The sequence below is a fragment of the Rhizorhapis sp. SPR117 genome (genome assembly GCF_021742065.1).
The window spans coordinates 1-52677 of the sequence record NZ_JAKKIE010000029.1 but is presented as its reverse complement, the minus strand read 5'-3'; the positions used below and the strand labels follow the sequence as shown (position 1 = coordinate 52677).

63 protein-coding genes and 3 pseudogenes are annotated in these 52677 nt (G+C 64.5%); 14 read left to right on the top strand and 52 right to left on the bottom strand.

Translation table 11 applies throughout. The annotated features are described in order from the left end of the window. Positions 1-82 precede the first annotated feature (82 nt). The 18 genes and pseudogenes from L3X40_RS12475 to L3X40_RS12390 form a co-directional block, all read right to left on the bottom strand. The gene (locus L3X40_RS12475; protein WP_237365935.1) at positions 83-409 is read right to left on the bottom strand and encodes a hypothetical protein; all 327 of its coding nucleotides are present in this window, start codon (positions 407-409) and stop codon (positions 83-85) included. After that, positions 406-600: a hypothetical protein gene (locus L3X40_RS12470; protein ID WP_066764102.1), complete on the bottom strand. Its 195-nt coding sequence runs from the start codon at positions 598-600 to the stop codon at positions 406-408. Before L3X40_RS12470 ends, L3X40_RS12475 begins: the two co-directional genes overlap by 4 nt. A 23-nt stretch (positions 601-623) precedes the next feature. Beyond that, complete coding sequence (locus tag L3X40_RS12465; protein WP_125964277.1) at positions 624-2285, bottom strand: ATP-binding protein; 1662 nt, start codon at positions 2283-2285, stop codon at positions 624-626. A gap of 93 nt (positions 2286-2378) precedes the next feature. Further along, positions 2379-2858: a hypothetical protein gene (locus L3X40_RS12460; protein WP_066764106.1), complete on the bottom strand. Its 480-nt coding sequence runs from the start codon at positions 2856-2858 to the stop codon at positions 2379-2381. Between the two features lie 79 nt (positions 2859-2937). Continuing rightward, on the bottom strand, positions 2938-3696 hold the full coding sequence (locus L3X40_RS12455) for a PRTRC system ThiF family protein (protein WP_237365934.1): 759 nt from the start codon (positions 3694-3696) through the stop codon (positions 2938-2940). Next, a complete protein-coding gene (locus L3X40_RS12450; protein ID WP_125964276.1) occupies positions 3591-4346 on the bottom strand; it encodes a PRTRC system protein A in 756 nt (251 codons plus the stop codon). The genes L3X40_RS12455 and L3X40_RS12450 overlap by 106 nt, the downstream gene beginning before the upstream one ends. Continuing rightward, entirely contained in the window at positions 4343-5167 is an 825-nt protein-coding gene (locus tag L3X40_RS12445) for a PRTRC system protein B (protein WP_066764110.1), read from the bottom strand. Before L3X40_RS12445 ends, L3X40_RS12450 begins: the two co-directional genes overlap by 4 nt. A 7-nt stretch (positions 5168-5174) precedes the next feature. Further along, a complete protein-coding gene (locus L3X40_RS12440; RefSeq protein ID WP_237365933.1) occupies positions 5175-6023 on the bottom strand; it encodes a hypothetical protein in 849 nt (282 codons plus the stop codon). Positions 6024-6114: 91 nt separating this feature from the next. After that, entirely contained in the window at positions 6115-6339 is a 225-nt protein-coding gene (locus L3X40_RS12435; protein ID WP_082733401.1) for a hypothetical protein, read from the bottom strand. Positions 6340-6341: 2 nt separating this feature from the next. Further along, on the bottom strand, positions 6342-6548 hold the full coding sequence (locus tag L3X40_RS12430) for a PRTRC system protein C (RefSeq protein ID WP_066764116.1): 207 nt from the start codon (positions 6546-6548) through the stop codon (positions 6342-6344). Between the two features lie 42 nt (positions 6549-6590). Then, positions 6591-7019, bottom strand: a complete 429-nt coding sequence (locus L3X40_RS12425) for a PRTRC system protein E (protein ID WP_237365932.1) — start codon at positions 7017-7019, stop codon at positions 6591-6593. Between the two features lie 35 nt (positions 7020-7054). Continuing rightward, positions 7055-8668, bottom strand: a complete 1614-nt coding sequence (locus tag L3X40_RS12420) for a PRTRC system ParB family protein (protein WP_237365931.1) — start codon at positions 8666-8668, stop codon at positions 7055-7057. Between the two features lie 165 nt (positions 8669-8833). Next, the gene (locus tag L3X40_RS12415; RefSeq protein WP_125964273.1) at positions 8834-9187 is read right to left on the bottom strand and encodes a DUF3768 domain-containing protein; all 354 of its coding nucleotides are present in this window, start codon (positions 9185-9187) and stop codon (positions 8834-8836) included. Then, positions 9184-9786: pseudogene (locus tag L3X40_RS12410) on the bottom strand (hypothetical protein); the annotation flags it as partial. The pseudogene L3X40_RS12410 and the gene L3X40_RS12415, both read right to left, overlap by 4 nt. 103 nt (positions 9787-9889) lie before the next feature. After that, complete coding sequence (locus L3X40_RS12405; protein ID WP_237365930.1) at positions 9890-10354, bottom strand: hypothetical protein; 465 nt, start codon at positions 10352-10354, stop codon at positions 9890-9892. After that, positions 10338-12140: an integrase gene (locus L3X40_RS12400; protein ID WP_237365929.1), complete on the bottom strand. Its 1803-nt coding sequence runs from the start codon at positions 12138-12140 to the stop codon at positions 10338-10340. Before L3X40_RS12400 ends, L3X40_RS12405 begins: the two co-directional genes overlap by 17 nt. 4 nt (positions 12141-12144) lie before the next feature. Then, the gene (locus L3X40_RS12395; RefSeq protein ID WP_237365928.1) at positions 12145-13962 is read right to left on the bottom strand and encodes a site-specific integrase; all 1818 of its coding nucleotides are present in this window, start codon (positions 13960-13962) and stop codon (positions 12145-12147) included. Next, the gene (locus L3X40_RS12390; RefSeq protein WP_237365927.1) at positions 13955-15097 is read right to left on the bottom strand and encodes a tyrosine-type recombinase/integrase; all 1143 of its coding nucleotides are present in this window, start codon (positions 15095-15097) and stop codon (positions 13955-13957) included. Before L3X40_RS12390 ends, L3X40_RS12395 begins: the two co-directional genes overlap by 8 nt. A gap of 203 nt (positions 15098-15300) precedes the next feature. Between L3X40_RS12390 and L3X40_RS12385 the strand changes: the two genes are divergently transcribed. The 3 genes from L3X40_RS12385 to L3X40_RS12375 are packed head-to-tail and all read left to right on the top strand — an operon-like array spanning position 15301 to position 17614. Continuing rightward, positions 15301-15789: a TIR domain-containing protein gene (locus L3X40_RS12385; RefSeq protein WP_020819452.1), complete on the top strand. Its 489-nt coding sequence runs from the start codon at positions 15301-15303 to the stop codon at positions 15787-15789. Between the two features lie 5 nt (positions 15790-15794). Beyond that, positions 15795-16955, top strand: coding sequence for a toll/interleukin-1 receptor domain-containing protein (locus L3X40_RS12380; protein ID WP_048939387.1), 1161 nt, complete (start codon positions 15795-15797; stop codon positions 16953-16955). 2 nt (positions 16956-16957) lie between these two features. After that, positions 16958-17614 carry an SLOG domain-containing protein gene (locus tag L3X40_RS12375; protein ID WP_048939386.1) on the top strand — a complete coding sequence of 219 codons (657 nt, stop codon included), beginning with the start codon at positions 16958-16960 and terminating at the stop codon, positions 17612-17614. Positions 17615-17630: 16 nt separating this feature from the next. Here the strand turns inward: L3X40_RS12375 and L3X40_RS12370 are convergent, their stop codons facing one another. The 4 genes and pseudogenes from L3X40_RS12370 to L3X40_RS12355 form a co-directional block, all read right to left on the bottom strand. Further along, a complete protein-coding gene (locus tag L3X40_RS12370) occupies positions 17631-18185 on the bottom strand; it encodes a toll/interleukin-1 receptor domain-containing protein (RefSeq protein WP_048939385.1) in 555 nt (184 codons plus the stop codon). A 49-nt stretch (positions 18186-18234) separates the two neighbouring features. Then, complete coding sequence (locus L3X40_RS12365) at positions 18235-18672, bottom strand: TIR domain-containing protein (protein WP_125964271.1); 438 nt, start codon at positions 18670-18672, stop codon at positions 18235-18237. Between the two features lie 298 nt (positions 18673-18970). Beyond that, positions 18971-19324 (bottom strand): annotated as a pseudogene (locus L3X40_RS12360) (hypothetical protein); the annotation flags it as partial. An 85-nt stretch (positions 19325-19409) separates the two neighbouring features. Continuing rightward, positions 19410-19652 (bottom strand): hypothetical protein, encoded by a 243-nt coding sequence (locus L3X40_RS12355; RefSeq protein ID WP_107396138.1) that lies wholly within the window; start codon positions 19650-19652, stop codon positions 19410-19412. Positions 19653-19891: 239 nt separating this feature from the next. On the opposite strand from L3X40_RS12355, the gene L3X40_RS12350 reads away from it, so the two are divergent. After that, a complete protein-coding gene (locus tag L3X40_RS12350) occupies positions 19892-20128 on the top strand; it encodes an acyl carrier protein (protein ID WP_107396191.1) in 237 nt (78 codons plus the stop codon). A gap of 21 nt (positions 20129-20149) precedes the next feature. On the opposite strand, the gene L3X40_RS12345 is transcribed toward L3X40_RS12350, so the two are convergent. From L3X40_RS12345 to L3X40_RS12325, 5 genes are all read right to left on the bottom strand, one after another. After that, on the bottom strand, positions 20150-20926 hold the full coding sequence (locus L3X40_RS12345; protein WP_237365926.1) for a Mom family adenine methylcarbamoylation protein: 777 nt from the start codon (positions 20924-20926) through the stop codon (positions 20150-20152). 186 nt (positions 20927-21112) lie between these two features. After that, positions 21113-23416 (bottom strand): nitric-oxide reductase large subunit, encoded by a 2304-nt coding sequence (locus L3X40_RS12340; protein ID WP_124810493.1) that lies wholly within the window; start codon positions 23414-23416, stop codon positions 21113-21115. An 18-nt stretch (positions 23417-23434) separates the two neighbouring features. Continuing rightward, entirely contained in the window at positions 23435-23899 is a 465-nt protein-coding gene (locus L3X40_RS12335; RefSeq protein ID WP_107396190.1) for a hypothetical protein, read from the bottom strand. Beyond that, positions 23892-24185 carry a DUF1971 domain-containing protein gene (locus tag L3X40_RS12330; RefSeq protein WP_012115018.1) on the bottom strand — a complete coding sequence of 98 codons (294 nt, stop codon included), beginning with the start codon at positions 24183-24185 and terminating at the stop codon, positions 23892-23894. Before L3X40_RS12330 ends, L3X40_RS12335 begins: the two co-directional genes overlap by 8 nt. Then, complete coding sequence (locus L3X40_RS12325) at positions 24182-24634, bottom strand: group III truncated hemoglobin (RefSeq protein WP_107396135.1); 453 nt, start codon at positions 24632-24634, stop codon at positions 24182-24184. Before L3X40_RS12325 ends, L3X40_RS12330 begins: the two co-directional genes overlap by 4 nt. Before the next feature lie 87 nt (positions 24635-24721). Here L3X40_RS12325 and L3X40_RS12320 point away from each other — a divergent pair, with 87 nt between their 5' ends. The 3 genes from L3X40_RS12320 (at position 24722) to L3X40_RS12310 (ending at position 27544) form a co-directional block, all read left to right on the top strand. Then, complete coding sequence (locus L3X40_RS12320; protein ID WP_107396134.1) at positions 24722-25171, top strand: RrF2 family transcriptional regulator; 450 nt, start codon at positions 24722-24724, stop codon at positions 25169-25171. Positions 25172-25337: 166 nt separating this feature from the next. Beyond that, on the top strand, positions 25338-26759 hold the full coding sequence (locus L3X40_RS12315) for an IS1182 family transposase (RefSeq protein WP_124810494.1): 1422 nt from the start codon (positions 25338-25340) through the stop codon (positions 26757-26759). Positions 26760-27052: 293 nt separating this feature from the next. After that, the gene (locus tag L3X40_RS12310) at positions 27053-27544 is read left to right on the top strand and encodes a MucR family transcriptional regulator (protein ID WP_107396132.1); all 492 of its coding nucleotides are present in this window, start codon (positions 27053-27055) and stop codon (positions 27542-27544) included. A 14-nt stretch (positions 27545-27558) separates the two neighbouring features. Here the strand turns inward: L3X40_RS12310 and L3X40_RS12305 are convergent, their stop codons facing one another. The 3 genes from L3X40_RS12305 to L3X40_RS12295 form a co-directional block, all read right to left on the bottom strand. Beyond that, positions 27559-28695, bottom strand: coding sequence for a GGDEF domain-containing protein (locus L3X40_RS12305; RefSeq protein WP_237365925.1), 1137 nt, complete (start codon positions 28693-28695; stop codon positions 27559-27561). A gap of 36 nt (positions 28696-28731) precedes the next feature. After that, positions 28732-29601 (bottom strand): helix-turn-helix domain-containing protein, encoded by an 870-nt coding sequence (locus tag L3X40_RS12300; protein WP_107396247.1) that lies wholly within the window; start codon positions 29599-29601, stop codon positions 28732-28734. A 117-nt stretch (positions 29602-29718) separates the two neighbouring features. Further along, complete coding sequence (locus tag L3X40_RS12295; protein ID WP_107396246.1) at positions 29719-30606, bottom strand: MBL fold metallo-hydrolase; 888 nt, start codon at positions 30604-30606, stop codon at positions 29719-29721. Positions 30607-30678: 72 nt separating this feature from the next. Here L3X40_RS12295 and L3X40_RS12290 point away from each other — a divergent pair, with 72 nt between their 5' ends. From L3X40_RS12290 to L3X40_RS12280, 3 genes are read left to right on the top strand one after another with little or no spacing between them, the layout of a single operon-like run. Next, entirely contained in the window at positions 30679-30993 is a 315-nt protein-coding gene (locus L3X40_RS12290; protein ID WP_107396245.1) for an ArsR/SmtB family transcription factor, read from the top strand. Between the two features lie 4 nt (positions 30994-30997). Continuing rightward, a complete protein-coding gene (locus L3X40_RS12285; RefSeq protein WP_107396244.1) occupies positions 30998-31513 on the top strand; it encodes a rhodanese-like domain-containing protein in 516 nt (171 codons plus the stop codon). After that, entirely contained in the window at positions 31492-32301 is an 810-nt protein-coding gene (locus tag L3X40_RS12280) for a sulfite exporter TauE/SafE family protein (protein ID WP_237365924.1), read from the top strand. The genes L3X40_RS12285 and L3X40_RS12280 overlap by 22 nt, the downstream gene beginning before the upstream one ends. Here L3X40_RS12280 and L3X40_RS12275 read toward each other — a convergent pair. From L3X40_RS12275 to L3X40_RS12205, 15 genes are all read right to left on the bottom strand, one after another. Continuing rightward, positions 32298-33116, bottom strand: a complete 819-nt coding sequence (locus tag L3X40_RS12275; protein ID WP_237365923.1) for an N-6 DNA methylase — start codon at positions 33114-33116, stop codon at positions 32298-32300. The two genes, L3X40_RS12280 and L3X40_RS12275, sit on opposite strands and share 4 nt — an antisense overlap. Before the next feature lie 88 nt (positions 33117-33204). Further along, positions 33205-34416, bottom strand: coding sequence for a hypothetical protein (locus L3X40_RS12270; protein WP_107396243.1), 1212 nt, complete (start codon positions 34414-34416; stop codon positions 33205-33207). Further along, entirely contained in the window at positions 34413-35624 is a 1212-nt protein-coding gene (locus L3X40_RS12265) for a helicase HerA domain-containing protein (protein ID WP_107396242.1), read from the bottom strand. Before L3X40_RS12265 ends, L3X40_RS12270 begins: the two co-directional genes overlap by 4 nt. A 101-nt stretch (positions 35625-35725) precedes the next feature. After that, positions 35726-36559 carry an NYN domain-containing protein gene (locus L3X40_RS12260; RefSeq protein ID WP_107396241.1) on the bottom strand — a complete coding sequence of 278 codons (834 nt, stop codon included), beginning with the start codon at positions 36557-36559 and terminating at the stop codon, positions 35726-35728. Positions 36560-36620: 61 nt separating this feature from the next. Beyond that, a complete protein-coding gene (locus L3X40_RS12255) occupies positions 36621-36884 on the bottom strand; it encodes a hypothetical protein (RefSeq protein WP_237365922.1) in 264 nt (87 codons plus the stop codon). Positions 36885-37026: 142 nt separating this feature from the next. After that, on the bottom strand, positions 37027-37299 hold the full coding sequence (locus L3X40_RS12250; protein WP_007015504.1) for a type II toxin-antitoxin system Phd/YefM family antitoxin: 273 nt from the start codon (positions 37297-37299) through the stop codon (positions 37027-37029). 285 nt (positions 37300-37584) lie between these two features. Then, complete coding sequence (locus tag L3X40_RS12245) at positions 37585-37878, bottom strand: hypothetical protein (protein ID WP_107396240.1); 294 nt, start codon at positions 37876-37878, stop codon at positions 37585-37587. Positions 37879-37968: 90 nt separating this feature from the next. Continuing rightward, complete coding sequence (locus L3X40_RS12240; RefSeq protein WP_107396239.1) at positions 37969-38295, bottom strand: hypothetical protein; 327 nt, start codon at positions 38293-38295, stop codon at positions 37969-37971. Positions 38296-38374: 79 nt separating this feature from the next. After that, positions 38375-38809 carry a DUF4262 domain-containing protein gene (locus tag L3X40_RS12235; protein ID WP_107396238.1) on the bottom strand — a complete coding sequence of 145 codons (435 nt, stop codon included), beginning with the start codon at positions 38807-38809 and terminating at the stop codon, positions 38375-38377. Positions 38810-38837: 28 nt separating this feature from the next. Next, entirely contained in the window at positions 38838-39377 is a 540-nt protein-coding gene (locus L3X40_RS12230) for a hypothetical protein (protein ID WP_107396237.1), read from the bottom strand. Positions 39378-39474: 97 nt separating this feature from the next. Next, positions 39475-40308 (bottom strand): hypothetical protein, encoded by an 834-nt coding sequence (locus L3X40_RS12225; protein WP_237365921.1) that lies wholly within the window; start codon positions 40306-40308, stop codon positions 39475-39477. 52 nt (positions 40309-40360) lie between these two features. Then, positions 40361-40756, bottom strand: a complete 396-nt coding sequence (locus tag L3X40_RS12220; RefSeq protein WP_237365920.1) for a hypothetical protein — start codon at positions 40754-40756, stop codon at positions 40361-40363. Further along, positions 40753-42912 (bottom strand): hypothetical protein, encoded by a 2160-nt coding sequence (locus L3X40_RS12215; protein WP_237365919.1) that lies wholly within the window; start codon positions 42910-42912, stop codon positions 40753-40755. Before L3X40_RS12215 ends, L3X40_RS12220 begins: the two co-directional genes overlap by 4 nt. Next, positions 42906-44732 (bottom strand): hypothetical protein, encoded by a 1827-nt coding sequence (locus tag L3X40_RS12210; protein ID WP_237365918.1) that lies wholly within the window; start codon positions 44730-44732, stop codon positions 42906-42908. The genes L3X40_RS12215 and L3X40_RS12210 overlap by 7 nt, the downstream gene beginning before the upstream one ends. Beyond that, entirely contained in the window at positions 44729-46177 is a 1449-nt protein-coding gene (locus L3X40_RS12205) for a tyrosine-type recombinase/integrase (RefSeq protein WP_237365917.1), read from the bottom strand. The genes L3X40_RS12210 and L3X40_RS12205 overlap by 4 nt, the downstream gene beginning before the upstream one ends. A gap of 307 nt (positions 46178-46484) precedes the next feature. Here L3X40_RS12205 and L3X40_RS12200 point away from each other — a divergent pair, with 307 nt between their 5' ends. Continuing rightward, on the top strand, positions 46485-46811 hold the full coding sequence (locus L3X40_RS12200; protein ID WP_237365916.1) for a hypothetical protein: 327 nt from the start codon (positions 46485-46487) through the stop codon (positions 46809-46811). On the opposite strand, the gene L3X40_RS12195 is transcribed toward L3X40_RS12200, so the two are convergent. Then, positions 46790-47242, bottom strand: a complete 453-nt coding sequence (locus L3X40_RS12195) for a hypothetical protein (protein WP_107396235.1) — start codon at positions 47240-47242, stop codon at positions 46790-46792. The two genes, L3X40_RS12200 and L3X40_RS12195, sit on opposite strands and share 22 nt — an antisense overlap. An 11-nt stretch (positions 47243-47253) precedes the next feature. Further along, on the bottom strand, positions 47254-47898 hold the full coding sequence (locus L3X40_RS12190) for a hypothetical protein (protein WP_107396234.1): 645 nt from the start codon (positions 47896-47898) through the stop codon (positions 47254-47256). Positions 47899-48076: 178 nt separating this feature from the next. Between L3X40_RS12190 and L3X40_RS12185 the strand changes: the two genes are divergently transcribed. Further along, positions 48077-48688 carry a hypothetical protein gene (locus L3X40_RS12185; protein ID WP_237365915.1) on the top strand — a complete coding sequence of 204 codons (612 nt, stop codon included), beginning with the start codon at positions 48077-48079 and terminating at the stop codon, positions 48686-48688. 22 nt (positions 48689-48710) lie between these two features. Here L3X40_RS12185 and L3X40_RS12180 read toward each other — a convergent pair whose 3' ends face one another. Together L3X40_RS12180 and L3X40_RS12175 are read right to left on the bottom strand one after the other, a co-directional pair. Continuing rightward, positions 48711-49019, bottom strand: coding sequence for a hypothetical protein (locus L3X40_RS12180; RefSeq protein ID WP_237365914.1), 309 nt, complete (start codon positions 49017-49019; stop codon positions 48711-48713). Positions 49020-49139: 120 nt separating this feature from the next. Then, positions 49140-50174 carry a deazapurine DNA modification protein DpdA family protein gene (locus L3X40_RS12175; protein WP_237365913.1) on the bottom strand — a complete coding sequence of 345 codons (1035 nt, stop codon included), beginning with the start codon at positions 50172-50174 and terminating at the stop codon, positions 49140-49142. A 29-nt stretch (positions 50175-50203) separates the two neighbouring features. On the opposite strand from L3X40_RS12175, the gene L3X40_RS12170 reads away from it, so the two are divergent. Continuing rightward, a complete protein-coding gene (locus L3X40_RS12170) occupies positions 50204-50698 on the top strand; it encodes a hypothetical protein (protein ID WP_237365912.1) in 495 nt (164 codons plus the stop codon). A 156-nt stretch (positions 50699-50854) separates the two neighbouring features. Further along, positions 50855-51493: a cation transporter gene (locus tag L3X40_RS12165; RefSeq protein ID WP_237365936.1), complete on the top strand. Its 639-nt coding sequence runs from the start codon at positions 50855-50857 to the stop codon at positions 51491-51493. A gap of 18 nt (positions 51494-51511) precedes the next feature. Here the strand turns inward: L3X40_RS12165 and L3X40_RS12160 are convergent, their stop codons facing one another. The 3 genes and pseudogenes from L3X40_RS12160 to L3X40_RS12150 form a co-directional block, all read right to left on the bottom strand. Then, positions 51512-52018, bottom strand: a complete 507-nt coding sequence (locus L3X40_RS12160; protein ID WP_237365911.1) for a thermonuclease family protein — start codon at positions 52016-52018, stop codon at positions 51512-51514. After that, complete coding sequence (locus L3X40_RS12155) at positions 52015-52221, bottom strand: hypothetical protein (protein ID WP_237365910.1); 207 nt, start codon at positions 52219-52221, stop codon at positions 52015-52017. The genes L3X40_RS12160 and L3X40_RS12155 overlap by 4 nt, the downstream gene beginning before the upstream one ends. Before the next feature lie 40 nt (positions 52222-52261). Then, positions 52262-52603: pseudogene (locus L3X40_RS12150) on the bottom strand (DUF6927 domain-containing protein); the annotation flags it as partial. Positions 52604-52677: the final 74 nt, after the last annotated feature.

Below are 52677 nucleotides of genomic sequence, written 5' to 3'. Positions count from 1 at the left end.
GCCGTTCGGCCGAGCAGGCGCGCAAGCGCCCATCCGAGCGCCGCCAAAGCGGCCTCGGGACGAAACTCGTTGGGCGCTTGTGTTAGTGGATCGAGCCGAAGAGACGCCTCTTGGCCTCTGCCTGATGCAGGCCGTCCTTGACGCCGACCGTGGCGTTCATATCTGCCGCGAGATCGGCAGCCAGCCTCTCGGGAATGTCGACATAGGCTTCGAGCACCCTGATGGCGACCTCTGGGCTCGGCAGCTCGCCCGGCTCGGTGCCAAGCCAGATCGTCGCCTCGCCCTCTTCGGGTTCCTCGTCGGTCGGCGTGAATATCTGGGCGAAGAAGCTCTGGAGAGGTCTGTCCCAGCCAACCACCGCCTTGATGATCCCGTTCCCCGGTCTCGGTTTCAGTTCGTAGCGGCTCATGTCTGGCTCCGACGAATGCGATGATCGACGTGGCGGGCCGCACCCTCGGCGCTGCGCAGCGCCTTGCGGACCGCGGCGGCGGCGCGCGGGGCACCGCTCTGGGCCAGAAGGTGCCGCGCGCTGCGAAGCTGGTCAATCGCCTCCCGCACGGCGTCGCGGTCGGCAAGCCTCGCGGCTCTGATGGGTCGCATGGGATTGGTCCCTTCGAGATTGATCAGGATGCCGGCGACGCCGGGACGGGCTCGATGCGGACATCGATGGCGTTCCGGCCGATGATGGCCGAGAACTGGCGCCCTTCGGGAACGAACCATTGGGCGCGGTAGGCGATGATCGCCCGGAGCCGCTCGACCAGCGCCGCGTCGTCTCCGAGCAACAGGCGGGTGGCCATTTCTCTGGCATCGAGCAGGAAGCGATCGTTCTGCGTCTCCCAGCTATCGGCCTCGCGATCATCGCTTGCGCAGAAGCATGAAGCCTCGAGCAGGTCGACCAGCTCGTCCGGGGAAACCGCGTCGCGCGCGGTGAGAAGGACGTTCGCTTCCTCGAAGCCCCAATGATGCGCCTCGTCATACTCGATGACGACGGGAGCCGCGACGGTCAGCGTCTCGCTTCTGGCGCCCCCGATCTCGACCACGAGATCGAGGCGGTCGACCGTTCCGCTTTCGAGCCCGGGCAGGGTCTCGCTGTCGAACAGATGAGTGGCACCGTCGCGTTGGATCTCGAATTTGAGCGCCGTGATGCGGGGAAGAGCATCGTACCAGCCATATCCCGCCATCGCGTCGTCTGGATCGGCGAGGGAGGCTTCGAGGCGGCCGTCGCGGGCGAGCGCGAATGCTGCACATTGTTCGAGCGGCGCGCCGAAATGCTCCATCAGGACGAGATTGTCCGCCGGGATCAGGCCAGATCCCTCGCGTCCGCTGTTGAGATCGGCCGTCGCCGGGGTCCAGCCTCGCAGGAGCGCCGTCGCCTCAGGGAGATCGATGCCGAGATTCCGGGCCTCGGTCCATTGGGCGAAGGACAGGCGGTGGCTGCCGAGAGACGCGATGTGGCGGAAGATGGTCCTGCGAACCAAGTCGCGGAGCGCTTCGAGCGCCGCGCTTTCGACCATTTCGGTCCGGGCTGGGAGCACAAGCTGCAGCGCCGGAGAATCGATGATATCGACGCGTGCCCACCAGCAGCGATCCTTCTCGTTGATCGAGGGCAAGATGCAGGGAACGGTGAGGCCGTGGAAGTTGATGCGAGGTTGACAGTGGGCGCCGCGCGTCCCGTTATAGACGCCGATGCGCACGCCGTCGGTCTCAACCGTGACCAGGGCGTCGGCGAGCCAGTCCGATTGGGCAAGCGGCGCGCCCTTGAAGCGGATCGGCGTCGGACAATAGCGCGCGGCTGCGTTCGCGCTGGCCTCCAGGGATTTCGCCCAGTCATCCTGGAGTGGGAGACGGATCTCGGTGCCGAAGCGATGATCGCAGCGATAAACCGGGATAGGACCGCCCGTTTCCCAGTCGCCGGGCGCGATCGAGATCCGCCAGGCGTCTCCGCCGGCGCGCGGACGCGAACGAATTTCGACATGGCGCCCGGCAAGGCTGAACACGCCCATGCCGGCAGGGTCTTCGCGGGCCGCGATGTCGTCGTCCCATCCCGAGCGCCCGAGCGCGAGAATGACCGCGGGATCGGCGATCCCCGCGCCGTCGTCGGCGATGACGAGCCACTGCCGATCGTCGGCTTCGGCGACATCGAGGTCGACGGTCGTCGCGCCGGCCCGGCGTGCATTCTGGATGAGCTCGGTCAGTATGGAACCGAGCGTATTATTGAACAGGCGCGTCACCTTGGTGATCGCTGCAGGATCGACCTGGCTGTGGACGACGGTGGGAAGGGGCATCGGGGTCTCCTCGGCAAGAGCGAATGGCCCCCTCCCCGCCCTTCTCTCCTTTCGCTCGGGGCTGCGCGCCCATGGGCGGCGGTGGCGTGGCTGTCAGGCGCAGCGGCGCTCCTTCTCGGCCGGCGTCTCGATGTGGACATAGCGCTTGCCGGCCCGGCGGCGCTTGCGGATGCGACCATCGACGAAGGCCTCGGCCCAGCGGCCGGCTTCGTCCACGCGGGCGGCGATGGCGCATTCGTCGGCCTGTTTGAACATCGTGTAGGCCAGCGCGTATTGCGCGCGCTCCGGCAGGCCGAGCAGTGTCGCGGTGATCGGCAGGGCGCTCTCGTAGAATTCGAGGATATGGCGGCCCCCGCCGTGGTGCATCAGGATGGCAAGGAGGCCCTTGTTTCCGGGACCGGTCGGCCGCGCGATCTGGATGTCATGCGACCCGTAGGTTACCCCGACCTGGGACGCCCCGCCCTCGCCGCGATGGAAGACGCGGTCCTCGCGGTTCGCCAGGGGATGGGCGAGAACCTCATAGCCGTCGAAGCTGTCGACGCGGCGGATGCGGTTATGTCCGATGACGGTCATGACAAAATCTCCTCGTGCCCCGGGCGCAGGCCACCGGGGTTGGATGGGCACGGAAAGTGGTGGAGTGGCCGGCGGGGTTTCAGTCGCCGCGCGGCAAAGGGATCGGGACGGCCTGGCCACTGGCGAGGTTGATGAAGGCGCCGGCGTGCCCGATCGAACCGCGGCCGAGAAGGTCGAACAACAGTGCAAGCGCGTGGCTCGCCAGCACCCGATTGACGAACAGGGACTGACGTTCAAGCGCCTCGGCGACCGAGCAGGACGGAGCATCGTCCTCGGCCAGGGTTTCGTCGGCCAGCTCCGGAAATGCCTCGAGGACGGTTGGCAGGCGCGCCTTGACGTTGCCCTTCGGACGGCATGGGCAACCGATCAGATATTGTCCGTCGCTGGCGCGATTGCCGAGGTCCATCCAATAGGTCGGCACGACCCTGCCGTCGCTAAGCGCCGCGCCGAGTGCCCGGCGCGCCGAAGCCGTGTCGACGCACGTGATGAGGATGTCGGTCCCTTCCGTATCGACGGCATCGGGCGCTCGGCCATGAACGGCTTTCCAGCCCAGGCCGTGGGCAAGGTTGATCCGCTCGGTGAGCGTGCGCGCCTTGGAGTTGCCGAGATCGCAGCGATAGAAGGGCTGGCGACCGAGATTGGCCTCGGTCACGATGTCGTCGTCGACCGCGGTGACCGTGAGCGAGCGCGAGGAGATCGCGCGGAGAGCCGTGTCGAGCGAGGCAAGGCCCATCAGCATCTGAGCGCCGTTTCCACCGCATCCCACGAGGAGGATCCGGATCCCGCGATTGTCGAAGGCGGCGGGAAGGAAGTGGCGCTGGGGCTTGTCAGGCTGCATGGGGAATCTCCCGAAAATGGGCTGCGCGGCACGGCCAGGAACATGCCTCCGGCGCAGAGCCGGGCGGCCATGACCGGGCCCGCCGGATGGTCGAGCCGGCCGACGACGAGTGAAATCTTGGTGGCATGGGCATCGTCGGCATCGTCGGTCGCGCTGAAATAGGCCGGACCGCGCCCGTGACTGTGCATGTCGCAGACAACATGCCAGCCAAATTCGCAGGCCGGGGAACGGTAAACGAGGCGCGTCGGCGTCGCTTCATCGATCTGCGGAAAATGCACGGCGAATTCGGCCGTCGCCTCGTTCCACAGGATGAAGGCCGCTGCCTCGTTGGGCAGGGCCGCGCGGAAATGGTCCAGGACGGCGGCGAGATGCTTGCCTGGGACCCGGCCGCAGCGCAATTCGGCCTTGGGGTCGCCTATGCTGCCATAAGGGAGATGGGCGGCGAAAGGTGGCGCCAGAGGCGCATCGAGCGCCAGCCAGGGACGACGCAATATGAGCATCACACCATCGGCCCCGACGGCGAGCCCGTGTCCGGCCCGACTGCTGCGAAGCGCATCGAGCCCAGGCGATCGGCCCATAGACGGAACAGGATAGCAGGGGACGGCCTCAAGCAGCGCGGCCGCGGTCGGATCATTGGCGAGCATGGTCATCTCCCTGCAGCCGCTGCAACCAGTCGGCCGACGGTGATTGCCTCGGCCGTCGGGCGCGCCTGTCGCTGACGGGCGGCGGGATGGAAGGGCCTGAGGCGCCGGACCGGGAAACGGCTTGCCGCGCGCGCGGCGAGATCGTCCCAGAGTCTGACGAGGCCGCCTTTGCCGGTGACGGTCCACTCCTGTCCGGGATTGGGGTGCGTCGACCAGGAATCGAACACGGCCCGTTCGAACTCCGGGATTGCGGCAACGCCGAGGGTCTTCGGCCTCGGGATATTGCCCCAGCAGAGCCGACCCTCGATGAAGACATTGAGAATCGGCGAGTGCAGCACCGGCGTGTCAGCCACAGGTCGCTCGCTCGCCGGCAGCGCGTAGACCCCAAGGCCCGTGCGCGTGGCAATGAACAGATGCGCGGGATAGGGCACGGCAACCGTCGTGCGCCGCGCCAGCGCTCGAAGACCGTCGGGCGGCGATGAGAGCGCGAAATAGGCGGGGCGAACCTGTGCCGGCGACCACCAGGCGAGAACATCGGGATGGGAGACGAGGACGGTGTCGGGCAATATCTCGGGGATCGCCGTGCGGCCCAGCGCCTCGGTCCACTGGCGCAGCTGCGCGCGCGACAGGGGAACGCCCGCGGCGATCGTGGGGCGGCCGTCTCCATCGTGCTCGACGGCGTGCATGCTGGCGAACGCCGCCATATCGTTCCTGGGCGCGCCATAGGCGGTCGGTGTCCGGGACGTTCCGACCTGATAGAGGAGGATGGCGTTGGTCAGGACGAGACCGCCGCCGGTGGATTCGAAGTGGCTGCTGTGATCGGACATGAGGGCCTCACGGATTGGGTGGGTCGAGACGGACGAGATCCTGAGCCGCGAGCAGAAACTGCACGCCGAGTCTGAGGCTCGCGAACCAGTCGTCGATCCGGCTGATCTCGGGCAGCGGGCAGAGGCCGCAGAAATCCATGAAGCCCATTTCCATGCCGTGGCGCGCGACGTCGTCGAGTTCGCGGGCGAATTCCTCGAAGGGAACGAGCGTCAGCGGCGGCAGGGACGAGCATTCCTCGATGCCCGGCACATATTCGTAGAGGGCGTCGCTATCGAAGTGCCAGGCGTTGCGGTCCGGAGCGAGGTGATCGAGCGCCTTGTGCGCGTCGCGAAGCCGATGCAGCGCCTGCGCCAGCGTTTTCGGGAGGCATGCGGGCTTCGCTGCGTTCGTGCCGATCATCCAGTCGGGACGGCGCGCGTTCATTTCAGAGGGGAGCGTCTGCTCTTCGATCTCTTCGGCGCTGAGACCCTGATAGGCGGCCAAGCTCCGGCGCGCGCCCTCGTCGTCGATCTCGCCGTCCCAATAATACATCGAGATTTCCTCGAAGAGGTCCTGGTAGCCGAAGACCGGAAGGGCGGTGCCGAGCGTCTCACCAAGGGCCGCGTAGGCGGCGGCGCGCCAGGGGATGGGAGCGTCGCCGGTTTCGATCCAGCCAAGATCCAGTTGGCCGAGGGTCTCGCAGACGAAGGCGATTGCGGGCGGATTGTCGTCTTCGCCGACGAGGACGGCGACGCGCAGATCGACAAGCTCGATCGGCGCCAAGATTTCGAGAACCGCGGCATTGAAGACCTGCTCGATGCGCTTGCGGGCGCCGACGCGCGTGTACCGCGGGGGCGTCCCTTCCCGTGCGGCCACCCAGCGGCCGATCAGCTTGTGGTGATTGCTGAGCGGCTGATCGAAAGTGGCGGGGATATCGACGGAAAGCGAGACCGACCGCCCCGCGAGATCAGCCGAGTGGGGCGAGCCTGAGGCCGGCGGGGGGCTGAAGCGGCTCCGGCGCTTCGGCTTTGTGGTTGGCGGGGTCGAAGAGGATCCGCGCGTGGAGGGCCTGGGCCTGGGCGCTGCAGGGAGGCTGGGGAAAGCCGGTCGTGTTGCCATCGTCGTGCTCGATCCATTCGAGGAGCGTCTTGCGCGGTGCGGCCGGAATGGCCGCGCTCTGGGAGCGCGGCACGGTCAGCCCTTGGTGCCGACGGCGCGCCGATATTCCATGACGTGGGCGGCGCCTGACACGCCGGCGTCGACGATCTCGGCGTTGAGGATCGCGGGATAGAGCGTCGCATGGTAGGCGCGCAGCGCCCCCGGTTCGTCAGCGAGATGCGGCGGAACCGGAAGATCGAAGCCGTCATATCGATACGTGCGGGTGAGATGATTGATCTGCATGATGGGCCTCTCGAATTGAGATGTTGGGCAAATTGATGATGGTCAGTCCCAGAGGCTGGCCGGTTCGTCCGCCTTGGCATCGGCTGGCGGAGCGGCGGGGTTCGGAGCTTTTGTGGGACTGGCGGGCGCGGGCGTCTTCGGCGTCGCCGCCTTGGCCTTCGCGGCTTCTGCCGCGGCGGTACGTGCGGCTTCGGCAGCCTGGCGCTGCTCGGCGAGCTGGTCGCCGAGCGTCTTGCGGGCGGCGATGAGCTGGCCGAGCGCACCGTCTTCGCCCTTGGCGAGTTCGGCATCGATTTCCGCGGCGCTGGCGGTGAGCGAGATCGGGCGGGTCTCGCCGGCCTCGAGCTTGTGCGCGGCGCCTTCCTGCCTGCGGGGGATCACGGTCAGGGTGACGGTATGGTCCGGGCCGGCGACGAGATCGAAGCCGAGCGAGTAGCGCGCGAGCAGCGGGAGCAGGTTGGTAATCAGCATGGGGGCGCTTCCTTGTCTGTGTGAGCGTTCGGGGGTCAGGCGGCGAGTTCCGTGATCGCGGCTTCGGGCGGCGGTGCGACGTTCACCGGCGGCGGTCCGTATTGGCCGTCGAGCGTCATCGAACTGGGCAGGCGTCCAGCCCAGTCAAAGCCGGGCCGGTTGAGCATGCCGGCGATGAGGTCGGCTTTCTTGGCGGTGAGGAGCTTGGCGAAGCCCTTTTCGCCCATGTGCGCGACGAGGCCGCATTCCTGGGCGATGAACTTGAGTTCGTCCTTGGTGTATCGCTCCAGGAAGGCCTTATCGACCTGCCAGACGTCGCGCAGGTCAACCGCGAAGGCCCTGGCGAGGTCTGCGACATGCGCGAAGGTGAGCACGTCCTTGGCATAGGCGGCGCCGACGGCGGAGAGCACATTGGCCGCTTGCGGCTCTGAGAGAACGCGGATTTCCGCGATCTTGTCGCCATAGGGCAAGTCCGGGAAGGTGGCGCCGACCAAGATGCCGGCACGCGCCTTCAGCGTCTCGGCCTTGATCTGGGGAAGCGTGCCCGACATGGCGGCGACGAGAATGGTGGTATGGGCATGGACGGCATCGGCCGCGAGGGCCCGGGCGACGGCGGTGCGCCACTTCGCCTCGCGCAGGTCGCTGGTACGGCCGGCGATCGATTTGACCGTGACGGTCGGCTTGTGCGCGGCGGAGCCGCCGCTCGCCGAAGGGAGCGGGGCCGGCGCGCGCGGTTCGGTGCGGTCAACCGGCGAGGCATCGGTTTCGGTCTCGGTGTCGTCGAGACCGCCATCATCATCGTCATCGCGCTCAACACCCTGCGGATCGTCGGTGGAAGGCAAAGCTGCAGCCCGTGCCGCTTTTTCGGCGCGCTCCTGCTCCTCGAAGCGGATCGCCTCGGCGGTCTGGGTCTTCAGTTCGAAGCATCCGGGATTGGTGCAGTGCCCGTCGTCGACATGCGTCTCGAACAGGGTTCGCTGGGAGGCCGAATTGAACGGGCAGGTGGTGCACTCGGTCTTGTCGAAGCAGGCGGCGGCGAGGTTCTGCGTCACCCGCATAAGCAATTCGCGCGTCTTGCCGACATCCAGCTCGGCGGCGAGGATGGTCTCGAGGGCCTTGTCCTGCTTGTCGCCGGGGACCGCCGCGAGCAGTTCGGCATGGCCGACCTTGATCCGGCGTTCGTCGAGCGCGAGCTTCACCGCGTCGGAGAGTTCGGCAAGCGCCAGACGCCGGTCGAGCTTGCTCCGCGACCAGCCGAGCCGGCGCGCGGCCTCGGTGCGGTCGTTCTGGCATGCCGCGAGATAGCGGACGGCGGCGTCCGCCTGTTCGGTTTCCGACGGATCGTCGCGGTCGTCATTCTCGGCGATCGCGGCATCCAGCGCCTCCTGGTCCGTCATCTCGCGGATGATGACAGGCACTTCGCCATCGGGGCCGTAGGCTTCCAGACCGGCGCGGTAGCGGCGCTCGCCGACGACGATCGCATAGACCTCGCCCTTCGGACGCAGGAGGATCGGCTGCAGGATTCCGCGCAGGCGGATCGAGGCCACAAGCTCGTCATGCTTCTTGCGGTCGAAATAGCGGCGCGGATTGTCGCCCTTGGTGATGAGGGAGAGCGGCAGCGTGGCGCGGATCGGTTCGGCAGGGGTCAAGGCTGGTCTCCTCGGGGATTGGGGAAGGCAGGGTCCATCGAGCCCGCGCGCTCTCGGTCGGCGAGCCTGAAGCTCGCCCTCCCCCTCCCCTCTCGCTGCCCGAAGGGCCGGCGAGCCGGTGCGCTGATTTTTCATAGGGAATGGGGCTTGAGGGTTCGCCGACGCTCAGTAGTCTTCGGCGAGCATGACGGTGAGGACGCGCCGCGTGATCGATGCGTCCGCCGGGTCGTCGGAGCCGAACTCAAGCGTCATGTCATAATAGTCGATCTTGAAGAGGAGCCTTTGCCCCTGCAGGTCGAAGGCGCCGAAATCGCGCTCGGGCCCGTCGCCGGGCTTGAACGAATAACGGCGGACCGCCGCGAGCAACTCGGCTTGGGCGAGGATCTCGGCGATGCCCTCGCCCTCGCCGGAAAGCCGGGCAAGGCAATTGCGCGTGACCATGATGCGGGCATTGGCATCGAGGCCCTGCCGGCAGCGATCGTTGAGACGGGCGATGCGTTCGGTGGCGGTGATAGTCATACGGCCTCCAGCAAGCCGGCGTTGAAGGTCTCGAGCCACTCCGCCATTGCCGGTCGTTCGGGGAGCGGGACATGCGCAGCGACGTCCTGAAAGCGGATGAGGTCGGCGGGCGCATCGCGGATGATCGCGTCGATGTCGGCCGCGGGGAGCAGCTCCTCGGCGCGGATGAAGTCGGTCATTCGGCCGGGCCTGGTCGAGGTCGACCGGCGCCAGAGGCCTTCGACGGTTCGCAGACGCGGGGCCGCGCGGGCTTCGACCAGGACAATGAGCCGAAGGCACCAGGCCGGTAGCGCTCGAACCTCGTCCGGTTTCATCGCGCCGCAAATGAAGCAGCTCGACTTGGGCGGCACGGGGAGGCCGGCGGCCTCGATCCGCGCGATGCAGGCGGCGCGGTCCCATTTCCATTCGCGAAGCGGGTATCGGCACTCGAAGAGATCATGCTCGATCGCGGACGCATGGGCATGGCGCCGCGTGTCCGCCGGCGAAGCATCGTAGCCGATCAGGCGGATGACTTTCTGGCGGCGCGCCCAGGCTGCCTTCGCGGGCTCCCACTGTTTCAGGAACGCGTCCTGCGGCGCCACCTTCCATTTGAGCGAACATTAGGTCTGGATCGACCTGTCTTATTGGCTCTACAAAGCCCGTATTTCCGCCATTCCCGCTCCTCCTCCCCTTCCAAGACGCCCGATAAGGGCGTGACCGCCTTCAGGCAGCGGTAGGATTGGGCTTTTCGGCGCTGGCGCGGATCGGAACGGGCCGGCGTATCCGATCGAGTTCCTGCACAAGTTGCGAGTTACGGCGTTCGAGCCGCTCCGCGCGCTGCTCGGCTTCGACAGCGCGTTTCAGCAGGCAGGCATTATGTGTCGCGAGGGCGATGTTCTTGGCTATCGCGTCATGAAGAGTGGCGCGTGCGCGATATGCGTCGCCGGTGGCCGTTTCAGAGGCGCCCTCACGTTGCGATTGAAGCTCGCGCAGGGCGTTGAGAACGTCGGCATGGTGCGTATAGATGATGTTGCGGCCGACCCCGGCTGCTCGTGCGAGGCCGGCGACCGTTGGCGCGGCGGACGGGTCTTTGGCGAGGGCGCCAAGGGCTTCTCGCAGGCGTGCATTGGTGTTCGCCCGGCGACGGGCCTGCGGTGTGGATAGGCCAGAATCAGACGTCACCGGCATTTCCTTCGTCGAGCTGATCGAGGATACAGCGAGATTCCCTGATGCGGGCTTCGGCAAGTGCTCGGCTCTCGCGATCGAGGTCATCGCGCTGGATCAATGCGGTGTTTCGCTTAAGGCGCGCTTCCCAGACCGGCCTATGCCGGTCGGTCACGGCGAAGTTGGCGCAAGTCGAGCAGGTGCTTTGTGTGCGAAGCACCGGGTTCGGCTCGCGCTCGCCGCCGAGGCAAGCGGAGGTCTCCCGGCGGTAGAGGCAGTAGCCCCAGTCGCACACGCCGAGGCGCATATCCGTTTCGGCGAGGATCTCGGTGATATAGCCATCGACGTCGCCCGACCGCGTGCGCCCGCGGAACGGCGATCGCTCGGACAGCATGACACCCGCCTTCCCGGCGACGTTCGGCGCCAGGAGTAGGTCTTCCAGCGCTTTGCGGGTTTCTTCGGCGGCCTGGTCGTCGATCAGCTCGGCAAGCTCGAAGTCTGTGCCCACATAGGCCCGGTCGGTCATCGCGCGGTGGACATGGCCGAGATGGCGTTGCAGCGCCGTCAGGCCGGTGCGGTCACGCCGCCCGATGAACCGCGAGAACGTCTTGCGGCCCTGATAGGTGGTCAGGTGCCAGGTGCCGCCTTGGTGTTCCGGCAAAGCAAGGAACGGCGCAAGTCGTTCGTTCAAGCGGATATTGACCATGGATGATCGCAGTCGGGCGACGGGCATCATGGTCGGAAGCGGCGAGCGTCCCCGGCCGAGCTGGTTTAGCCAGAGGTTCCTCTTCCCGCTAAGTTCGCGAAGCGGTGCGGAGAGACGTTCGAGGATGTGGATCGCCCGCTGGACCGGCTCGGGCGCAAGCCAGCGATGGATGTCACCATGTTCCGTCAGCGACGTCTTCGTGATCGTGCCGACCAGATAGACGTGCTCCTCGCCGTCTCCATCGGCCGCGCGCCGTTCGTGGCACCCCTCCTCAAGCCTGAGTATTTCGGAGGCTCTCGCGCCAACGAGATAGGCGATGACGACGAAGCAGGCGTCGGCAAGGCGATCGAGCATGAACCTCAGGCGGCGCAGCGGCCATTCCGGATTCGGATACAGATCCGCGTAGGGGCATGGCTCAGCCAACATGGCGCGTCTGATATGCCAGTGGAGCCTTCGCCCCTGATGCTGTGGTCGGAACTGCTCATACAGATCTCCGAGACGGTCGCGCAGCGCGAGTATCTGGTCCGCTGGGTCACCGAGCAGTTCCATAGCGCCGCTGATGAGAGGCACGGCGATCTCGTCGGGCGTATAGGGATGGCCGCCATAAGGTTTCCAGTGCCGCTTCCCAACCGAACCGGCGCGAGGCGGCGCCATCAGCGGCGCGTCGTCCAGCTTGTGGCGCTGCATGTGGAACGTGCGGATCGTGCCGAGATAGCCTTCGGCGGTGCTGAGGGAGAGCCGTGAAGCGTTCCTGCCGGGACGAGCGCGCAACATGGCCACGAACCGGTCGACGGCGTCTTGATCGAGATCCTTGAAGCATCGGACGTTCTCGGCTGCCATCCATCGAACGAGGAAGCGGATGTGGCTGAAGTGGCCATCGACCGTTTCCTTGCGAAGTGGCATCCGCTCTTCGGGCGGATCGGCCCGCAGCGAGAGCAGGAACAGTTCGGCGGCGTGCCGAAGCGGCGTCCACCGATCGTCTCCGAACCGACTCCCGTCCGGCATTTCGAAGCCCCAGTTGAACGTCGTGGCGGCGGGGACGCCTTCGTTTCCGAGCAATGGCGCCGGAAGCTGGGTAGGCGTGGATGTCGGGACGGCGGCCATGAGGCTATTCTAGGTCCGGCAGCGGCGGCAAGGCGGGTATGTGCCGTTCCGCGTCCGGCATCATTTCGGGCGGGAACGCCGGCAGCAGGTCTTTTGTCAGCACCCGGAGGCTGGGCTCATAGAAGAGGCTGAACCGGATCGGGTCGATGCGTTCCCGCGCCGCTTGAAGATGCCTGGTGGCCTGGACGATGCGCGCCAGATGATCCGGGTTGATCGGGACGATCAGGCCCGGACAGGCAAGGCAGCCTCCCAGTTTCGGGCACACGCGGCCAGGCCGTGCCTGCCCGCCGTCGACAGGACGAAGGCAGTCATGGCCGAACAGCGCTGTTACCCGGGCGCTGGTATCCGGCCCTTGATGTTGTGAGTTATGGGAAGGCGTTTCGCCAGTGACCCATGTGATCATCAGCAACTGGAGCCGCACGATCGTATCGCGTTCGAGGCGGCGGACGGCCTCGCCGTCGACATAGATGTCGGTGGTGGCGACATTCGCATGATTGAGGACCGCTTTGGCCGCCATGATATCGCCCTGCGACGCTGTGTAATGGGCGCTTGCCATGCTGCTGCGGAACAGCTTGGGCGAGAAGTCTGGAAGCAGGGAGCGGGACTTGCCGGGATGCGCTTCGTTCCAGGAAGCGATCGCGCCATTGTGCCGCTCGTAGAAGCGCAACATTGCCGATCGCAACGTGGCCTGCACGATATGACCGGCGCGATGCTCACGCTCGATGCGTCCTGTCGTCATGAGGAAGCGGTGGAGGAACAGTCGGTCGCGTTTGGACGGCTCCACATGCGGCAATAGGGGTGCCGTCATCGCAAGCAGCTTTTCGATCAGGCGCGGCGCCGCATAGGGTCGGCGATTGTCGAACGAGCGCCGTTGCATGCGCTTCACCTTACCGCCGGCGCGGGGTTTCACCCACTCGACCATGACGCGATGCCGCTCGAGCGGATGCGGCACGAGGCAGTCCCGCTTGATCTGGCGCAGCGGGCCGGCATTGGCCGCCGTCTGGATCAGCAGCACGATATAGAACGCAACCAGCGTGTCGGTCGTGAGGTGGAGATAACCCTCGAGCTCGCGGAACCCGCCTACCTCGGCGATCCTCTGCCGATCGGGCTTATTAAGGTCCAAGCCTCGGTCGGTCGGCAGGATGCCGTGGCCAAGGCGGTAGAGCTTCCAGATCCAGCGATCCCGTTCGGCGGTCCGGCCGCCATGAAGCAGCACATTCGGAAGACCAACAATAGCTTGCCCGTGCTGGAACTTGTCCCACGCAGTGTCGATCTCGGCATAGCAGACTGCCAGCAGGGCGCGCATTGCGGCAGGTGTCAGGCGGTCTTGCGGTAGCCGCTGGACGCCAGCGAGCGGGATCGCATTGTTGGGAACGGCGAAGCCCGGTGCGAACAAGCCTGGATTGTCCGCGATCGCGCGCTTGAGGACCGGCCGGATCATACCGAGCTGACCGGATTGTGAGCGGACGCCGCGCCTGCGCCCGTTGGTGGGCATCGCCAGCCAGGTGATGAACCGGCGGATCGTTGCCGTGTCGAGGTCTGCCGCGCGCCTGACACGCGCGTCTTCGCGCAGGAACCTCCCGAACACGCGCAGCGCGAACCAGTGCGCGGTGCGGGTCGCGGGGCTGGATGCTACATCATGATCGCGGAAAGCCCGGGCGATGGCGGCGTTGATATCGTCCGGCATTCCAAACAGCGCCGGGTCGAAGCTTTGGACGATCTTGCCCCATTCGTCGCGGAACTGGATTTCGGCGACCTGCGCCGGATGGTTCGCCGGTGCCGGATCGAGTCTCAGCGTCCGATCGAGGCGGCCCCTAGCCATCGGCGGGGATCAGCTCGCCATAAAGATAGGCGAGGCTTTCGCTCAGATCGCGCTCGTGCAGTTCGACGCAGCGCAGATAAATCGCGGTGGTTGTGATCGAAGCATGGCCCAGCAGCACCTGCACGACCTTGAGCGGGTTGAGATCGGGATTGGTGCGGGCCTGGATCTGAAGGCGGGCTAGCATCGCCATCGCGAAGGTGTGCCGCAGGCAGTGCAGTGTGCCCAGAAGTCCCGCGACCGCGAACGCTTCCGCGAGCTGCGCCGTCAGGAGTTTTCGCGTCATAGCGCGACCATGCTCGTTCAGCAGGAGATTGGGCGGCGCGCGATAGCCCCGGTCGGAACGGCGGATACGGCGGACGATCCGGCCGCGATCCTCGCCCACATACCAGTGCGTATGATCGAGCAGCCGAAGCGGCGGATAGACTGTCCTTGGCCGGTCTCCCTTGGTGATATGGAGCGGCACGCCGACAAGTGGATCGCTGTCGAGGTCGAGTGGCCAGCTATCCGGGATTTGGTCGACAGCGAGCGCGCAAAGCTCCTTGCGGCGCAGTCCCGCCCCGAGCGCCCATTGAGCGGCAAGTCGGGCGGTAGGCCTCAGATGCGCGAATAGCCGTGCCAGTTCGTCGGCGCGCAGCGGTCGCGGCAGTTTTTCCGGGCGTGAGACGATCAGTTCGTTGACCTGGCGCCGCTGCAAACCTGGGCGATAGGCGCCGTCGAGCATCAGCGTCATCTTCTCGGTCAACCAAAACGGGCAGTGGTCGATCAGCTTTCGATCTAGGGCCCAGCTATAAAAGCGGCAGACGGTCGAGACGCGCGCGTTGATCGTGGTCCGGGCATAGGGCCGCCCGGTATGCGTGCTGGAATTCTCCAGCATCCGGTTGCGATAGGCGGCGATGACGCGTTCGTCGGCCTCGCGCCATTCGATCCCCGATTGTTCGAGCGAGTCGAACCAGTCGTGGAGATGCTCACCATAGGTTCGCACGGTTTCGGAAGCATGGGCGCGGCCATTGAGTTCGGCATGCTCCATGAGCCAAACGAAAGCTGGCTCGATAATCGCCATGTCGGCGTCGAACAGAATCGGGAAGCCAGCGGGGACATTGGGCACGCCAGAGGCAGCCCGAATCACTGATACCACGGGCCATCTCCCTCGCCCGCACAGGTGCGATTTCGAAAGTAGCGCAACATGCTCGATTTGGCCGACGCATTTCGATGGAATGGGCGCTTTCCTCGCCATGCCGAAGGGTGTCGCTTCGACCAGCCTACCCCAAGCACTCACCGCGCCTGCTGACACCTGGCGTCCGCCTTGATATGAGTGGACGATGATCGAGGGGGGAAGCGGTGGCGCGTCGGGTATTCTTTAGCTTTCACTATGACCGTGACGTTCGACGGGTCGTGCAAGTCCGCAATTCCTGGGTGGTTCGTCCAGGTGGCGAAGCGCAGCCTTTCTATGACAAGGCAGAGTTCGAAGAGGCAAAAAGACGCGCGGGCGGCATAGAAAAATGGATCGAAGAGCAGCTCAAAGGCACGTCCGTGACTGTGGTGCTGTTCGGCGCAGAGACGTATGATCGCGAATGGGTCCGGCACGAGATCAAGAGAAGTTACGAGCTTGGGAAAGGCCTATTGGCCATCGACATCCATAGCGTAAAAGATCCGCAACTTGGAACTGATCGACAGGGGACCAACCCTCTCAGTTATTTTACAATAAAGCAGAATGGCCGAGATATTCCGCTGTCGAACCTATACGGGACATATGATTGGGTCCGGGATAACGGCTATGCCAACATGCCGGCTTGGATCGAAACTGCGGCAAAAGCGGCCGGTCGCTGACACCAATGAGTATCTATGAACTGGCCATACTTGGTGCGGCAACGCCAGAGGAGCGTGCAACACTGACAGCGACGCTCACGGATATCGTTTCCGACTTCGGATTGACGTTGGGGGACGATGTAGTTGTGCATAATGCGGCAACGCTGGGTGAGCGGCACAAGCCAGCAGCATTCGCGTGTGCGTATTTTGGAGGAAATGCCCAGCAAGATCTCGAAGCGGCCCAAGACCTGATCCGGGCCAGTGCGCCCATCATTCCAACGATTGCCGCTGGCGCAGACTTCAATGCTCACATCCCCCCGCTTCTCCAGCCCATCAATGGGCTAACGCGGCGCGCTGACGATCCAAATATGACTGAACTCGCGTCAGCAATGCTGGAATGCGTGGGCTTACTTCGTCGACAGCGACGGGTTTTTGTGAGCTATCGGCGCGTGGAATCCCGAGCAGCAGCGTTGCAACTTCACGATCTCCTTGCGTCCCGCGGATTCGACGTATTCTTGGACACGCACGACATTAGGCCCGGCGATCCGTTCCAAGATGTGCTTTGGCATAGGCTCGTCGATTCTGATGTTATGGTTATGCTCGACACGCCTACCTATTTCGATAGCCGCTGGACTCGACAGGAAATAGGAAGAGCGCGCGCGAAAGAGATCCAGGTCCTTCGTGTAATTTGGCCTGAGCATACGCCAAACAAGCTGACCGATCTTGCAGAGACTATATATCTTGATCCAGAGGAACTCGAGGGGCCAGATGGCCCAATAGTAGCCAAAACGGCGGATACAATCGTCCTGGAGGTCGAGCGGCTACGAAGCCGGAGCATCGCATCTCGATATATGTCGATTACCGGCAAACTTCGCGCTGACGTCGAGAAAATTGGTGCGTCAGTGGAAGGCGTCGGCGCACATCGGGCCGTCGCCGTGCGGTTGCTGGACGGCGAAAAGATCTGGGCATATCCGATCGTCGGAATCCCCACGGCTGAAATTTTGAACGATGTGGCCGATAAGGCGCGACGAGCGGAACAGCAGGAGATACCGGTACTGGTCTACGATCATATCGGCATCCGTGATGCATGGAATGCTCATCTCCGATGGCTTGGGGAGCATATTCGCGCGGTCCGCACGATTAAAGTTTCCGAAGCCGGATGGGCTCTTGCGGCATGGGAGAACTGACCATGACTGAGGCCATTTTTCTTTCGGCAGGCGTGCCGGATCCGAAGCGAGGCCCACAATATGCGGCGACCGCTGACAGTGTCGCGATTACAGCCGCAGTCTCCGCTTTGGTGCACGTCACGCTAGGACGCAGGCTGCTTGTTTGGGGTGGTCAACCCGCAATAACACCAATGATCTGGGTGGTCTCGCAAGACATAGGAATAAATTACGGACACTGGGTCCGGCTCTACCAGTCTCGCCATTTCAAGGACGAGTATCCCGAGGATAATGAGCGGTTCAACAACGTGGTTTATACGGACGAGATTGAGAAGGATCGGGAGAAGAGCTTGCTGGCCATGCGCGAGCGTATGTTTTCCGAACACAAGTTCAAAGCGGCAGTTTTCATTGGGGGTATGGGCGGGATTGTACAGGAATATGAAATGTTTCGACGCCTGCAACCGGACGCTGCAGTGATTCCAGTAGTCTCCACGGGCGGCGCGACGCTTGAAGTTGGGGCGCAGGTTGAATCTCTATCGCCCGACCTAGCGGAAGACCGGGACTATGTTGCGTTATTTCACCGCCACCTTGACGTTTCCGTCCGAGAGGAGCGCTTCGAAAGTCCAACTCTCCAACCGGATGTCGTTGAGAAGCGATTTTGGCAACCCCCTGCCACTGCTTAAACGGGACGGGAACTCGTTATTCACCAGCCAGCCACTCGCTAAGCTCGGTAGCTGTGTTCCTTTTCTCGTCGAGGACCATCCAGACGCGCTTTTGATGACCCTGTAGATCCCCCCAGACGATGCGGCGGTATAATCCCAGATACTCCCACGACGCCCATGCCTGCTCATGCGCGCTGTCGGATGCCGGGAACAGCGCGATCTTCGTCAACCCTTTATACCCATCCGCGACGCCCAACTCCCAGGGCACCCAACGACTGTCCTTGCTGTTCTTGCTTGCAAGAAGGACAAAGCGCTTGGTCTGACGAATACGGCTCTTTAACAGCCCTGCCGTTTCCTCCGTCGTGTATGGGGGCATTTCCGGGTCGATTTCATCGACATAAACCTTGGCGCCGTGCCCTTCTAATACACGAATGGCGCCAACGACGAGATCATCGTCCTTGCTTGAGTGCGAAAGAAATGTAGCACCCGACAGCGCCCGAGAAGAAGCAGATTTCCTGAGGTTTACCTGCTCGTTGATGTTCAATTTGCCAGCGAAATTACGAAGCTCGGATTTGGTAATATATTCTATCATTCTTGCCGCCCGCTCTTAATTCCGCGCAAAATCTCCGATTCTCTGCACTTCAGTTATTTGCTCGGATCGCAATGGCCTCTTCAATCCAAGTCTCGATCCCATTCTTAATCGAGTCATAGGCGGCTTTGCTATCTGCTCCGGAAGGAGAGACGAGCTTCACTATGGAAGAAAGCTTCTTCCCTGTATTGGCGTAGCCTATTTCATCAAATGGATTGCTGCCTGCCACGCACGAGTTCCCATCGTGACCAAGAAGTTTGTTTATCCGGATACCCACCACGCCTTTGCCTGCGTCCCAACCTTTGACGATCTCGCGGATCACCCATGGCCGGTTCGCTGTTTCCGAACCGACGAGCACCACCACGCAACTCTTGCCGTACATGTTGTCATCGATCCATTTTTCGATGGAGGCTTTGCCCTTCCGCTTGACCTCCTCCCAAGCATTCGCAGTGCAAAGAGTCTGCCCTTCGAGGGCTCCGATGTTACGCACCTGCTGAGTACGCCAAAAATCGTTCGCGAAGTGAAAACTGAAGAAACGCGCCGCGCCATAAGGCCCCCTTTTGTTCTCCGACCTTCTACAGAGGCGGCCATCGTTCCGCTAGAGAAATCGATTCGGAAACGAATGGCTTGAATAACAAGCGCGGCATTTTTGTGCGGCGCCTCATGCGACGCTTAAGCGTCGCTGCGCGACGCGAGGGACGGGCCGACCACCGCCAGCTCTTTGGGTTAGCGCGGCGGTCGGCCCGTCCCTCATCGCGCGCAAAGGAGACAGTTTCAATGGGTAGACCTAAGCTGCACGAATGACGCCCCAGCGAGATGCTCGGCAGCGTCGCGTTGGTGAGGACGTTGGCGAGCAGGTCGTAATAGGGCGGCCAATGCTTGAAGCGGCGCGGCGTGTAGCGCACCGTTTCGTAAGGGATGCCGCGGGCGGCCATCCAGGCGGCGATCATCTGCTTATAGGCGTAGGTTTCGGGCTTCTCGACGCCCGGGTCGCCGGTCAGGACGAGGTCGGGCGGGGTGCCGCGGCTCTCCAGCTCGACGAGCAGCGCGGTGCTGTCAACGCCGATGCCATAGGCGAGCACGACCGGCGCTGGTTCGGCGACGCGGATATAGTCGATGTCGCGGGGTTGGGCGGCCAGCATGGGGTGCTCCGTTCTCGCGCAGTCCATCTGCGCGCCGAACGCCCTCCCCCTCTCCTCCCAGTCACTTGTCGCCGATGTCGCGACGTCAGTCGGCGTCCTGCAGGCTGGACTCACGATCGTAGAGATCGAGATGGACTCCGATCGCGGCCGCCTCGGAGGTGGTCAGATCGTGATGGTCGTCGCTGGTATCGGCGCTGGCCATTTCGATCACCGGATGAACCGACACGATCTCGCCGGTCGGCAGGCGAAAGAGGTTCGGCAGTCCCTCGACCGGCTGGGTTCCGACGGGCACCTCGAAACTTCCGTGGATTTCGAAATCGACATGCATCACAATGCTCCTGCTTACGCGATGGATAACCGCGGGGCCGCGTGGCGAGATGGCGGCAAGGATGAGCGCGGAGAGGTCTCCCTGAAGGGCACGAAACCGGGCGATCGCTCGCGCCGGAACCGTAACTCTACGTAGCGCTACCGTGTGGTTCGCGGTGTACGAAACGATGCCGGAATCGATGGATCGCCGGCATCCCGGACCTCGAACCTCGGAACGCGCAGACCATGGAGACCAAGCTGATGAGTGACATAGCCGATCAGGTGACCGAGCTTGTGGCGGATCAGCTCGGTGCCGATCGCGAGAAGGTGGTTCCCGATGCCCATTTCATCGACGATCTGGGCGCCGACAGCCTCGACGTCGTCGAGCTCGTCATGCGGATCGAGGAGGAGTTCGGGGTCTCGATACCAGACGCCGACGCGGAGACGATTCAGACCGTCGGCGAGGCGATTGCCTATCTCGAGAAAGCCAAGGCCTGAGACCAGGGTCCCGCGCTAGAATCACGCCGCCGGGAGGATCCTAGGATAGGGAAGCCTCGGCAGCGTCAGGCCACGTCGACGCGCATCGCGGGTGAGCTCGAAGCAGTAGGTGTAGAGTCCCGCGTGCCGGTGTCGGGTCAGCAGTTGTTCGGTCTGCAAGCGCTGGAGCCACGCGGCAGGATCCTCGCGGAGGCCTGGACCGGGAAGGCCGAGCCGGACCAGCTGGTCGATCGCGCCGTCCATGCCGCGCTCGCGCAGCCTGATCTTCGAAAGCGTGCGATCGGAGATGGTGCGGGTGCCGGCACGAAGCACGATGCGCGGCCGCGTGGTACCCCGGTGCGCGCCGGACAAGGCGGCATAGACGCGGCCGATATGGCCTGCTTCGGGGTCGCTATAGGACACGACGGCCTCGATCCCGGGCCGGGCCTGGCGCAGCAGCCGGAAGGCGCGCGCGCAAAAGAAGCTCTCGCCATTTTGCGGGACACTGTCGAGCAGGATCAGCCGGGCGAGCACTGTGCCACTGGCAGGGTCGGTGAACCCGGTGTGGCGAGCGATGACGGCAGCGGTCGCGGGCACGGCGAAGACGGCGACGCCTTCGAGCCGCGCGCAGCGCCCGAAGAGGCCGACGGCGACCTGTGCCGCGGGATAAGTGGGCAGATAGTGATGCTCGGCGATAAAGGCGCGCGCCAGGCCGTGATCGATGATGTCGACGCAATAGGCTCGGGGATTGATGAGGCGGAAATCGGTGGCCCAGAGGGCGCGCCGTTCCCGCCAGCGCTGGCTGCGCGATGTGTCCATGCCGGCCTCGGAGATGAGGGGGTGTCGGGGGTCAGGCTGTGCTAAAACCCACGGAGCGGGCAAGCCTGTCCGGCGATCCTGAAGCCGTTTCACGGGCAAATGGCGTTGGCCGAGAGCGACCAACGCCCGAAATTAGCCGGCCGTCTGTTGAAAACCGGGGTGCAGCCGGGAAGCGGAGTGGCGAATCTAAAGCGCCGGCTTTGGAATGGCCACCGTTTCTGGAGTCGGCTTCCTGCCGTGCATGAACGCCTGGACCATGAACCATGCGAACGCGAAGACGCCGAATGCGAACACGACATCGCCGGGCACCCTTGCCCAGACCAGCGCCTGCATGATCGGGCTATGGATGAACTCCGCTGAGCGCGCATAGGCATAGCCGTGCTCGATGCTGGCATAAGTTTGCAGGATGCCCTGCGGGAGCAGCGACAGGAAGGTCATCATTCCAAGGCCGATATTGAGCGACCAGAAGGAGATCCTGATCCATTTCAGGTTCCATCGCGTGACGTCGGTCAATCCACGCATGCAATAGAGCGTGAGCCCCAGGCCGAGCATGCCATAGACGCCGAACAGCGCGGCGTGGCCATGGTTCGCCGTCGTGTTCAACCCCTGCATGTAATAGAGCGCGATCGGTGGGTTGATGAGGAAGCCGAACAGGCCGGCGCCGACCAGATTCCAGAACAGGACGGCGGCGAAAAACATGAACGGCCAGTGGTAAATCCGTTCCCACTCGGCTTCATGCTCGACCTTGTGCCGCGTATAGGCTTCGAAGCCGACCACCAGCAGCGGCACCACTTCCAACGCCGAAATCATCGCGCCGACCGCGATCACCGACGTCGGCGTCCCGCTGAAATACAGGTGATGGAAGGTCCCGAGCACCCCGCCGAACAGGAAGATGATCGTTGCGAACAACACCATCACGGTGGCGGTGGAGGTTCGCAGGATGCCCATCTGGACGAACAGCAGCGAGATGATGGCCGTGGCGAAGACTTCGAAAATGCCCTCGACCCACAAATGCACCACCCACCAGCGCCAATATTCCATGATGGCGATGTTCGTATGCTGGCCCCACATCAGCCCCGCGCCGTAGAGCAGCCCGATGGCGAGCGCTGACACCAGCACGAGATAGATGAGGGACTTTCCGCCCTCCCGTCGCAGCACGGGCCAGAGCGCGCGCACTACCAGCGCCACCCAGAGGAACAGGCCAATCAGGAGGTAGATCTGCCAGAAGCGGCCGAGATCGACATATTCATAGCCCTGATGCCCGAACCAGAAATTCGCCGTCAGACTGGTGAAGAAGCGGTGGACGGCCGCCCATTGCCCGGCAAAGGAGCCGATGACGATGACCAGCAGGCTAACGAACAGGAAATTGACGCCGAGCCGCTGGAACTTGGGGTCGCGTCCCCCGAGCATCGGCGCGACATAGAGCCCGGTCGCCAGCCATGCCGTGGCGATCCACAGCACCGCGAGTTGCGTGTGCCATGTGCGGGTGATCGTGTAGGGAAGATATTCTGCAAAAGGCAGGCCATAGAGCCCTTGTCCCTCGACCGCATAATGAGCGGTGACAATGCCCAGCAGCACCTGCCCCACGAACAACGCGCAGACGACCCAGAAATATTTCGCGGTAGCCCGCATCGACGGTGTGATTACGGCCTGTCCCAGAAGATCAGAGGTCGCCATGCCGCCCTCGGGCAGGATGTCGCCGCGCCAGACGTCGAACTGCTTGGCGTAATAGGCGATGAGTGCGCCTGCCGCTGCAAGCAGCAGGATGACCGAAGCAAGGCTCCACAACAGAGTGCCGGTGGTTGGGCTATTGCCCACCAGGGGTTCGTGCGGCCAGTTGCTGGTATAAGTGATGTTCTGGCCCGGACGATCGGTGGTCGCCCCCCAGGCCGTCCAGAAATAGAAGGCGGTAAGCTGCCGGGCTTCCGCGGCCGACAGCTCGCCATAGACCGGGAAGGCATAGTCGCGGCGGAGCTTAAGCGAGGCAGGATCGCCGCCATCGTACAGGCTGACGAAATGCTGCTGCACCTGCCGAATTGCGCGCGCGCGGGTGTCGCTGACCGTGATAGCGCCGGACGCGGGGTCATAGCTGTTCCTGCGCATTTCCTCTTGCAGCGCGGCCTTTCGCATCGCTTCCGCCTGCGTGGGGGACACGCCCGCGGGGAGCGGAGTGGCCGATAGGGCGAGCAGTGCCTCCGCCTCGCGGTGCAGCCAGTCGGCGCTCCAGTCGGGCGCCAGATAGCTGCCATGGCCCCAGATCGAGCCCTGCTCCATGCCGCCGATCGACTGCCAGATATTCTGGCCGGTCTCGATGTCCGCGCGCGTGAACAATGTCTCGCCGCTTTGGGACTTCACTGCTTCGGGAATGGGCGGCGCCTGCTGGTAGATCTGCTGCCCGAGCAACAGTAGGATTCCGAACATGACCACCATGCCGACCGACAGGATGATCCACAGCCTTTTGATGCTGAATGTCGTTTGATAGCTCTTCATGCCCCAAACCCCCTCTGTTCAGAATAGTCCGTGACTACCGCCTACCGCGCCCAAAATTGTTATGATGCTGACTGCAAGTAATAACTGATGCAGCCGGATCATTCGAGCGAAATCCGCCTCTGGTGACTGTGTATTGCCGAGGCGGCGATGGAGATGCAGCGGCTCGATGACGAACAACATCAGCGCAAACACGGTCCAGAGCGCGACCATCAGGTGCATCCACCAGAACCGGCCGTCGAGGAAGCGGCTCCACAGATCGGCGCGCGCCACCAGCCACAGGCCACTTGCGCCGGCAAGTAGAACCCACACGCGTGCCTGCCAGGCAAAGCGCGCCTCCATCTGCTGAAAACGGCGCAAGCGATCCTGCGGCAGTTCCGTTGCCTTAAGCGTCGGCATCAGCACCCAGGTGACGAAACCGACGCCGCCTATCCAGAACAGGACCGCGATGACATGCACCGTGCGAGCAAGGGCGAAGTCATCCACGGTCCGCGTCTTCGACAAGCTCTGGGCGTTCCCGGTAGAACTCGACCTGCATCGTCATGGGGCCGAGCGGAACGACATGATGGGTTGCTTGCGGCGGGATGATCGCGGGCCTGTCGGGCGTCACGAGCTGCTCGCTCGGCGGATCGACGAAAACGAGCCGCACTTCGCCCTCCAGCATCCGCAGGAGGCCCCAGGTGCCTGCTTTGGTGCGATGATCGTTGCGCAGCGCGTCGGGTAGGCTTTGCTCATCGAAGATCGGCGATGCGCCGTAGGGGACCGGTGTCACGACGCGGCCCTCGCGGAAATGGCGGCCAGACCGCCCCGGTCGATCTTGATGCCGGTCAGCAAGCTCTCGCCAATGCGTTGCGCCGCTTCGCCAAACCGGTCCGCGACCGCTGCGTTCGGCGCGATACGGTCAAGCGTCTGGTCCCAAAGCGACTGCCAGCGCGCGAAATGCGCCTCATCAAGCTCGCCGATCGCGATATGCTTGCGCATCGGATTGCCGCTGAACCGACCGGATTCGAGCATGATCGAGGCCCAGAAATCCTTCATCCGCGTCAAATGATGCGGCCAGTCGCCGATGCGTTCAGCAAAGATCGGACCGAGCATGTCGTCCTGCCGGACGGTGTCGTAGAACCTCTCCACGAGCCGCGAGATGAAAGCATCATCGATCCCGCAGGCGAGCGCATCCGCCATCTTGCGCGCCCGCGCCTGCTCGGCATGGTTCGACGTCATTGCCTGCCTCGACTCGATTAAGATGAATTTCCTATGCATGGTTTACGCGCCTTGGCGGATAAAACCAATATATGATATGCATCTTTTATGAGATTGTCCGTCCAGACCGACTATGCCCTTCGCACATTGATGTTCCTGGCCGTGAAGGACGGCCACCATTCGATCGCCGAGATCGCACACGCATATGGCATCTCGAAGAACCATCTGATGAAAGTGGCGCAGCGACTGGCCGCGGAGGGATTTGTCGAGGGTGTGCGGGGCCGGAGCGGGGGCCTCAAGCTCACGCGGCCCGCCAATGCCCTGAACGTCGGTTCGATCATGCGCATCATGGAAGACACCGGGACATTCGTCGAATGCTTCGACGCGGCGACCAACAGCTGCGTCGTGACGCCCGCATGCGGCTTGCGCCATGCCTTGGCAGGCGCGCTGGAAGCTTTCGCGCGACACCTCGATCAGTTCACCATCGCCGATCTCGTACCGGATTCCAAAAGCTACGGGTGGCAGCTCGACGCGCAAGCGGCCACTGCTTCGACGTAACGGAGAACCCGGCGCTTCTGACCTGATCCTTCTCGGAAGCCCGCAACATCTGTAATGAGTTATTACGCCACCTGGCGCAGATGTTCAAAGCCAATAACAAGCTTTTACTCATGAACCTGTCAGTGTAGAATCCAATTATCTTCCCATCTTCCGCGCCGGGGTGTGCATGAGTTTTATTGAGGGACTCGCGCGAGATCAGGTCAGCCTGCTTCCTCCTTGTGTTGATGACTATGTTTCCCCGGACGCATTGGTCCGAGTCGTCGATGCTTTTGTTACCAGCTTGAACTTGGCTGAGCTTGGCTTCGGTCGCGCTATCGCTGCGGTCACCGGCCGCCCTGGATACCATCCAGGCGATATGCTCCGGCTGTACATCTGGGGCTATCTCAACCAGGTTCGGTCCTCACGCCAATTGGAACGAGCGTGTGTCCGCGACCTCGAAGCGCTTTGGCTAATGCGCCGGCTTGCCCCCGATTACCGAACGATCGCCTCCTTTCGTCATGACAATCCGGAAGCCATTGTCGGCGCCAGCGCTGCATTCATCCAGTTCTGCCGCGAAACCGGCTTGATCAGCGGTCGATTGGTCGCGCTGGACGGGACGAAGATGCGCGCGGTCGCGAGCTCAAAGAACATCGCTGGCGCCGACCGGCTTGCCCGTGACGTTGCGCACACCGAAAAGGAGATCGCCTACTACCTTGAGCGGCTCGACATCATAGATGAGGCAGTGGACCAGGGGTTCGACGATCAGCCCAAACATCGGGAGGCGTTCACCACTGCGATCGAGACCCTCGGGCGCCGCAAGGACAGGCTCGTGCGCCGGCAGGACATCCTGAAGGATCGCGACGAGACGGCTTTGGTCTTTGGCGAGTCCGACGCGCGGCCGATGGGCTATGGACGTTCTCCCAAGACACCCTGCTACAACATGCAAAGCGTGGTCGATGTAGATAGCGGCCTGATCATACATCACGACGTGACCAACGAGGCAAACGACAGCCAGCTCCTGCATCCAATGTCAATGGCGACGATGGAGGTGCTTGAGGTTGACGAGCTCAAAGTCCTGGCCGACGGCGGTTACTCCAACGCCCAGGCGGTCGCGCAATGCGAGCGCGACCATATTGAGGTCGCGGCGCCGATCAAACGCGGTGCCATGAGCACCGATTTTTTCCGGCCAGCGCAGTTCGTGTATGATGAGGAGACCGACACAATCCGGTGCCCCGCCGGCAAGACGTTGAGACCATCCGGCAAACATACCCGCAACCGTGCGATCCGATATAGAACGTCTGCATGCAAAGACTGTCGGCTGAAGAGCCGATGCACGTCCGGCGCCCAACGGACCATCCATCGGTTGTTCGACCAGGCGGCGCTGGATCGTATGGAGGCCAGAATCTACGCGGATCCGAGCTTGATGGTGACCCGCCGATGTACTGTAGAGCACCCCTTCGGCACGATTAAACGGATGTCCGGCGGCGGAAGGTTCCTCACGCGAGGTCTCAGAGCGGTAAAGGCCGAAGCGGCTCTCTCGATTGTCGCCTTCAACATCCTCCATGCAGTAAATGCCTTCGGTGCCGAGCGACTGACGCCAGCGGGGTGAGGCGCGCGTCGCGGTGCTGGCGGCGGCGGATTAGACGAATGAGTTTTTGCACAGCCTGGGGTGCTTCGCCCCCCAACTTGTCATCCCGACCCATTCCCTCTTCTTTCCTGTGATCGCGCAATTATTTCGGGCTCGGAGATGTTGCCGGTATCGCCGCCGCCGATAACCGTTTCGGCAAGTCCTTTGGGAGAGGCGAACGACGTTTTAAGGGCCTGCGTGCTTCACAAGGCGCCGCGATCCCGGTAGCGAGTGCGCGTCCGGGGCTTTCCTGACTTCGAAGAAAGCAGATCAACATGACCGACGCGTCCGAAACCGACAGCACGCTGATTACCCTGACCGCCGACATCGTCGCCGCGCATGTGACGAACAACAGCGTGTCGGTATCGGATCTTCCAGCCCTGATCAGGAATGTTCACGAGGCACTGAGCGGTCTTGGCAAGACCGATGCACCAGCGGAAACGAGGCAGGAACCCGCCGTTTCTGTGCGCGCTTCGATCAAGCCCGACTACATCGTGTGCCTCGAAGACGGCAAGAAGCTGAAGATGCTCAAGCGTCACCTGATGACGCACTATCAGATGACGCCGGCCGACTATCGCACGAAGTGGAACCTTCCGGCGGACTATCCGATGGTCGCGCCCAACTATGCCGAACAGCGGCGCACGCTCGCCAAGAGCATCGGGCTCGGACGCAAGCCCAGGACGGCCTCGGCTCCAGCAAAGGTTACCAAGGGGGCGCCCGCTCGGCGTGGCCGCCCGAAGGGTGGCGAGGATCAGCCCCCGAAATAGGCAACTGGCGGCCGTCAGGCCGCCTGGGCGGGCTTTTCGGCAAGGCAGATCTGGTTGCGGCCGCCCTGCTTGGCCGCGTAGAGCGCCTCATCGGCGGCCTTGAGCGCGGATCGTGGATCGGGAAAGTCGAACACGTCGGCGACACCGGCGGAGAAAGTGATCTGCCCGAAGGGTTCGTCGGTCTTGCGGTTGACCAGCTTGCGGTCCGCGAGATTTTCGCGGACATCGTCGAGGCGCGATCTGGCCTCGCTGAGGGTCGCGCCGCGAAAGAGCATGACGAACTCTTCGCCGGCATGGCGAGCCACATGGCAATTGTCGCCGGAGATCTCCGAAAGCATTTCGGCGATGAGCCGCAGGACCCGGTCGCCGGCGTCGTGGCCATGGGTGTCGTTGACCAGCTTGAAATGGTCGATGTCGCAGAAGGCGACGACGAGCGCGTCTAGCGCGGCCCTGGCCTCCTTGTGCTCGCGATCGAGCACGGTTTCGAAGGCGCGGCGATTGGGCAGGCCGGTGAGATGGTCGACCTCGGCGTCGCGCTTGGCTTTTTCGAGGTTGCGGCGCAGCGTCTTCGCCTCGTCCTCGCTGCGACGCATGTCCGCCTCGAGGTGACGGGTGCGTTCGAGCATCGCCTTGGCGAGATCGGCAAGGCTCGAAATGATGTGGCCGGTTTCCTGGACCTGAACCAGTTCGGCGACGTGCTGCTCGAGTTCGTCGCTATAGTCCGAGGTGGCGCTTCGAGCGGCGGTCGTGTTCTTCGAGAAATTCTCCAGCGTCGTCTCGAGCTTGGTCATCAGGAATTCGATTCCGTCATGCTTGTCGACCACCTGGTCGGCGGCGGTGACCTCATCGAGCCACTGCTGGGTAATCCCTATGCCGGAGGCGACTTGATGCGCGATCTGGCGGGCCAAGCCCGGATTGGATCCGGAGAAGGCCCCATGCGCGGCCATCAGATTATTCGGCGTGATGTCGAGCTCGTAGGCAAGCAGGAATGACCCGATCTCGTCGAGCAGATGCGCGCGTGCCTGCTGGAATATGTTGGTGGCGGGATTGCCGCCGCGCCCTGCCGCCGCGGCGCCGGTCTTGTCCCCAGCGCGCGAACCGCGAAAGCCGAGCCAGCCGAGCAACGAGCCTGATGAACTGTCTGTGGTCACTGTCCCCCCTTGAACGCGTAACTGAATGCCCCCCGGTCAGCATCGCTCCTTGCGATATTGCTGGGGTGTCATGCCGATGGATTGCAGAAAGGCGCGGCGAAAGACGCCGGCATTCGCGAAGCCGACCGCCTGGCCGATCGCCCCGATGCCCGGCCCGTCCCTATGTGCCAGCAGGGCTCGTGCGCGGTCGATCCGCCGGCCGGTGACGAAGCGGTAAGGCCCCAGCCCGGTCGTCGCCTTGAACGCGCGCGAGAAGTGCGATCGGCTGAGGCCGGCCGCGCCGGCCAGTTCGTCGAGGCTGATCGGCCTGTGGAGATTGGCGCCGACATAGTCGGTCACCCGGCCCAATTGGGTCTTGGTCAACTGACCCAGCGTCGCGGGCTGTTCGACCCCGAGTATCTCGATTGCGGCCGTCAGGCAGAGCGCCTCGGCATAGAGGCTGTCGGCATCGGGGGAAGAGACGACGTCCTTGATCTTGTTCATGGTCGCGCAGAGCGCAGCGTTGCGCGCATAGGCGAAGGGGCGCGGGTCGAGCCGTGCATATCGCGCGTCGAGGCCGTCGGCCGCCTGTTCCGGCTCAAAATAGAAAGCTGTGAAGCTGTTCGGGCCGGGGCGCGGCTTGGCCCAGCCCGCGAGGGTGCAGCCGCGCGGCGCGTATGTGAGCGTGTCGCGGAGATCGGTCCGGCGCACGGGCGACAGGCCATCGATGTAGAGTTCGCCGTCGTCGAGCCGCATGTCGTGGAGGGCGAGATAGTGGGTCGCACCGAGCGTCCGGAACTCATAGGGCTCGTCGGAATCGAGCACGATCCGCTCGGCCCGAAACCCGCGCCAGGAGCGCGGTTCCGGGCTCACGGGTCGCCGGTGCGACCGCGTGAAATCAAGCTGAAGCGTGTCCTTGGAATTCATGCGGCCCCATAGCGCGATTATTGCGGAAAGCTACAAAAATTGCGGCCAAAGTGAGCACTATTGAACATAGTGGCGGGCAAGTCGGAGGGTGTTTCGAGCAGCGTTACAGGCCGGTATTCACACGAGCGTCAGGACGTGACGCGGGTCTTTCACCGGGATGCGCAGGAAGCTGACGCCGTTGGCATCCGCCTTTGGAAAGCGGCCGGCCCGAATGTTGACCTGGATCGAAGGGAGGAGCAGCCGGGGCACCGCCAGGGTGGCATCGCGCGCCTCGCGCATCGCGACAAATGCGTCTTCATCGACGCCGTCGTGAACATGGACGTTGGCCCGGCGTTGCTCGCCAACCGTCGTCTCCCAACGATAGTCGTCGCGGCCGGGCGCCTTATAGTCGTGGCACATGAACAGGCGGGTTTGGTCGGGGAGGGTCAGCACGCGGCGGATCGAGCGAAAGAGGGTGCGGGCATCGCCGCCGGGAAAATCGGCGCGCGCCGTGCCATAGTCCGGCATGAACAGCGTGTCGCCGACGAACAGGTTGGGGCCGATCCGATAGGCGAGATCGGCAGGCGTATGGCCGGGGACGTGGAGCACCTCGATGGTGAGATCGCCGACGGCGAAGGTTTCGCCGTCGCGCAGCAGCCGGTCGAAGTCGCGACCGTCCGGGACGAGATCGTCCAGTGCGAAGACCGGCCGGAAGATATGCTGGACGTCGCGGATATGCTCGCCGATTCCGACCCACGCGCCGGTGCGGGCCTTGATGAAAGGCGCCGCCGAGAGATGATCGGCATGCGCGTGGGTCTCGAGCACCGCGATGATCCGCCAGCCCTTCTCATGCACTCGATCGAGAATCCGCTGGGCCGATCGGACATCGCCCTCCCCGCTCGCCATGTCGAAATCGAGCACCGGATCGATCACGGCAGCCATGCCGGTCCCGGAGTCGGCCACGAGATAGCTGACCGTGTTGGTCGCCTCGTCGAAAAAGGCTTCGATGACGGGATCGACGTGCATTCGGACCTCCATTAGCTGTTGCTAATATATAAGCATCTGCTACATTAGCAACTCCTAATGGAGTGAGCTGCGATGCTGAAAGCGCCGATGGATCTCGCCAGCTTCGAGCGAAAGGCGGAGGGCGTAGCCAATGTGCTGAAGGCGATCGGCAACGGTCGCCGGCTCATGGTCCTATGCAAGCTCGTCGAGCATGACGAGCGGACCGTCGGCGATCTGGCGGTCGATGTCGGGCTGTCGCAGTCCGCGCTGTCCCAACATCTCGCGAGGATGCGCGACGAGGGGTTGGTGAGCTTCCGGCGCGAGAGCCAGACGCTCTGGTACCGGATCGCCGATCCGCGCGTCCAGGCGCTGCTCGCGAGCCTCTACGACCTATATTGCAAGGAGTGAGACCATGGCCGTCGGATCGATGACCCCCGCTGAGGCGCGTGCCGCCCTGCAGGGCGGAGCCACGCTGATCGATGTGCGAGGCAGGGACGAATATGCGCGCGAGCGCATTGAGGGCGCCGTCAACCTTCCGCTCGCCGACCTCGGCGCGCAGGCCCTGCCAAGCGGACCGCTGATCTTCCACTGCCGGTCGGGAATGCGAACGAAGGGCTGCGGACCGGCCCTGGAGGCCGCGGCAAAGGGCGCGCCTTGCCATGTGCTCGATGGCGGGCTCGACGCGTGGAAGGCGAGCGGCTTCGAGACCGTGATCGATCGCGGGCAGCCCCTGGAGATCGGACGCCAGGTGCAGCTTGCCGCCGGCAGCCTCGTCTTGCTCGGGGTCGTGCTGGGGGTGTTCGTCATACCGGCTTTCCTGCTGCTGTCCGCTTTCGTCGGCACCGGACTGATGTTCGCCGGAGCGACGGGCTGGTGCGGGCTCGCCCATCTCTTCCGGCGGATGCCGTGGAACCGCGGACTGGCCTGATCCTGGTGGGACTTGGCGACCTTGCCGCGCTCGGCTCGGGCGTTCTGATCGGCCTCGTTCTGGGACTGGTCGGAGGCGGAGGCTCGATCCTCGCACTACCGCTCCTCGTCTACGCGGTCGGGCTTCGCTCGCCGCACATGGCGATCGGCACCGCGGCGGTCGGCGTGACGGCGAATGCGCTGGCGAGCCTCGCCGGGCATGCCTGGGCGCGAAATGTGAAATGGCGCTGCGCCGGTGTCTTCGCGGCGGCGGGGGTCGTTGGCGCGGCGATCGGCGCCGAGGCCGGGAAGGCGTTCGACGGGGGGCGCCTGCTGACGTTGTTCGGGCTGGTGATGATCGGGGTCGGGTTGTCGATGCTGCGCAAGCGGCGACGACCGGAGTTTCCAGGGGTGCGATTGACGCGCGCCAGCGCGCGTGAACTCCTGCCGCGTCTCGTCCCGGCCGGGCTCGGCGTGGGGCTGGCGGCAGGTTTTTTCGGGATCGGCGGCGGCTTCCTGATCGTTCCGGCCCTGATCGCCGCGACCGCCATGCCGGTCGAGATCGCGGTCGGCACGTCGCTGGTGGTCGTTTCCGCGCTCGGGCTGACCACGGCGGCGTCCTACGCGCTGTCCGGCCTCGTCGATTGTCGGATCGCAGCCTTGCTCGTCGTGGGCGGGATGGCCGGATCGGCGATCGGCATCGCCGCGGGCCGGGGCCTGTCGGCGCACAAGGGCCTGCTCGAAAAGGTCTTCGCCGCGGTGGTAATCGTGGTCGGCAGCTATGTGGCGGCGAAGAACGCCTGGGGCTAGAACAGGCTGAGCTGCTCGGCACGGACTGGTGCCGCGGCTACAGGTGCGGGGGGCTGCGGGGGCGGCAAGCGAGGCAGTGGGCCGGCGCGCGGTTCCACCGGCCCTCCCGATATCGGCTCGTTTCGGGAAGGCTGCTGGCTGGCAAGCCGGGCACCCCAGCCGCCCAGGATATGGGCCGGGGTGAACCAGTGCTCGCGAACCTCGTTGCTGAGCGAGTTGCCGACCATGACGTGGGCCGGAATGTGGAGCAGCGAGAACTGGATATAGGCCATGTGGACCGCGCGCGGGTCGATATCGACCGCGGTCACGTGAAGATGGCGCTGGTAGTTGATATCGGCGGCGAGCATCGTCTGGGCGAGCGCGATGACCATAGCGCCGGCGCCGCAGGCGGGCTCCATCGCGCGGACATAGCCCTTGTCGGCGATCAACGCCCGGGCGCTCTGGGCATCGCCAAGCGTGACCTCGGCCATCATCTGGCAGACCGGATAGGGCGTGAAAAACTGGCCCCGGCTCTTGTTGTGGATCTCGAGCGCGGTGAAGATGCTGCCCAGAACATCGCCCGGCGCGGTTTCCAGCGCCATGGTGATCTCGCCCAGGATACGCGGAAACATCTCGACCGTAGGGCGATCATAGCGGCCGACGATCTCGAGATAGCGTGCCTCCCGATGGTCGCGCGAACGGATGTCGACGCTGTTCGAGATGCTGATCGCGATGAGCTCCATGCAATCGGAGAACAGCGTGTAGCAATCGTGGCGATGGCCATGGGCCTCGAACAGCTTGAGGACGTTCCTGATGTATCGATCCTGGGGCGGCATGAGGATTTCCCGAGCGCAGGCCCGCTGGGCAAGCGGATGCGTTTTGTCTGAGTGAATGGTCCGAGAAAGCCGGCTGGCGGCGGCGGAATCACGCCGCGGCGAGCAGGGCCTCCAGTGTCACGGTGCGTCTCGGCCTGCGCCCGAACTGGTAGCCGTGGTTGGTCGCATATTTGCTGAGCGACATGGCTTTGCGGTCGAGAGCGACGGCGAGATCCGCGATCGAAACCCCGGTGCGGAAAGCGATGTCGAGGGCGCGCGTTTCCTCGTCGCTGAACGGCCGGATGTAGCCGTGGACGAGCCCGAGGCTGCTTGCCCGCGAGGTGAGCGCAGCCTTGGTCCGGCCCATGCGCGCGGCAAGAAGCTTGGTCGGAACACGGCCATAGTCCGCGCGCAGCCGCGTCTCCTCGGCATCGGTCCAGTCCGGACCGACGCGCCATCCGTTGCGGTTGGCATGACGACCGCGCAGCTCCAGATATTCGGCGCGGTGGCGCAGCGAGCCGGATGTGCGGCCGAGCTGCCGCCGCAGCGGCGTCAGGCTGGTGCCCTCGCCATAGGCTTTCTGGAGGAGTGCGTCTTCTTCGGGCGTCCAGGCCCGACCCCAGCCCCGGCCGTATCCGAGCTTGCGGATCGCGAGCCCGAAGCCCCGGATGGTGCGCGGCGGGAAGCCCTCACCGGCAAGCATGTCAACGATCGCGGTATAGCGGTGGCCTGCTTCGGCGAGCTCCAGCGCGCGCGCCGTTTCCTGTGCGGACCAATCGGGCGGATGGTTCGCATGGACGATCCCGAGGGTGCCGGCCCGGCTCGACAGGCCGCCAAAGGGTCTGCCGATCAGCGTCGCGATCTGGGTAAGCGGCACGCCGCGGCGATACCCTTCGACGAGTTGGGCATCTTCCCAGGGCGACCATTCGGGAGGATTGCCCTCGGTCAGGTCGAGAATCCGCGCACGGGCATAGACCGCCGAACAGGACCGCCCGAGATCGGAAGCGATGGTCGCGGTCGGTTCGCCGCCATAGCGGCGGGTCAGCTCGCCATCGTCGAGTTCGGTCCAGGCCCTTGCCGAGTTGCGACGAAGCCCGAGCAGAGCGATCCGTTCGGCGACCGCCGCCCTGCCCCGGCCAAGCGCAAGGGCCATGTCGGCGATCGCGGTGTCGTCGAGAAAGAGCGTCCGGAGCCGTTCGGTTTCGGCCGGCGTCCAGGCATCGGCACGATAGGCCATTTCGCGCAGCGGCTGGGGTCGGGTGAATGGGCCTGGCGCGGCGGCGAGCTCGACGACATCGGCGCCCAGATCGAGCGGCTTCATGCGAGCGCCACCACGGGTATGTCGCTGATCTTGGCCCTGAGCCGTGCGTGCAGCCGGGCGATGCGGTCCTCCCCGCGCGGCATGGTATCGACTGCCGCGATCGCAGCCAGCATGTCGAGCGCATTGTCGATGGCCTCGCGTGGGCAGCCGAGGTGGCCGGAGAGGTCGTCTGCCGTGGTTGCGTTGGGGGCGATGCGCTTGAGCGCGCCGATGATCGAGGCCGCGTGCGGCGCGGATGGATCGAGGAGGAACGCGTCGAGCGCCCGCGTGCCCTTGAGGGTCAGCGTGGTGTCACGGCCGCCGCTCGAAACCTCGCGCAGGGCGGAGAGGTCGAGCAGTCTTTCGGCTTCGTCGCTGTCGATCGCGGCGGCGGCGGTCAGCCGGGGTGTCGCCCCGAGATGCTCGGTGATCGTCTCTTCCATGTGGGCCAGGACGGGGAGCGGAGACATGGCCGGACCCATGGCGAAGAATTCGCCGGGCGCGAGCTTGCGCAGCCGGTCGGCTTCCTTGGCGGAGAATCCGAGCAGGTCGGCGGCGCGCGCGATGTCGCGGTCGAAGACGTTGAGGCCGACCAGGAAGTTTTGCAGCTCGGAAATCACCGAGGAGGAGAGCTTAGCGAGGCGCTGGGTGGCGATGACCGGCGCGATGCCGCGCTTGCGGCCGCGGGCGCACAGGTCGGTGAGCGTTGCGACACCGAGGCGGCGGGTCTCCGCGTCACGGGCCGATCCCGCATGATGCGGCGCGAGCAGATGGCCCTCGTCGATGCAGACGAGGACGGTGTGGCTCCAATGCTCGCGCGGCGCGCCGATCAGCCCGGCGAACAGGGCGGCCGCCTTGATGATGCGCTGGTCGGGGTCGAGATCGGTGAGATCTACGTGGAGCGAGAGCCGGTGTTGCCGCGCGCGCGCGGCGGCCGCCGTCAGGCCGTCCGACGTCAGTTCGCAGCCCTTGAGCGACGTCGCGCCGATATGCGCGGCGAGATTGCCGAATTCGCCCTCGGGGTCGACGAGCACGATGGTCGTGAAGTCGAAGGCCTCCTCGATGATCTTGCGCAAGGTTCGGCTCTTGCCCGCGCCGCTGCTGCCCTGGATCAGCAAGCGGCCCGCGAGCAGGCGTTCGAGATTGAGCATGAGCGCGCCGCGGCTGTGCTTGCCAATCGGCACGGACCATTGATCGGCGGAAGGGTCGATCGAAACGACTGTTGCCATGATGGGATCTCCTGGGCTCGGCCTGTCTGGCCTCCGCCCACTCGATCCCCCTTCCCTTTGCTCGTTCGGCGCCTGTGTTCGCTATCGGCGCGCCGGGAGCATCACCCGCCGGGACGTGGCGTGCGATCCTTGTTGCGCTTGTCGGCGACGTAGCTCTGTCCGTTCTCGCCTTTGAGGATCTCGAACAGCCCGGTCGCGGTGAAGAGCGCCGTGAAGTTCTTCACGCCGTAGTTGCGAGGATCGATGGGGGCCTGGCGCTTCGCAGCGCTGCCCGCCGCGGACATGAGCGCCCAGCCATCCTCGCGCGCGGAAGCTTCGACGGCACCGCGCAGGATCGTCACGAGCTTGGTATTCTGTGCCAGGGTCTTTTCCGCGGCCTTGGCGGCCGAAGGCTTGGGCTTAGCCTTGGCTTTGGTCTCGGTTTTGGCCGCGACAGGCGTGTCGGGGGCTTCGCCAGGTGCCGCTGGCTGGCTCGGATCCTCGAGACCATCGAGATAGAGGAACGTGGTGCAGGCGTTGACGAAGGGCGTGGGCGTCTTGCGCTCGCCGAAGCCATAGACCTCATGACCATTGGCCTTGAGCTGCATGACCAGCGGCGTGAAGTCGCCATCGCTCGATGCGATGCAGAACGCGTCGGGCTTTTGCGTATAAAGCAGTTCCATCGCGTCGATGACGAGCGCGATGTCGGTCGCGTTCTTGCCGGTCGAATAGCTGAACTGCTGGATTGGCCGGATCGCGAAATCGTGCAGCTTGTCGGTCCAGCCCTTGAGGCCCGGCTTGGCCCAGTCGCCATAGGCACGCCGAATGTTCGCGGTGCCGTATTTGGAGAGCTCCGCAAGCATCGCCGCGATCTTCGTGTGGGAGACATTATCCGCATCGATGAGAAGCGCGATGCGCCGATCCGATGTGCCGCGTGCGCGATCCTCATTGTCCACGTTCAGTACCTCCCCAATTCGCTTCTTTGCAGCCTTTCATCGTCGTGCGCGGCGCACGGCCTCAGAGATCTCGATCGACAGGTCGTCCGATCGCCGCAGCGATCAGGGCATCGCGGATCTGTCGAAAGAGTCCCGAGGGGAGAAAGCCATGACTTATCGACGGCTCTCGGCCGCGCACCGGCCGTATGTCGTAACCAGGCCAAGTGAACCTGTTCCATTCGGTGACGATGACCCATGAGCGTTCGCCCGAGAGACCAAGCTGACGTCTTACTGCCTGGGGAACTTCCACCGCTTGCTGACCACGGGTGGGAGGCCGGGTCGTCATGGGCACGACATGAACTTGATCGAACCCATCGTCGGATTGGGTGACTAGCACGACGGCAACGGGGCGATCTTTGACGCCCTCGTCGCGACCGTCCTTGTATTCGTACTCCCAAAGATAGCTGTAATTGATAACCTCGCCCGGCTTAGGAAGCGCTAAGTCGAGCTTCCGCTTCGTCGCACTCGGGCGCGGGCTCGACGGCCCGGATCGCGTCGAGGGTTTCTTCATCCAAATCCTCCGCACGGCCTGCAACTCGTTCACGGCGACGCAGGCGCTCATAGTCGTCAATAGGAACCATGACGAAACGCAACCGCCCGTTCCTGCTGACGCCGACGGGACGGATCATCGCCTCGTCAGAGTAGCGGCCGAATTGCTTCTGCAATTCACCTGAAGGAACGATTTCCATGCTCTTCGCCATGAGCTTTGGGCTCCAATCTCTACGTCCGGAAGTGATGCCTGTGCGAAAATAGGTTCGGATATAACTACCAACGATTTAGGCCGAATTTTCTGATCCACCGCTTGGGATATCTGTCGCGCCTTCGTACTGATTTACCGTCCCGACTATGTTTTACGATTTTCCCGGATCATGAGGGCTCGTATCTGCCCGGTAATATGGAATATAGGGAAAATCCGGGAAATCGTCAAGATGCGGGTTTGTGGAGCCTGACCGCCGCTTTGGCGGGAGAATGTTGCAGCTTTCAGGTCATTCGCTCGAGCGGCTACGCATGCCCCAGTCGGGCGCATAGTCGTGGCCATAATTCGCGCTGCGCAGGTATTCCGTGTCGCCGGCCTCGTCGACGAGATAGCCGGTCACTTCCTCGGCATAGTCGGCGTCGAGCGCGCCCTCGGCGATCGGGATCAAGCGCACGCCGAATCCCCTGGCGAACAGGGCCTCGTCGGCGGCGCGCATGGCGTCTTCGTGACTGGCGGCCGTGACGGCCATCTTGACGCGGACGGTCGCATAGACGTGAACGAAATGAGTGGGCTCCGACATCATCGGTCTCCAGATGAGGAATTGGGGGTGTGGGCCAGGGTCGAAGCGCTCGACGACCCTTGTCCCGGGAATGCTGGACCGATCGGCCCAGGATCAGAGATCCATGATCGCGCCGCCCAGGACGGCATAGAGGCCGACGTCAAAGCGAAGTTCCTGCAGCGCTCGAAACTTGGCGTCGCGCCGAGCCTCGATATGGAACGCGCTGCGGCCGGTGTCGGCCTCCTTGATGCCGGTCGAAAGCGTAGGGTAGGTCTTGCCGGCACGTGGACCGGTCATGATCTGGGCCGTGGACCGGCAGTCCAGCGTGCGATCGAGCGCATAGCCCAGACCGCGCAATTGCGCTTTGATTTCGCTGAGCGTGACGGGATGCCAGCCATCGGCGGCGCGGGCGGCCAGTTCATTGGCGAGAGCGGGGTTCACGAGCGAAGCTCCTTCGCTTTTGCACCGAGGGATTCCTGTAGGTCCTCGCCAATAGTGTGGGGGCGGCGAGCGGCGAACTTCAGGCCAGCGGCACGTCGTAGGCGGGCGCGCAGCCCGGTTCGCCTGGATAGACCCCGTCCGGATCGCAGAGCAGCACCTGCAGCACGTCATATTCCTCGTGGCGAAGGTAGCGCCCCACCTGGAGCGTAAAGCGCTGGCGGGCCTGGGCCGAGGCTTGCCGCACGCGGGCAGGAAAGCGGCCGCCAACGTCGATGTCGCCTTCGAGCGGTCTGCGCGCGTCGCGCATCTTCCGGCCGAGCTCGTTGATGATCGAGCCGGCGAAGCGGGGCGAGAAGTTGCCGATGAGCAGGAGTTCCGGCAGGCCCTGCAGCGCGTTCCCGATGCTGTAGGCGAAGGCGGGCGTCTCGCCGTCGGCGAAGATCAGGAAGAGATGCTGACCGCTCCGCGCGATGTTGCGCTCGATGGCGGCGTAGAAGTCTGAAGCATCGATCATGAGATCCTCCTCCGCGATGGGCGCGAATTCAGGCGGTCGCGGGCTGAGTCAGGACTTCGAGATAGTCTGTCTCGACCAGCTCGGTCTTCTGGCTGCGCTCACGCGGCGTCATGTCGAGCTTTACGTAGAAGCCCGCGAAATGCGTTTTCACGATCACGCCCTCGCGGCCGGCATAGCGGTCCCCGCCGACGCGCGGATGTCGCCGGAGACGCACACGCGCACCGATCTCGGGCTTGAGGATTGTTTCGACGGGCATCGCGCGCTCGGCGAGAAAGATTTCCAGACGCGCCCTGTCGTCATGTTGATCTTTGGCCTCGCAGCAGGCGCGGGCAAGGATGATCCAGCCGCGCAGCCTCATCGCATCGCCGGCGAGAAGGCGGTCGCGCGGCTCGTGATCATCCGCCGCCAATTGGCCTGCTGACAGATGCGCGTCGGGATCGAACGCGAGGATTGTGGCCGCATGATATTCGCTCTCGCTGAGTGCGACGAAGAGGTGCTCTAGTTGCGGGAGGAGCCTGGCGTCGGCGGGGGCGGCGGCAGGGCGCCAGACGACATTGGTTTCGGGCATGGGTCGGGTTCCTGTAAGTGGACGAAAATGCGGGCACCGGCCGCTCAATCCGCCGGCACATTTCCCGGACACCCCCTCCCCTTGCACGCGCGCGGGATCAGGCCGTGGCAAGGTCGAGGAGATCAGGCGCGCGATTTGCGACAAGCCGCGTGGCTCCACCGAAGGCGCGCAGGCGGGCCGCCATCGCCTTGCGCAGATGAGCCCGGTTGCCGATGACGGTCTCGGGGGACAGCGGTTCGCCGCGGGCCGATACATAGCCGTTTGCAAGCTGCCCGTCCGGCGTCTCGACGGTGATGCGGTGGCCGCCGCCGGGTTGCTTCCCGGCATAACGGGCCGTGAATTCGCCGAGCTTGCCGGTGAGACCCTTCACCGCCTTGCCCCAGCGGATGTGGCCGGCGCCCAGGCTTTCTCCCGGCATGAGCCCGCGATCCAGCCAGATGCGGAAGTGGGCGCGCTGCTGCAGCAAGGTGTTGCGGGTGCGCTCCATGGTCCGGCAGAGCGGCAGCGCCACCGCATGCAGGTCGAGGAGCGCGAGATAGTCGCCTTGGGCGGCGATCAGGATATCGTCGAAATCTCGGCCAGCGAGAAGGCTGCGAAGCTGGTCTTCCAGTTGGGGATCAAACGAGACAGCGTCGCCGCTCAAGGACTCGATCGCGGCCGCGTCTGGCATGGAGTTCTGGAGCGCATGGAAGCCGGTGCTCGAAATCACGAGGATGGCGAGTTCGTCTTGCCCCTCGCTCGCCTGGAGAGCTGGGAGCAGGAGCGGGGACTCGATCTGCTCGGCCGCGCTTTCGCGGATCCATCCCGCTTCGGGCGCGCCGAGGATAAGGAGGCGACGCGCCCACCGCGTGGGGAGCGGATCGTCGGTCGGCTTGGGCCAGTTGCTCGGCAGCGGCCGCCCTGTGGGGGGAACCGGCTGCGCCTCGGGCAACGAAGCTGCGTCGTAGGCGCGGCGCGCGGTATCGAACAGTTATCTAAACTGTCTAGGGTGTCTCATCTCCTTTTTTGCGGGGCTGAGCATGGGCGTTTCTCCGGAACGGCAGGACAGCGGCGCGCGAAGCGCGTTGCTCTTCCTGCCCTTTTTGCAGGGCTCGGACCTGTATGTGCTGGGCGCGGATATGCGCCGTTCGGCGCTCCTCTCTTCCCTTCTCAGGCCCGCCCGCCGGGGCCGCCCCTCTCACTCTGGCGGCGGCGATCGCTTCATGACAGGCGGCCAGGACGGCCGTGGCGCGGTTCGCCGTGGCCCGGCTCACGCCGGCTTCGCGTGCGAGGTTGGCGACGGTAAGGCGGCCATCGGTCCGCGTCGGGCATCCGTCCATGAGGCGCGCCAACGCCTGTCTCAGTGCTTCCTCGGTCGTGCGGCTGACGGGCGGCGTCATTCGGCACCCCCTGTTTTCAGAGGTGCGATCAGCTTGCGTTTGCGATCATTGTCGCGGCGGAGCGCTTCACGCTGGACGCGGGACAGGCGCTTGCTCTGCAACAACGCATCTGTCTCGGCGATCGAGGCTTCCCAGACCGGCAAGTGCCGGAGCGTGATGCAGGAGTTCGGACATCGATCAGGCGCGCATTGCGATTGAAGCGGGTTTGTCCGCCGGTCGATCCCCCGCTTGTCCAGGCATAGCGCCGTCGCGGGGTCGAAGAAGCAGTCGGTCAGGTGGCCAACATAGAGGGTTCGCGCCAGGTGCGCGAGCATTGCCCTGATCCGCCCCTTGTCAACGATGCGCCCAGGGAATGGGTCAAGCTCGCGCTGCACGCGATCATATTCTTGGGCGAGGCGCGTCGCTGCGGGGCCAGCTATGCGTTCGGAGCGAAGGTGGGCTTCGTAATGCTCGACGATATCGTCGAGTTGTCCGAGCGCCCGTTCCTGCTCCACCTCTTGACGGAAGCCCGACGCTGACGATCCCGCATAGCCATCGAACATAGCGACCGAAGCATGTTTATACTGGATCTTCCCGGCCACGACGCCGAACGGACGGTTGGCGATGTACCAGGCCAGCGTCCGCCGGAACTGCCTGGTGGTAAATGACCACGATCGCCCTTCCACCAACGGGAAGATCGGCTGACCCGAAGCGCCATAGCGCTCGTCGATGAGTTTACGGAGGCGGTTGATCTGGATTACGATGTCCGGGATGCCACGTTCGGGCGCCTTGTTGATTTCGTTGAGGGTGAACCAGAGTTCATCCTCGCCGCGCTGGCGGCGATGTTCCTCGGCGAGGCGTTCCGCGACGGCAACCGCCCGATCGACCGGCGCGATCGTGATCCATTCGGCGGGCTCGCCGCGGGTGCCTCGATCCTTGTAGATCGTACTGCGGATGGCGAGCCGCTCGACCAGGCCGTCGGCGCTGCGCGAACGCGCAACGGCACCACGCCGCATCGCCTGGAGTTCAGCGTCGCGCATTCCGCTAAGATAGGCGCACAAGATGTAGGCGGCGGTCTGGAGGTTGACCTCTTCGTCGACCAGGCTGCGCGGATCGAACCGAACGCGCCAGGGCAACCCGGTGTCTGGGTCGATCGAGATCGGCGTGTCCATGCCGCCGCGCTCGATACCCAGCTCGACCGCCGCCTCCCTGAGCAAGGAGTGGGCATTTCCGTTGACGGCGATCGACTTCATGCTCACGTCGATCTGCATTGAGATCAGCTGTATATTGATAACCTCCCCGCGCATCGGCGTGTCACGCGCCATCGCGGCCGCGGCTCCCATCCTGTCCCGATTGTCCCAGACGGGGATGCCCCGCCCCGATTGCCGACGTTCCTTGATCCATGCGTTGACGCGCGCGATGACGTCAGCCCGCTTACGGACCTGCGGTCTCGCCGCGCGTTTCGCTAGCAGTGCCGTCAACTCGGTGCGCGCGGCGAAGATGTCCGCCGAGAACAGGTCGATATATTTGAGCGACCAGTGCAGCAACGTGCCTATCACCGACTCTGGGATACGCGGCGTCCGGTTCTCGCTCGGCTGCGTGCCATTGCAGCCGGCGACGCGATAGAGCGTGCGGCCGCCCCAGGGCAGGAAGGTGAGGCCGCCGCAGGTCAGATAGGGCGCGAGCCGGCGTAGCTCGACGATCGGTTTCAGATATCGCGCGAAGAGATACGGGCCTGCGGAGAGCGTGGCAGCCAGCATCGATCGGTAGGCGTCGATCGTCTCCTGGTCGATCAGCGACATATCGAACCGGCCATGCTGTTCCCGGACGTAAACCATGAAGCGCTGGAGGTTCTGGAACGCCGTCCGTGCCGATAACGGAAGCATGCGGCGCCGTCCGGCACCGACGCGGGTGTTGAGGCTGGCGAAGATATATTCCTTGGCGATGAGGCGCTCGACCGGACAAGCTATGTCGGTGAAGTCGAGTACCTGGGGCGCGCGCCGCGCGCGAGTCTGGAAGACCCCCGGCGCCATGTCCCATCGGTCGTCGCCGAACCGCGACAGATGGTCGCGATCCGTGTCGTCCCTGAGCGGCACCGAGGCGAGCACGATATCGGCGTCGTCGCGGTAGATCGAAGCCGGGGACCGAACCTCGGCAACGGGAAGATACCTCACCATACGCGGACCTCGGGGGGCAGATAGTCGGGGCTCGATCCGTCCTTTACGGCTGCCGCGCGCGCGTCCGCCACGAGCTGCGGCGGGAAGGCCGGAATGATCTGCTCGGCGATACGACGATGGGCACGGCCGAACCGGGCCGACCAGGCGGCTTCGTCCATCGCGCCACGCTGCTCGATCATGAAGGTGTCGAAGGCGATCAGCGCCGGCAGCTTGCGGGCGGTGATCACGGCATTTTTGCATTCAAGGCAGCCCCAGAACGGTGTGGGGCACGGCTCCCCAACCGACGCGAACGGGCTGGCATAATAGCCGCCGCAGCTCGCCAGCCACACATCCTCGTCGCCGGCAAGTAGCGCAGGAACCTGCTCGGCCGCGATGGGAAGCTCTATGGATTGCGGGTCGGCGCGGACTGCCTCCTCGATCTCCGGCGGGACGAGCGTCGGTCTGAACGCGGTGTCCAGTGCGTCATAGAGGGCGCTGGCAACCGTTTGTTCGTGAACGTGCCGCAGCGCCGGGATGTCGGCATAGTGATTGGCCGCGACAGCGATCGAGTGACCGATCGCGAAGTCGGCGAGCTGGCCTTGGGTATGTAGATAGCGTTCGGCCTTGTGGGTCTTGCGCAGCCGCGACAGATGCAGGTGAAGCGGTCGGCCATCGTCATCCACAAGCCGGTGGTGCGCGACGAACGCATCGACGGATCTACGACTGTTCTTTCCCTCGAGGAGCTTAAAGCCGTCCCACCAGGCCCAGAGTCCATCCGTGCCAAGATATCGGCGCGCGCGTTCCGTCAGGCTGATCGCCAGACGGACGATCGCGCCGGGGGTCGAGCTGGCGCCGTCGCGTATCCGCAGGTGCTTCCATTCCGCACCCTGCGCGCGCCGCTTGCAGTATTCGATCTCGACATAGCCGCGCGTGGGGTTGCGAAGGCAGTCAGCCTTGAGGCCCTTCACGCATTCGATCTCCATGCCAGTGTCCAACGACAGCAGCACGAGGAAGGCGATGAGATCGAGGCGGGTCAGATAGAGGGCGCCATGCAGCGTCGTGCTGCTCAGATTAGGTCGACCGTTGTTATGAGTGCCGCGCTTGAGGTGCAGCAACGGCGGGACTCGCGAGCAGAGCGCTCCGTCACGGGCGAGTGCGACAAGGACCTCGGCATAGAGGCCGTTTAGCTTCGGGTGCGCGGCGATGTCCGCCCTCGGCGCGGGCATGTCGTCGCCGAGCAGGATTCGCGCCGCCGCCTCGGCGATCTGCCTTCTGGCGGCCACCCGAAGCGCGGTCGCGACACCGCTGCTGTAAGCATCCCGCACACGGGGATAGATATACTCGCCGCCGCTGAGCCAGCTTAGCCGGTATTCCAGCGTGGGCGGGAAGCGACCCGGATGGTTCTCGGCCGCCATACGCAACAAAGCGATCAGCGCGCTTAGCAGGCGCCGAAGACGATGTTCGGCTTTGCCGTTCTGCCTCAGCCAGCCCTCGTAGCTGTCGATGAGGTCGGCCGTCAGATCGTCGAGACCGTCGATCTTCATGTCGGTCGCATCGAGGAACGTCCAGAAGGACTTGAGCTCGTGCACCTTGTAGTAGATGGATCGCCCGATCGGCGCCGGTCCCAGCTGGCGGATATGTTCGTGGAGGAGCGGCGCCATTGCGGTCGAGAACGACGGGTGCGACCACTGGGTCAGGTCGACTTCTTGCGCGTCGCCGCTATCGAGGACGACGTGGAAGCGGCGCGGGTCTGCGGTCTCGATGATTTTGGTTCGAGCGACCTCCTCGGGCGGCGGGGCATCGATCTCCGGGAAGGTTGCCCGACGGCCCCGGCCCTTCATGCCGCCATGCTTTCGGCGCCGACATCCAGCCCCCATTGATCGACGGCGGCGTCGATCAGCGCCTGACATTCGTCGAGATGATCGAGGTAGATATAGGTGCTCTCGATCCGGCTGTGGCCCAATAGCCGCTGAAGCTTGAGGAGCGGGTCGCCGATCATGCGCCGATAGGCGGGACTCATGCGACCCGCTCGTTCCTCCAGAAGCCACGTCATCTGCTCGCGCAACAACAGCGTCAGCATGTGGACGGCGAAGGTGTGACGTAGCATGTGCGGCGTCACGTCGATGTCGAGGCCGAAGCGGCGGCACCGCGCGCTGGCGCGCATGAACACCGCCTCCCAAGACGCCATCGGCATCGGCAGGCCACCCTCAGTCAGCCAGAGCATAAGCGGCACCCTGGCCTGTCGATGGATTAACCGGCGGCGTTCGCTGAAGCTGAGGCCCTCGAAGCGAACGGGTTTGGCCGACTGGTCATCAAGGCGCAGCGATTGATGATCGTAGCTGGCGACGATCAGCGGCGCTTCGATCCGTTCCCATCTGTGACGCAGCTCGTAGCGGTCCAGCGCGTTCGCGCGTTCCACCTCGGCATAGTCCCGCAACCGTTCAAGCAACCGCAGCGGCAACCGAACCTCGCGCCCCTTGCTCCCCTTGGCCGTCGCCGCTGCGATCGGGAACGGGATTGAGCGCCGATCGTGATGATAGTCCGGCATCGGCAGTTCCGCGAGCAGCAAGCTCGATCCTTCCTGCAACCGCAGACCCGTCGTCACCAGCAGCTCCGCGAAGAGCGCGTTGCGCTCACCGTTTCGGCCGCGCCAGCTCGGATCTTCCTGCCCATCGGGGAGGCGGCCGCGCAGCCCGACATCGCGGAACAGCAGGTATCGATCGAGCGACAGGAACCGCGTGTTACGCTTCCGGGCCGCCGGCTCGCGCGCCATGTTGGCGGCAACACCGATGGCGCCGGCATCGCGTCCGCGCACCCACATCTGCCGGTAGGTGAAGGGCGCCTTGTCGATCAGCTTCTCCCCGACCGCCCAGCGATAGAGCTTGTCGAGTGCGGCGATCGCGCGATTCCAGGTCGCGGCCGAGACGCGGTGCGGCGGCGAGGACAGGCGGCGGGCCATATGATAGGCGGCAATGTCGTCTCGGTTCGCCGCCCAGACCGATTTCCCGTCACGCCGCTCGGCGAGGAAGCGCAGCCACACCACTATGTCGCGCGCATATGCACGCAGGCTGTTTAGCGACCGCACACCCATCGTTGGAGCGGCGCGAAAGAACCTGTTGAGGTCGTAATCGTAGCTGCCGTCCTCTCCAAGGATGAAGGGCATGCCCTCGACAAGACCGAAGTCTTCCGCCGCCGCGATCTCCGCCGTGGTAAGTTGATCGACAGCGCCATCGACAATGGCAGGCATTTTCAATGCAGCGAGATCGGTGAAATACAGGTGCGGCATGGGCCTCCGGAAACGGCAAATCATAATCCTGACCCGGCTTAAGCCGGGTCAGGATTATGATGGGGCGCGTGATATCCATCCGTTGCGAATATCCCCCGCCTTGTATCGGAGGCGCTCTCGCTAAGACAGACTCACAGAGTCTGGATAAGAAGAGGTCGTCGCGATTGCCGCCGCCATCGGCGAAGCCCTGCTCGTAGGCCAGGGTCGCGGGCGTCTCGCCTTGCCCTCGCCGTGCCTCCGGCTCCCACCCGGCGGTGGCGGCATACCATCCCGACGCGTAGCGGACGGCCCGGTCCCAGTCGTAGCGATGAAGGTTGCGCGCGCGCAGGATGGCGCGATCGCGATCGTCGCCCTTGCCGCTGGCAATCCGCGTTTCGGTGAAGGCGAAATTGCGGTCCTGACGCTCCGCATCGGCGGCTTTAGACATGGCGTCCATGACCGGACGCAGCGCGAGCGCCCGCTGCCGCATCCGCGCGCCCCTGGCTTCCCGATCGGCCTCGTTGGGCAGGTCCGGGAAACGCCGCCAGGCATCGGCCAGGATGGCGGCGTGGTCCGGCCGGCGGCCACGAGCGATCCAGGTGGCCTCATCGGCCGGATCGAACGGCTCCGAGATCATCGGTCGCTCTCCCGGTGAAATCCGAGGCCCTCAGCGGTGAGGTTCTCCAGCGCACGCGAGAGCGGCTCGTAGCGTCCCGACAGGTTGTCGATCGTTGCAAAGAGCCGTGCATTGGCGGGGCCGGCCGGCACGCTGAGACGGAACGGAACGGTTCGCTCCGCCATCTCGGGAAAGACCTGTCCGAGCAGGATCGCCCCCAGGCGATCGGCAACGCCATCGATGCGCTTGCCAAGGTTGTGCTTATCGAGGCCCGGCGCGGATTCGAGATGCGACATCGGCGCGATGACGTCCGGAAGCCGGGCAAGGAGGCCGGCACCCATGCCGTAGTCGGAGTGCATCGAGATCAGCGCTTGGCGCTCGAGCGAAATCTCGGTGAAGGGGACATAGACCCGGAAGGAGTAGCTGGGTGGTTCCATGCCGATCCGGGTGCGGGTGAGAAGGATACGCATCGGCGCCTCCCTCAGGCGACCAGCCGCGGCGCGGCGGGGATGGCGGCGGGGAGATTGAGATCGCGGCGGATGCGCGCGGCGAAACGATCGGGCTCGACCAGTTCGCGGACAGACGCCCAATGGTTGCGTTCGCCGATATAATCCTGGCGATCGCGGACTTTGCGAAAGCAGACCTCGCGGTCGGGCCCGAACGGCCCGAGCGAGAACTGGACCCAGAGCATGTCGGCATGCAGCGTGATCTCGCCCGACACCGCCGGTCCCGCCTTGTTGGAGCGGATGTCGAAGCTTCCCTCCTCAAGGCCGAGCGCGTCGGCAAGGCGGCGCATCGCGGCGCGGCCTTCGGAATGGAAGAGGCGCTTGGCAGGCTCGTCATAGGCGACGCCGCGCAGGGCGAGCGTCTTGAGCATTGGCCGGTTTTTGAGGTCCGCGATCCGCGCCATGCATTCGCGGCGTAGCTCCGCATCAGCTGGCCGATCGGCACAGACCTGCGAGAGATGGCGCACGAGCAGAATGACGGCAGGGTCGGTTTCGACCTCGATGCCGGCGTTGCGGCAATCGGTGATCGCCGCCTGGATGGCATGGAGCGTGGTGCCGATTGTGATCAGTGCGCTGGGATCGAGCGCCTGGGCATAGCGAAATGCCACGTCATAACTCATGGGGTCCTCCGAGAATCTCGAGCGGTCCTTCCGCTCGCGCCCCCGGTCCCCCTTCCCTCTTTTCGGCGGGTGGGAGGGAAGCGGACCCCGCTGCCGCCTCTGCGGAAAGACGACAGCAACCGATCGAGCGTGTATTGCCGCCGCACGCAGCGAAGAGATGGGCGGACGGAGGAACTGGATGGAAAATATCGCGGGTTGGATCGCTCCGATCGCAACGATGATCGCCGCCATGATGACCGCGGCCAATCTCGGCGCGAAGATCACCGGGTCGGGATTCCTGGTGTTTACGATCGGATCGATCTGCTGGTCGCTGGTGGGCCTCTCCACCGGGCAGACCAATCTCCTCGCGACGAATGGCTTCCTCACCGTCGTCAACCTGGTGGGCGCATGGCGATGGCTCGGCGAACAGCGCCGATATGAAGAGGGTGGCAAGTCCGCCGAGAAGGCCAGCCGCCGATGTTCGAGCGATGACCTGTTCACCGCGACGGGGCTTGCCGGCATGGAGGTCGATGACTGTCACGGCCAGCGCATCGGGCGCGCAGTCGAAGCACTGGTCGAGTGCTCTTCGGCGAGGATAAGCTATCTGGTCGTCTCGCGGGGCGGGATTGGCGGCATCGACGAGACGCTGCGCGCCGTTCCCTGCGACGTGGTTTGTTTCGCTGCGCAGCGCCTCGCGCTCACGATCGACCTGGAGGGATTCGAGGGGTTACCTGTTCTCGTGACAGGCGACTGGCCGGCCGAAGCGCCCCGGATCGGATCGGCCAATGTTGGCGACCTGAAGAGCGCTTGAGCTGGGCGAAGTGCTCCTCCGTTCATCCTCGCCAGGCTGACCGGATGCGGCGGCCGGCGCGCGGTCCGATAACGCGGGCGATGTGACCCGCATAGACCCCGCAGGCCGCCCAATACGCGGCGAGCGGAGGCTTGCGGCTGCGCCACCTAGCTTCGGCGCGCTGCCTTGCATCCTGCTGCAGTTCGAGGAGAAGGTCCTGCAGGATGGCGCGCGTTTCGGGATCGAGCGCCCGCAGCCGCGCGACTGCCGGCAGCGTGAGGATTGGATTGCGGACCTCCGCACGATTTGAGCGAGCGGGAATCCGCTCGGCGACGATGAACTGGTGGTGCATGAGGGCTCCTCGGGCTGCAGGAACGCTCGGTTCCTGACGGATCGCACGCGCACCTTCCCTCTCTTCTCTGGCGGCGCGGCCACGCGCTCAGGCGAGGAGCGCCCTGCGGCCCGGGCGGGATCAGCCCGTCATCCGCTCGCGATAGATGTCGGCAGCCCATTGCTCGATCCACGGGGCGGTGGTTTCGTCATGATCGAGGTCGCCGGATTCGATGAGTTCGCGGATTTGCTGCCGCGCTTCGGCAATCGCGGCCTCCCAGGGATCGTCGGGCGGCCCGGTATCCGGCGTCGGCGGCTGAATGGGAAGCTGGCGCTGCGGCTGGCGCAGGCGCGCATGCTGTGTGTGGAACCAGTGCTCCATATGATCGGCGACGACGGAGTCGGTCTTCGCGAGGTTATGGCGCCTTGCCGCGGTCCTGGCTGCGACCCCGTAAGCCTGGCTGTCGATCGAGGCGACGCGGTGGCGGAAGGCTGAAAGATAGGGGAGCGCTTCCCCTTTCACTCCGAAAAGGTGCAACCGGGTAAGGCGCGGGAGCACGCGGTCGAGATGATCGACGACTGCCATGAGACCTTCGGGCCCATGGATAGGCCGCCTGCACATGGATCCTACGCCGACCAGCCCTGCCCGCTCGATCGTCAGGGACAGGGCCTCGGCGCAGCGCTCATAGTCGGACGGCAGGCGCCCCTGGATGACTGGCATGAAGGTGTCGAGAATCCCTTCGTCGTCGCCGCGCAGGCGACACTCGATATTGGCCCGGACGGTGCGCGAAATGCGGTCGAGCACCTCGTCGCGGTCGCCGGCGACCTGATGCTCGACGCAATAGTCGAGACTGGCCCACCAACCGAACGGATAAGCCGCCGCAAGGCGGATATAATCGTCCACCGTCCACGGATAGCCGCCGTAGGTGACCATCACGCTGAACCCCGCGCTGTCGAGGCAGAGGCTGTGGAGGCCCGCCGCGTTGCCGAGCGGGCGAAACGACCAGCCGGTCCATTCCCGCCAGCCGCGGCGCCTCGACCAGCGCGACAGGGCGTTCGCCGAAATCAGGACGGGCTGCTGGAGCCGCCTCGCCCGATCGAGCAGCTTGCCCTCGGACAGATGGGGCAGCCCGATCATGACCGCGATCGTACTCGGCTTGACCCTAACCGTGTTCATATTATGTTCCCTGCGAAAGGAGATTCCCGATGACCGATTCCGCCGCCCGCTATCTTGACCATTTCGATCTGGACGTGACGCTGCGCGACGCGACCCTGGACGAGCAGAACCGCCCGACCCGGCGGATGATCGCCAACGCGGCGATCGGCATGCATGTCGAGGACGCCTTTTATTCGGTCCGCGAACTTCGCGAGGCTGTGAGTTGGATCCATGAGGGCGAACAGGGCGGCAAGCGCAAGCTGGCCTCGATCCTCAGCAATCCGGCCGGCGATGACTTCCAGCGCTGTATCTATTTCTGCCTCGCGGGACGCGGCGTGGTCGAGATGATCGACGATCTGATGTGGCTGGAAGAGCTGCTCGAGGCGCGCGGCCGGATCGCGGGCGAGATGCATCGCGGCAAGGTCAAGGCCCGGCTGCTTGTTCGGCCCTATGTGGCGGACGAGCCCGATGGCCCGGTCGTGTCCACATCAGACGATTTCCAGCAGGGCCAGTCCTGGTGGGCCGATCCCGGCCTGCGTGCCTGAAATTCGGATCGATCGGGCAGAATGTGGCTGTCCGGTCGATCAGGGTCAAATTTCGCGCCGGAGGCACGTGCTGCCGACCGGCCCATAGGCTTTGCTTGACCCTTTGACGGGTGCCGGGTGCATAATGACGGCGTCAGTCGAATCGAGGTTGGCGCGATGGCCGGTGATTGCTGCGGTGGCGGATGTGGCTCGGACCGCTCCAGGGACGAAAGGTGGGAACGCGTCCTGCTGATCGCGCTCGGGATCAACGCCGGCATGTTCGCGATCGAGATGATCGCCGGCGTTTCCGCCCAGTCTGCGTCGCTTATGGCCGATGCGCTCGATTTCCTCGGGGACGCCGCAAATTATCTGATCAGCCTTGTCGTCGCGGGGCTCGCCTTGCGCTGGCGGGCGCGGGCAGCCTTGCTGAAAGGGTTGACCCTTCTCCTTGTCGGACTTTGGGTGCTCGGGAGCACGCTCTGGATGGCCTATGCCGGAAGCCTCCCCCAGGTCGAGACGATGGGCGTGATCGGAGTGATGGCCCTTGTCGCCAATCTTTGGTGCGCGCTACTGCTGTGGCGTCACCGCGAGGGTGACGCGAACCGCCGCTCGGTGTGGATCTGCTCGCGAAATGATGCGATCGGCAACGTGGCTGTCGTCGTCGCCGCGGGCGGGGTGTTCGGAACAGGGACCGCTTGGCCGGACATCGGCGTCGCCATCATCCTGGCCGGTCTCGGCGTCAGCGGCGGCTGGCAGATCATTGGTCACGCCATGCGCGAGCTCAAGACGCCTGCAGAGGTGATCGCGGCTGAATGAAGCGAGCGTAGCCGGCCTTCAGCGTTCGCAGGTTAGCCGCTCGCCGCGCCGCCACCGGGCGGGTTCCAGCCAGCTTCCGGCGAAGGCACCGGCGCGCCGCCGCTGCGCTTCGGCGAACGCCGCCGTGTAGCGCGCCGAGCGTGCAGGATCGGACCGCAGATATTGCGGCTGCGGAATGGCGAGTCCGGCAGAGATCATGACTTCGCCGAGGTCTCTCCCATCTATCGAGACGGTGGCGACCGGGCGGCCATAGCTCGAGCGCGACGAGAGGCGGATCTGCGCGTCGCCGCCTCGCAAGGTGCGCGCGGCGAGATCCTGCGCGGCCTTCCCGCATTCCCAGCAGGCGCCGGCGCGTTCGCATAGCTGATGCCGTTCGAACACATCGACGCCGAGCAGGCGGAAGTCGGCGGCGACCGTATCGCCATCGAGGGCGCGCGCCTTGGCGCTGAACGAGGTGTCCTCGGCGGCATCGCTGGGCGTGCAGGCGGCTGACAGCAGGAGCGCCAGGACGACAAGGCGGTTCATGCGACCATTTCGAGCACGATGAGACCCGGCGGAGCTGGGTCGGTCGACACCCGGAAGGGTTGCAGCGGATCCGCGGTGCGCAGGATGCTGACCCGTTCCTGCGAATGATCGAAAATCCGGCCCGCGACGCGCATGGCGTTCTCGCGGCTGCAGAGCAATCCCCGCTTGGACGACAGGCTGTTCCTTTCGATGGCGATTGTCATGACATGATCCACTTCATCACGAGGATATACGGATTGATGCTCAGGCGAACACCGTCTTGTGGATTTTGGTGACGGGCACGATCGACCAGGCCCGCTCCATCAGCCGGCTGATCCGATAGAAGCAGCCGTTTTCCGGGTCGCGCAGCATGAGGCTGCGTTGGCGTTTGCAGACGACGAACTCCTGCGCGACGTGGCCGTCGGTGAAGGTGACCGGCTGCTCGAGACGGATGCGGTCGCCGTCCGAGAGCTTGCGTGCGCGCCGGGCGATGTTGGCGCGGCACCGTTCGCGCCAGTCGAGCGCATGCTTGTTGTCGGTCGGCGAAAGGAGGTCGAGGATGGAAGCGGGACAGTCGGCTTCGCACGGTCCCATGTTTTCGCTCAGTCGGGTAGGATTGGTGCTGCTCATGGAGTCAGCCCTGATCCCCCCGCCGAACCGCACGTGCAGCTTTCACCGCA

Bases quoted from the DNA above. Each gene is read 5' to 3' on its own strand.
- L3X40_RS12475 (WP_237365935.1), bottom strand. From the start codon at position 409: ATGAGCCGCTACGAACTGAAACCGAGACCGGGGAACGGGATCATCAAG.
- L3X40_RS12470 (WP_066764102.1), bottom strand. From the start codon at position 600: ATGCGACCCATCAGAGCCGCGAGGCTTGCCGACCGCGACGCCGTGCGG.
- L3X40_RS12465 (WP_125964277.1), bottom strand. From the start codon at position 2,285: ATGCCCCTTCCCACCGTCGTCCACAGCCAGGTCGATCCTGCAGCGATC.
- L3X40_RS12460 (WP_066764106.1), bottom strand. From the start codon at position 2,858: ATGACCGTCATCGGACATAACCGCATCCGCCGCGTCGACAGCTTCGAC.
- L3X40_RS12455 (WP_237365934.1), bottom strand. From the start codon at position 3,696: ATGCAGCCTGACAAGCCCCAGCGCCACTTCCTTCCCGCCGCCTTCGAC.
- L3X40_RS12450 (WP_125964276.1), bottom strand. From the start codon at position 4,346: ATGACCATGCTCGCCAATGATCCGACCGCGGCCGCGCTGCTTGAGGCC.
- L3X40_RS12445 (WP_066764110.1), bottom strand. From the start codon at position 5,167: ATGTCCGATCACAGCAGCCACTTCGAATCCACCGGCGGCGGTCTCGTC.
- L3X40_RS12430 (WP_066764116.1), bottom strand. From the start codon at position 6,548: ATGCAGATCAATCATCTCACCCGCACGTATCGATATGACGGCTTCGAT.
- L3X40_RS12425 (WP_237365932.1), bottom strand. From the start codon at position 7,019: ATGCTGATTACCAACCTGCTCCCGCTGCTCGCGCGCTACTCGCTCGGC.
- L3X40_RS12415 (WP_125964273.1), bottom strand. From the start codon at position 9,187: ATGACTATCACCGCCACCGAACGCATCGCCCGTCTCAACGATCGCTGC.
- L3X40_RS12405 (WP_237365930.1), bottom strand. From the start codon at position 10,354: ATGCCGGTGACGTCTGATTCTGGCCTATCCACACCGCAGGCCCGTCGC.
- L3X40_RS12400 (WP_237365929.1), bottom strand. From the start codon at position 12,140: ATGGCCGCCGTCCCGACATCCACGCCTACCCAGCTTCCGGCGCCATTG.
- L3X40_RS12395 (WP_237365928.1), bottom strand. From the start codon at position 13,962: ATGGCTAGGGGCCGCCTCGATCGGACGCTGAGACTCGATCCGGCACCG.
- L3X40_RS12380 (WP_048939387.1), top strand. From the start codon at position 15,795: ATGAGTATCTATGAACTGGCCATACTTGGTGCGGCAACGCCAGAGGAG.
- L3X40_RS12375 (WP_048939386.1), top strand. From the start codon at position 16,958: ATGACTGAGGCCATTTTTCTTTCGGCAGGCGTGCCGGATCCGAAGCGA.
- L3X40_RS12370 (WP_048939385.1), bottom strand. From the start codon at position 18,185: ATGATAGAATATATTACCAAATCCGAGCTTCGTAATTTCGCTGGCAAA.
- L3X40_RS12355 (WP_107396138.1), bottom strand. From the start codon at position 19,652: ATGCATGTCGATTTCGAAATCCACGGAAGTTTCGAGGTGCCCGTCGGA.
- L3X40_RS12350 (WP_107396191.1), top strand. From the start codon at position 19,892: ATGAGTGACATAGCCGATCAGGTGACCGAGCTTGTGGCGGATCAGCTC.
- L3X40_RS12345 (WP_237365926.1), bottom strand. From the start codon at position 20,926: ATGGACACATCGCGCAGCCAGCGCTGGCGGGAACGGCGCGCCCTCTGG.
- L3X40_RS12340 (WP_124810493.1), bottom strand. From the start codon at position 23,416: ATGAAGAGCTATCAAACGACATTCAGCATCAAAAGGCTGTGGATCATC.
- L3X40_RS12325 (WP_107396135.1), bottom strand. From the start codon at position 24,634: ATGACGTCGAACCATGCCGAGCAGGCGCGGGCGCGCAAGATGGCGGAT.
- L3X40_RS12320 (WP_107396134.1), top strand. From the start codon at position 24,722: ATGAGATTGTCCGTCCAGACCGACTATGCCCTTCGCACATTGATGTTC.
- L3X40_RS12315 (WP_124810494.1), top strand. From the start codon at position 25,338: ATGAGTTTTATTGAGGGACTCGCGCGAGATCAGGTCAGCCTGCTTCCT.
- L3X40_RS12310 (WP_107396132.1), top strand. From the start codon at position 27,053: ATGACCGACGCGTCCGAAACCGACAGCACGCTGATTACCCTGACCGCC.
- L3X40_RS12300 (WP_107396247.1), bottom strand. From the start codon at position 29,601: ATGAATTCCAAGGACACGCTTCAGCTTGATTTCACGCGGTCGCACCGG.
- L3X40_RS12295 (WP_107396246.1), bottom strand. From the start codon at position 30,606: ATGCACGTCGATCCCGTCATCGAAGCCTTTTTCGACGAGGCGACCAAC.
- L3X40_RS12290 (WP_107396245.1), top strand. From the start codon at position 30,679: ATGCTGAAAGCGCCGATGGATCTCGCCAGCTTCGAGCGAAAGGCGGAG.
- L3X40_RS12285 (WP_107396244.1), top strand. From the start codon at position 30,998: ATGGCCGTCGGATCGATGACCCCCGCTGAGGCGCGTGCCGCCCTGCAG.
- L3X40_RS12275 (WP_237365923.1), bottom strand. From the start codon at position 33,116: ATGCCGCCCCAGGATCGATACATCAGGAACGTCCTCAAGCTGTTCGAG.
- L3X40_RS12270 (WP_107396243.1), bottom strand. From the start codon at position 34,416: ATGAAGCCGCTCGATCTGGGCGCCGATGTCGTCGAGCTCGCCGCCGCG.
- L3X40_RS12265 (WP_107396242.1), bottom strand. From the start codon at position 35,624: ATGGCAACAGTCGTTTCGATCGACCCTTCCGCCGATCAATGGTCCGTG.
- L3X40_RS12255 (WP_237365922.1), bottom strand. From the start codon at position 36,884: ATGACGACCCGGCCTCCCACCCGTGGTCAGCAAGCGGTGGAAGTTCCC.
- L3X40_RS12250 (WP_007015504.1), bottom strand. From the start codon at position 37,299: ATGGCGAAGAGCATGGAAATCGTTCCTTCAGGTGAATTGCAGAAGCAA.
- L3X40_RS12245 (WP_107396240.1), bottom strand. From the start codon at position 37,878: ATGATGTCGGAGCCCACTCATTTCGTTCACGTCTATGCGACCGTCCGC.
- L3X40_RS12235 (WP_107396238.1), bottom strand. From the start codon at position 38,809: ATGATCGATGCTTCAGACTTCTACGCCGCCATCGAGCGCAACATCGCG.
- L3X40_RS12230 (WP_107396237.1), bottom strand. From the start codon at position 39,377: ATGCCCGAAACCAATGTCGTCTGGCGCCCTGCCGCCGCCCCCGCCGAC.
- L3X40_RS12220 (WP_237365920.1), bottom strand. From the start codon at position 40,756: ATGACGCCGCCCGTCAGCCGCACGACCGAGGAAGCACTGAGACAGGCG.
- L3X40_RS12215 (WP_237365919.1), bottom strand. From the start codon at position 42,912: ATGGTGAGGTATCTTCCCGTTGCCGAGGTTCGGTCCCCGGCTTCGATC.
- L3X40_RS12210 (WP_237365918.1), bottom strand. From the start codon at position 44,732: ATGAAGGGCCGGGGCCGTCGGGCAACCTTCCCGGAGATCGATGCCCCG.
- L3X40_RS12205 (WP_237365917.1), bottom strand. From the start codon at position 46,177: ATGCCGCACCTGTATTTCACCGATCTCGCTGCATTGAAAATGCCTGCC.
- L3X40_RS12200 (WP_237365916.1), top strand. From the start codon at position 46,485: ATGAAGGTTGCGCGCGCGCAGGATGGCGCGATCGCGATCGTCGCCCTT.
- L3X40_RS12195 (WP_107396235.1), bottom strand. From the start codon at position 47,242: ATGCGTATCCTTCTCACCCGCACCCGGATCGGCATGGAACCACCCAGC.
- L3X40_RS12190 (WP_107396234.1), bottom strand. From the start codon at position 47,898: ATGAGTTATGACGTGGCATTTCGCTATGCCCAGGCGCTCGATCCCAGC.
- L3X40_RS12185 (WP_237365915.1), top strand. From the start codon at position 48,077: ATGGAAAATATCGCGGGTTGGATCGCTCCGATCGCAACGATGATCGCC.
- L3X40_RS12180 (WP_237365914.1), bottom strand. From the start codon at position 49,019: ATGCACCACCAGTTCATCGTCGCCGAGCGGATTCCCGCTCGCTCAAAT.
- L3X40_RS12175 (WP_237365913.1), bottom strand. From the start codon at position 50,174: ATGAACACGGTTAGGGTCAAGCCGAGTACGATCGCGGTCATGATCGGG.
- L3X40_RS12170 (WP_237365912.1), top strand. From the start codon at position 50,204: ATGACCGATTCCGCCGCCCGCTATCTTGACCATTTCGATCTGGACGTG.
- L3X40_RS12165 (WP_237365936.1), top strand. From the start codon at position 50,855: ATGGCCGGTGATTGCTGCGGTGGCGGATGTGGCTCGGACCGCTCCAGG.
- L3X40_RS12160 (WP_237365911.1), bottom strand. From the start codon at position 52,018: ATGAACCGCCTTGTCGTCCTGGCGCTCCTGCTGTCAGCCGCCTGCACG.
- L3X40_RS12155 (WP_237365910.1), bottom strand. From the start codon at position 52,221: ATGACAATCGCCATCGAAAGGAACAGCCTGTCGTCCAAGCGGGGATTG.